The sequence below is a fragment of the Alteromonas sp. LOR genome (genome assembly GCF_000753865.1).
Classification (GTDB): domain Bacteria; phylum Pseudomonadota; class Gammaproteobacteria; order Enterobacterales; family Alteromonadaceae; genus Alteromonas.
The window spans coordinates 10,123-67,793 of record NZ_JQFW01000028.1; the positions used below are offsets into that span (position 1 = coordinate 10,123).

51 protein-coding genes and 1 tRNA gene (1 of these 52 running past the window's edge) are annotated in these 57,671 nt (G+C 44.8%); 37 read left to right on the forward strand and 15 right to left on the reverse strand.

The window, feature by feature from the left end:
* The first annotated feature begins 42 nt into the window (after positions 1–42).
* From JV36_RS0110470 to JV36_RS0110505, 7 genes are all read left to right on the forward strand, one after another.
* A tRNA-Pro gene (locus JV36_RS0110470) sits at positions 43–119 on the forward strand.
* 339 nt (positions 120–458) lie between these two features.
* A complete protein-coding gene (gene tig / locus JV36_RS0110480) occupies positions 459–1,763 on the forward strand; it encodes a trigger factor (protein WP_032096877.1) in 1,305 nt (434 codons plus the stop codon).
* A gap of 98 nt (positions 1,764–1,861) precedes the next feature.
* Positions 1,862–2,491, forward strand: coding sequence for an ATP-dependent Clp endopeptidase proteolytic subunit ClpP (gene clpP / locus JV36_RS0110485; protein WP_032096878.1), 630 nt, complete (start codon positions 1,862–1,864; stop codon positions 2,489–2,491).
* Between the two features lie 74 nt (positions 2,492–2,565).
* Positions 2,566–3,840 carry an ATP-dependent protease ATP-binding subunit ClpX gene (gene clpX / locus JV36_RS0110490; RefSeq protein ID WP_032096879.1) on the forward strand — a complete coding sequence of 425 codons (1,275 nt, stop codon included), beginning with the start codon at positions 2,566–2,568 and terminating at the stop codon, positions 3,838–3,840.
* Positions 3,841–4,239: 399 nt separating this feature from the next.
* Complete coding sequence (gene lon / locus JV36_RS0110495) at positions 4,240–6,594, forward strand: endopeptidase La (RefSeq protein ID WP_032096880.1); 2,355 nt, start codon at positions 4,240–4,242, stop codon at positions 6,592–6,594.
* Positions 6,595–6,898: 304 nt separating this feature from the next.
* Positions 6,899–7,171 carry a nucleoid-associated protein HU-beta gene (gene hupB, locus JV36_RS0110500; RefSeq protein ID WP_012518978.1) on the forward strand — a complete coding sequence of 91 codons (273 nt, stop codon included), beginning with the start codon at positions 6,899–6,901 and terminating at the stop codon, positions 7,169–7,171.
* A 271-nt stretch (positions 7,172–7,442) separates the two neighbouring features.
* Positions 7,443–9,335, forward strand: coding sequence for a SurA N-terminal domain-containing protein (locus JV36_RS0110505; protein ID WP_032096881.1), 1,893 nt, complete (start codon positions 7,443–7,445; stop codon positions 9,333–9,335).
* A gap of 190 nt (positions 9,336–9,525) precedes the next feature.
* On the opposite strand, the gene JV36_RS0110510 is transcribed toward JV36_RS0110505, so the two are convergent.
* The 4 genes from JV36_RS0110510 to JV36_RS0110525 all read right to left on the reverse strand — a co-directional run bounded on the left by JV36_RS0110510 (position 9,526) and on the right by JV36_RS0110525 (position 16,984).
* Entirely contained in the window at positions 9,526–12,024 is a 2,499-nt protein-coding gene (locus tag JV36_RS0110510; protein ID WP_032096882.1) for an excinuclease ABC subunit UvrA, read from the reverse strand.
* A gap of 119 nt (positions 12,025–12,143) precedes the next feature.
* Complete coding sequence (gene katG / locus JV36_RS0110515; protein ID WP_442853190.1) at positions 12,144–14,306, reverse strand: catalase/peroxidase HPI; 2,163 nt, start codon at positions 14,304–14,306, stop codon at positions 12,144–12,146.
* A 545-nt stretch (positions 14,307–14,851) separates the two neighbouring features.
* Positions 14,852–15,022 carry a hypothetical protein gene (locus JV36_RS19780; protein ID WP_032096947.1) on the reverse strand — a complete coding sequence of 57 codons (171 nt, stop codon included), beginning with the start codon at positions 15,020–15,022 and terminating at the stop codon, positions 14,852–14,854.
* 243 nt (positions 15,023–15,265) lie between these two features.
* Positions 15,266–16,984, reverse strand: coding sequence for a GNAT family N-acyltransferase (locus JV36_RS0110525; protein WP_032096884.1), 1,719 nt, complete (start codon positions 16,982–16,984; stop codon positions 15,266–15,268).
* A 420-nt stretch (positions 16,985–17,404) separates the two neighbouring features.
* Here JV36_RS0110525 and JV36_RS0110530 point away from each other — a divergent pair, with 420 nt between their 5' ends.
* From JV36_RS0110530 to JV36_RS0110540, 3 genes are read left to right on the forward strand one after another with little or no spacing between them, the layout of a single operon-like run.
* Entirely contained in the window at positions 17,405–18,226 is an 822-nt protein-coding gene (locus JV36_RS0110530) for an SDR family oxidoreductase (RefSeq protein ID WP_032096885.1), read from the forward strand.
* Between the two features lie 60 nt (positions 18,227–18,286).
* On the forward strand, positions 18,287–19,384 hold the full coding sequence (locus JV36_RS0110535) for a phosphotransferase family protein (RefSeq protein ID WP_032096886.1): 1,098 nt from the start codon (positions 18,287–18,289) through the stop codon (positions 19,382–19,384).
* Positions 19,384–20,136: an SDR family oxidoreductase gene (locus JV36_RS0110540; RefSeq protein ID WP_032096887.1), complete on the forward strand. Its 753-nt coding sequence runs from the start codon at positions 19,384–19,386 to the stop codon at positions 20,134–20,136. The genes JV36_RS0110535 and JV36_RS0110540 overlap by 1 nt, the downstream gene beginning before the upstream one ends.
* A 172-nt stretch (positions 20,137–20,308) precedes the next feature.
* Here JV36_RS0110540 and rpsT read toward each other — a convergent pair whose 3' ends face one another.
* Positions 20,309–20,572, reverse strand: coding sequence for a 30S ribosomal protein S20 (gene rpsT, locus JV36_RS0110545; RefSeq protein WP_032096948.1), 264 nt, complete (start codon positions 20,570–20,572; stop codon positions 20,309–20,311).
* A gap of 337 nt (positions 20,573–20,909) precedes the next feature.
* On the opposite strand from rpsT, the gene murJ reads away from it, so the two are divergent.
* From murJ to JV36_RS0110600, 11 genes are all read left to right on the forward strand, one after another.
* The gene (gene murJ / locus JV36_RS0110550) at positions 20,910–22,469 is read left to right on the forward strand and encodes a murein biosynthesis integral membrane protein MurJ (RefSeq protein ID WP_032096888.1); all 1,560 of its coding nucleotides are present in this window, start codon (positions 20,910–20,912) and stop codon (positions 22,467–22,469) included.
* A gap of 166 nt (positions 22,470–22,635) precedes the next feature.
* Positions 22,636–23,556 (forward strand): bifunctional riboflavin kinase/FAD synthetase, encoded by a 921-nt coding sequence (ribF, locus tag JV36_RS0110555; protein ID WP_032096889.1) that lies wholly within the window; start codon positions 22,636–22,638, stop codon positions 23,554–23,556.
* A gap of 128 nt (positions 23,557–23,684) precedes the next feature.
* A complete protein-coding gene (gene ileS, locus JV36_RS0110560) occupies positions 23,685–26,504 on the forward strand; it encodes an isoleucine--tRNA ligase (protein WP_032096890.1) in 2,820 nt (939 codons plus the stop codon).
* On the forward strand, positions 26,497–27,048 hold the full coding sequence (gene lspA / locus JV36_RS0110565; protein WP_032096891.1) for a signal peptidase II: 552 nt from the start codon (positions 26,497–26,499) through the stop codon (positions 27,046–27,048). The genes ileS and lspA overlap by 8 nt, the downstream gene beginning before the upstream one ends.
* A gap of 11 nt (positions 27,049–27,059) precedes the next feature.
* A complete protein-coding gene (gene fkpB / locus JV36_RS0110570) occupies positions 27,060–27,527 on the forward strand; it encodes an FKBP-type peptidyl-prolyl cis-trans isomerase (protein ID WP_032096892.1) in 468 nt (155 codons plus the stop codon).
* A 2-nt stretch (positions 27,528–27,529) separates the two neighbouring features.
* Positions 27,530–28,474, forward strand: a complete 945-nt coding sequence (gene ispH, locus JV36_RS0110575; RefSeq protein ID WP_032096893.1) for a 4-hydroxy-3-methylbut-2-enyl diphosphate reductase — start codon at positions 27,530–27,532, stop codon at positions 28,472–28,474.
* 472 nt (positions 28,475–28,946) lie between these two features.
* Positions 28,947–29,576 carry a type IV pilus modification protein PilV gene (pilV, locus tag JV36_RS0110580; protein ID WP_052010264.1) on the forward strand — a complete coding sequence of 210 codons (630 nt, stop codon included), beginning with the start codon at positions 28,947–28,949 and terminating at the stop codon, positions 29,574–29,576.
* Positions 29,577–29,668: 92 nt separating this feature from the next.
* Positions 29,669–30,541 (forward strand): PilW family protein, encoded by an 873-nt coding sequence (locus tag JV36_RS0110585; RefSeq protein ID WP_032096950.1) that lies wholly within the window; start codon positions 29,669–29,671, stop codon positions 30,539–30,541.
* Positions 30,538–31,101, forward strand: coding sequence for a pilus assembly PilX family protein (locus tag JV36_RS0110590; protein ID WP_032096894.1), 564 nt, complete (start codon positions 30,538–30,540; stop codon positions 31,099–31,101). Before JV36_RS0110585 ends, JV36_RS0110590 begins: the two co-directional genes overlap by 4 nt.
* A gap of 8 nt (positions 31,102–31,109) precedes the next feature.
* Positions 31,110–35,183, forward strand: a complete 4,074-nt coding sequence (locus JV36_RS0110595; RefSeq protein ID WP_032096895.1) for a PilC/PilY family type IV pilus protein — start codon at positions 31,110–31,112, stop codon at positions 35,181–35,183.
* Complete coding sequence (locus JV36_RS0110600; protein WP_032096951.1) at positions 35,183–35,647, forward strand: type IV pilin protein; 465 nt, start codon at positions 35,183–35,185, stop codon at positions 35,645–35,647. Before JV36_RS0110595 ends, JV36_RS0110600 begins: the two co-directional genes overlap by 1 nt.
* A gap of 58 nt (positions 35,648–35,705) precedes the next feature.
* Here JV36_RS0110600 and JV36_RS0110605 read toward each other — a convergent pair whose 3' ends face one another.
* Genes JV36_RS0110605 through JV36_RS0110620 form a run of 4 tightly spaced genes read right to left on the reverse strand, consistent with a single transcriptional unit; the run spans position 35,706 to position 38,093 of the window.
* Positions 35,706–36,002 carry a hypothetical protein gene (locus tag JV36_RS0110605; protein WP_152561584.1) on the reverse strand — a complete coding sequence of 99 codons (297 nt, stop codon included), beginning with the start codon at positions 36,000–36,002 and terminating at the stop codon, positions 35,706–35,708.
* Positions 36,003–36,038: 36 nt separating this feature from the next.
* Positions 36,039–36,908 carry a hypothetical protein gene (locus JV36_RS0110610; RefSeq protein WP_152561585.1) on the reverse strand — a complete coding sequence of 290 codons (870 nt, stop codon included), beginning with the start codon at positions 36,906–36,908 and terminating at the stop codon, positions 36,039–36,041.
* Between the two features lie 58 nt (positions 36,909–36,966).
* Positions 36,967–37,563, reverse strand: coding sequence for a prepilin-type N-terminal cleavage/methylation domain-containing protein (locus tag JV36_RS0110615; protein ID WP_032096898.1), 597 nt, complete (start codon positions 37,561–37,563; stop codon positions 36,967–36,969).
* The gene (locus JV36_RS0110620) at positions 37,557–38,093 is read right to left on the reverse strand and encodes a hypothetical protein (RefSeq protein WP_032096899.1); all 537 of its coding nucleotides are present in this window, start codon (positions 38,091–38,093) and stop codon (positions 37,557–37,559) included. The genes JV36_RS0110615 and JV36_RS0110620 overlap by 7 nt, the downstream gene beginning before the upstream one ends.
* A 79-nt stretch (positions 38,094–38,172) precedes the next feature.
* Between JV36_RS0110620 and JV36_RS0110625 the strand changes: the two genes are divergently transcribed.
* Entirely contained in the window at positions 38,173–38,556 is a 384-nt protein-coding gene (locus JV36_RS0110625; RefSeq protein ID WP_032096900.1) for a type IV pilin protein, read from the forward strand.
* Between the two features lie 25 nt (positions 38,557–38,581).
* Here JV36_RS0110625 and JV36_RS0110630 read toward each other — a convergent pair whose 3' ends face one another.
* Entirely contained in the window at positions 38,582–39,148 is a 567-nt protein-coding gene (locus JV36_RS0110630) for a GspH/FimT family pseudopilin (RefSeq protein ID WP_081926603.1), read from the reverse strand.
* A 286-nt stretch (positions 39,149–39,434) separates the two neighbouring features.
* On the opposite strand from JV36_RS0110630, the gene nadE reads away from it, so the two are divergent.
* Both nadE and JV36_RS0110640 read left to right on the forward strand, forming a co-directional pair.
* Complete coding sequence (nadE, locus tag JV36_RS0110635) at positions 39,435–40,271, forward strand: ammonia-dependent NAD(+) synthetase (RefSeq protein WP_032096953.1); 837 nt, start codon at positions 39,435–39,437, stop codon at positions 40,269–40,271.
* A gap of 2 nt (positions 40,272–40,273) precedes the next feature.
* Positions 40,274–40,612, forward strand: a complete 339-nt coding sequence (locus tag JV36_RS0110640) for a P-II family nitrogen regulator (protein ID WP_032096901.1) — start codon at positions 40,274–40,276, stop codon at positions 40,610–40,612.
* Between the two features lie 70 nt (positions 40,613–40,682).
* Here JV36_RS0110640 and JV36_RS0110645 read toward each other — a convergent pair whose 3' ends face one another.
* Positions 40,683–41,168 carry an FKBP-type peptidyl-prolyl cis-trans isomerase gene (locus JV36_RS0110645; RefSeq protein WP_032096902.1) on the reverse strand — a complete coding sequence of 162 codons (486 nt, stop codon included), beginning with the start codon at positions 41,166–41,168 and terminating at the stop codon, positions 40,683–40,685.
* 56 nt (positions 41,169–41,224) lie between these two features.
* On the reverse strand, positions 41,225–42,238 hold the full coding sequence (gene ygfZ / locus JV36_RS0110650) for a CAF17-like 4Fe-4S cluster assembly/insertion protein YgfZ (RefSeq protein WP_235207822.1): 1,014 nt from the start codon (positions 42,236–42,238) through the stop codon (positions 41,225–41,227).
* A 154-nt stretch (positions 42,239–42,392) separates the two neighbouring features.
* Here ygfZ and JV36_RS0110655 point away from each other — a divergent pair, with 154 nt between their 5' ends.
* Positions 42,393–42,671, forward strand: coding sequence for an FAD assembly factor SdhE (locus JV36_RS0110655; RefSeq protein ID WP_200883152.1), 279 nt, complete (start codon positions 42,393–42,395; stop codon positions 42,669–42,671).
* A gap of 581 nt (positions 42,672–43,252) precedes the next feature.
* A complete protein-coding gene (locus JV36_RS0110665) occupies positions 43,253–44,257 on the forward strand; it encodes a MaoC family dehydratase (protein ID WP_032096903.1) in 1,005 nt (334 codons plus the stop codon).
* Between the two features lie 124 nt (positions 44,258–44,381).
* Here the strand turns inward: JV36_RS0110665 and nadB are convergent, their stop codons facing one another.
* Positions 44,382–46,067: an L-aspartate oxidase gene (gene nadB, locus JV36_RS0110670; RefSeq protein ID WP_052010266.1), complete on the reverse strand. Its 1,686-nt coding sequence runs from the start codon at positions 46,065–46,067 to the stop codon at positions 44,382–44,384.
* A 197-nt stretch (positions 46,068–46,264) separates the two neighbouring features.
* Here nadB and rpoE point away from each other — a divergent pair, with 197 nt between their 5' ends.
* The 10 genes from rpoE to JV36_RS0110720 all read left to right on the forward strand — a co-directional run bounded on the left by rpoE (position 46,265) and on the right by JV36_RS0110720 (position 55,556).
* Positions 46,265–46,843 carry an RNA polymerase sigma factor RpoE gene (gene rpoE, locus JV36_RS0110675; protein WP_032096904.1) on the forward strand — a complete coding sequence of 193 codons (579 nt, stop codon included), beginning with the start codon at positions 46,265–46,267 and terminating at the stop codon, positions 46,841–46,843.
* Between the two features lie 98 nt (positions 46,844–46,941).
* Entirely contained in the window at positions 46,942–47,523 is a 582-nt protein-coding gene (locus tag JV36_RS0110680) for a sigma-E factor negative regulatory protein (protein WP_032096905.1), read from the forward strand.
* Positions 47,524–47,600: 77 nt separating this feature from the next.
* A complete protein-coding gene (locus JV36_RS0110685) occupies positions 47,601–48,752 on the forward strand; it encodes a MucB/RseB C-terminal domain-containing protein (protein WP_235207823.1) in 1,152 nt (383 codons plus the stop codon).
* Positions 48,745–49,200 carry a SoxR reducing system RseC family protein gene (locus JV36_RS0110690; RefSeq protein WP_032096907.1) on the forward strand — a complete coding sequence of 152 codons (456 nt, stop codon included), beginning with the start codon at positions 48,745–48,747 and terminating at the stop codon, positions 49,198–49,200. The genes JV36_RS0110685 and JV36_RS0110690 overlap by 8 nt, the downstream gene beginning before the upstream one ends.
* A 190-nt stretch (positions 49,201–49,390) precedes the next feature.
* The gene (lepA, locus tag JV36_RS0110695) at positions 49,391–51,187 is read left to right on the forward strand and encodes a translation elongation factor 4 (RefSeq protein ID WP_032096908.1); all 1,797 of its coding nucleotides are present in this window, start codon (positions 49,391–49,393) and stop codon (positions 51,185–51,187) included.
* Positions 51,187–52,089, forward strand: a complete 903-nt coding sequence (lepB, locus tag JV36_RS0110700; RefSeq protein WP_032096909.1) for a signal peptidase I — start codon at positions 51,187–51,189, stop codon at positions 52,087–52,089. Before lepA ends, lepB begins: the two co-directional genes overlap by 1 nt.
* Positions 52,089–52,769, forward strand: a complete 681-nt coding sequence (gene rnc / locus JV36_RS0110705; RefSeq protein ID WP_032096910.1) for a ribonuclease III — start codon at positions 52,089–52,091, stop codon at positions 52,767–52,769. The genes lepB and rnc overlap by 1 nt, the downstream gene beginning before the upstream one ends.
* Positions 52,762–53,700, forward strand: coding sequence for a GTPase Era (gene era / locus JV36_RS0110710; RefSeq protein ID WP_052010267.1), 939 nt, complete (start codon positions 52,762–52,764; stop codon positions 53,698–53,700). The genes rnc and era overlap by 8 nt, the downstream gene beginning before the upstream one ends.
* A gap of 180 nt (positions 53,701–53,880) precedes the next feature.
* Positions 53,881–54,519 carry a pyridoxamine 5'-phosphate oxidase gene (gene pdxH, locus JV36_RS0110715; protein ID WP_032096911.1) on the forward strand — a complete coding sequence of 213 codons (639 nt, stop codon included), beginning with the start codon at positions 53,881–53,883 and terminating at the stop codon, positions 54,517–54,519.
* Between the two features lie 77 nt (positions 54,520–54,596).
* A complete protein-coding gene (locus tag JV36_RS0110720) occupies positions 54,597–55,556 on the forward strand; it encodes a TatD family hydrolase (protein ID WP_032096912.1) in 960 nt (319 codons plus the stop codon).
* A gap of 27 nt (positions 55,557–55,583) precedes the next feature.
* Here JV36_RS0110720 and JV36_RS0110725 read toward each other — a convergent pair whose 3' ends face one another.
* Entirely contained in the window at positions 55,584–56,255 is a 672-nt protein-coding gene (locus JV36_RS0110725; protein WP_032096913.1) for a hypothetical protein, read from the reverse strand.
* 174 nt (positions 56,256–56,429) lie between these two features.
* Here JV36_RS0110725 and serB point away from each other — a divergent pair, with 174 nt between their 5' ends.
* A complete protein-coding gene (serB, locus tag JV36_RS0110730) occupies positions 56,430–57,374 on the forward strand; it encodes a phosphoserine phosphatase SerB (RefSeq protein WP_152561588.1) in 945 nt (314 codons plus the stop codon).
* 37 nt (positions 57,375–57,411) lie between these two features.
* Here the strand turns inward: serB and JV36_RS0110735 are convergent, their stop codons facing one another.
* Positions 57,412–57,671 carry the end of a PilZ domain-containing protein gene (locus tag JV36_RS0110735; RefSeq protein ID WP_152561586.1) on the reverse strand. It continues 2,353 nt past the right edge of the window, so the window shows 260 of its 2,613 coding nt (coding positions 2,354–2,613); the start codon falls outside the window, past its right edge — the gene reads right to left on this strand; its stop codon occupies positions 57,412–57,414.

Below are 57,671 nucleotides of genomic sequence, written 5' to 3' on the forward strand. Positions count from 1 at the left end.
AAGTTCAAGCTTCTTTCAAAAGCTTTTCAGCACTTCTATTGTCGGTGAGTGGCGCAGCTTGGTAGCGCACTTGTTTTGGGTACAAGGGGTCGCAGGTTCAAATCCTGTCTCACCGACCACTGCTTTATCTCCCTATTTTTATCATTTCTAATAGCTTTCTGCGCGAATTTTCAATAATTCTGCTTTTCTGCGCGTTTATTGCGCAAAACGATGTTAAAAGCGTGTTTTTGCCTCTCGACTCTCAAAGTGTGCGGCTGTATACTACCGCGTCTTTTTTTAACCAATACGTTTATTTCAAGTTGCGTGTTTACACACTTAAATTCTTATTTGAATTGTGCAATTTTGAACCCATAAACGATTTTTAACGACCTCTACCCCGAGTGATGTGCTTATTAAGCATGACGGGAGAGGGGATTGAAAACAAAACGCCTGAAAAGGCGTATAGTTGAGGTAATATAATGCAAGTTTCAGTCGAGACGACCCAGGGTTTAGAACGCCGTCTTACTATCACCGTTCCAGCTGACACGGTTGATTCAGCAGTTAAGTCACGTTTACAACAGTTGGCGAAAACACAGCGCATCAACGGTTTCCGTCCTGGCAAAGTTCCAGTAAGCGTAATCAAAAAACGTTTCGGCCAAGCAGTTCGCCAAGAAGTTTCTGGTGAAGTCATGCAGCAAAACTTCTACCAAGCAGTTATTCAAGAAAAAATTCAGCCTGCTGGTATGCCGAAGTTTGATTTAACGACAGACGAAGATGGTAAAGATTTAGAATTTACAGCGTCTTTTGAAGTTTACCCTGAAGTTGAAGTGAAGGGCGTAAGCGACATCGAGATTGAAAAGCCGGCGGTAGAGATTACTGACGAAGACTTAGACAACATGATGGAAACGCTTCAGAAGCAGCACGCGACTTGGAAAGAAGTTAAGCGTAAAGCGAAGAAAGATGACAAAGTAGTCATGGATTTCGTTGGCACTATCGACGGTGAAGAGTTTGAAGGCGGAAAAGCGGAAGACTTCTCATTAGAGCTTGGTCAAGGCCGTATGATCCCTGGTTTTGAAAAACCACTTGTTGGCGCGAAAGCGGGTGACGAAGTGACTATTGAAGTGACTTTCCCGGAAGACTACCACGCAGAAAACCTGAAAGGTAAAGATGCAGTATTCCAGGCGACAATTAAGAAAGTTGAAGGTCAGGCACTGCCTAAAGTAGACGAAGAATTCGCAACACTATTCGGTGTTGAAGAAGGCGGCGTTGACGCACTTAAAGCAGAAGTTCGTAAGAACATGCAGCGCGAGTTAGACCAAACGCTTAAAGCACAAGTAAAAGAAGATGTTATCTCTAAGCTAGTAGATGCAAACGAGATTGACATTCCACAGGCGCTTATCGATCAAGAAATCGATGCACTTCGCGAACAAGCGAAGCAGCGTTTCAGCCAACAGGGCGGTGGTCAAAATCTTCCAGACCTGCCTGCTGAATTGTTTACAGACAATGCGAAACGTCGTGTTTCAATTGGCCTACTTCTAGGTGAAGTGATTAAGCAAAACGAGCTTAAAGCTGACGAAGAACGCGTAAAAGAGATGATCGAAACAGCGGCATCAGCGTACGAAGATCCAAGTGAAGTTGTAGAGTACTACAACAACAACCAAGAGCTAATGCAGCAAATGCAGAACGTTGCGCTAGAAGAGCAAGCTATCGAGTGGGTTCTTGAGCAAGCGAAAGTTACTGAAGTAACCAAAGCTTTTGACGAGGTAATGAACAAACAGGCGTAATTTTTTACTGTCTGATTGACATTACTTGTCAGCAACTGCTTAAATGCTCGGAGCCTTCCGAGCATTTTTGTTTTTAACGCAAGATAATAAAGGTAGTTATGACTAACACTCCGTTTGACCCTATGAATGCACTTGTTCCAATGGTTGTAGAGCAAACCTCTAAAGGTGAACGCTCTTACGACATTTATTCTCGCCTATTAAAAGAAAATGTTATTTTCTTAGTGGGGCAAGTTGAAGATCACATGGCCAACCTTATTGTTGCGCAGATGTTGTTCTTAGAAGCGGAAAATCCAGAGAAAGACATTTTCCTTTATATCAATTCTCCTGGCGGTTCAGTTTCAGCAGGTATGGCAATTTACGATACCATGAAGTTTATCAAGCCTGATGTAAGCACAGTATGTATGGGCCAAGCGGCTAGCATGGGAGCGTTTCTGCTTTCAGCGGGTGCCAAAGGCAAGCGTTACTGTCTACCTAATTCTCGAGTGATGATTCATCAACCTCTCGGCGGATTCCAAGGACAAGCATCAGATTTTGAGATACACGCGAAAGAAATTCTTTATATCAAAGAAAAACTAAACCGCCTAATGGCCGAACATACCGGTCAAGACTACGAAAAAGTAGCAAAAGACACAGATCGTGATAACTTCTTAAATGCATCTGATGCAAAAGAATATGGATTAGTTGACCAAGTGTTGGCAAACCGTTCTGACGTTGCTGCAACGAAGTAGTATAGTTATAGTAAATCTGAGCCAGAATATCGTGTGATTTAGTGTGTGGCTCAGGCAAGGCAGAGGCAAAAGTAATGAGTGATAAGCAAAGCGGTGACGGTGATAACAAGCTACTGTACTGCTCGTTTTGTGGCAAAAGCCAGCACGAAGTGAGAAAGTTAATAGCAGGCCCGTCGGTATTCATTTGCGACGAGTGTGTTGAATTATGTAACGATATCATTCGCGAAGAAATCAAGGAAATTGCGCCTAAGCAAAAGCAGGATGCTTTACCTAAACCAGCCGAGATCCACGAGCATCTTAACGATTATGTGATAGGGCAGGACCACGCTAAAAAAGTACTTTCTGTAGCGGTTTATAACCATTACAAACGCTTGCGCAATGGTGATGTTCACGATGGCGTAGAGCTTGGTAAAAGTAATATTCTTCTTATCGGTCCAACGGGAAGCGGTAAAACACTTCTTGCTGAAACACTAGCTAGATTGTTAGACGTTCCATTTACCATGGCCGATGCTACTACGCTAACCGAAGCGGGTTACGTGGGTGAAGACGTTGAAAATATAATTCAGAAGCTTTTACAAAAATGCGACTACGATGTAGAAAAAGCCCAACGCGGTATTGTCTATATTGATGAAATCGACAAGATCTCTCGTAAGTCTGACAACCCGTCAATTACACGAGATGTTTCTGGTGAAGGTGTACAGCAAGCGCTGTTGAAGCTTATTGAGGGCACAGTAGCTTCTGTTCCCCCACAAGGCGGAAGAAAGCACCCTCAACAAGAGTTCTTGCAGGTAGATACGTCCAAAATCTTATTCATTTGTGGTGGTGCATTTGCAGGTCTCGATAAAGTGATTGAGCAACGCGCACAAAAAGACACAGGTATAGGTTTTGGTGCGACGGTTAAGTCGAAAGGAAACGGTCAGCAAATAAGTGAACTGTTTAAGCAAGTTGAGCCAGAAGACTTGGTGAAGTACGGATTAATTCCAGAATTTATCGGTCGTTTACCTGTAGTAACAAGCTTAGAAGAGCTAAACGAAGAAGCACTTATTCAAATTCTTCGCGAGCCGAAGAACGCGATAACCAAGCAATACGGTGCACTTTTCTCAATGGAAGACGTTGAGCTTGAGTTCCGTGAAGACGCGTTAAACGCTATTGCGAAGAAGGCAATGGAGCGTAAAACCGGTGCCCGTGGACTTCGTTCTATAGTTGAGGCTGTGTTGCTTGAGACAATGTACGATCTCCCGTCGACCGACGATGTGAGTAAAGTGGTGATAGATGAAACCGTTATACGCGGCGAGTCTAAACCTATTTTGATTTACGACAGTAATGAGAAAAAAGCTGCATCTGAATAGCGATTAATTTGCTGAAAAAAGGCCCGTCGGGGCCTTTTTTGTTTCTAGCACATTATTTTGCACTGATATTTGAGCCTTACCCACCGCGTCCAATTTTCGGCGCTATGCCCGCTAAGCTGTCTGTTATTTGAGCTAACAGCACGATAAAGTCCATCCTTCGATATAGATCTGCCCTCTGCCTATTGCCTTAAGCGCAAAAATCGATAATGGTATTTGTGTGAGCTAATGATAAACGCGACGCAATGTAATCGATAATATCTAATTCACGTATCTAATTTGCTTTGTGTAGAAGCAAAAGGTGAGGGACGGTAAGGAATTAACGCACTTTAATAAGTTTTGATTGAACTTTGCTCTTACATCCCCATATAAAACGACATCGGAAATAAATTGAGAACAAGTATGACAGTTGAGCGTGAAAATCGCATTGAAATTCCTGTGCTTGCCCTGCGGGACGTGGTCGTATACCCGCATATGGTCATACCCCTTTTTGTAGGGCGTGAAAAATCCATCCGCTGCCTAGAAGCGGCAATGGAAAACGACAAACAAATTTTCTTAGTAGCACAAAAAGATGCCGGCGTTGATGAACCGGAATCTGATGATATCTACACGGTAGGTACCATAGCGACTATTTTACAACTTTTGAAACTACCTGATGGAACCGTGAAAGTATTGGTTGAGGGTAGTGTACGTGGCCAAATCGAAAGCTATAAACAAGCCGATCCTTATTTTGTTGCGGCCGTTGACCAAATTGATGATGAAGGCATTGAAGAGAGTGAACAAGAAGTTCTCATCCGCTCTGCTGTCTCTCAGTTTGAAGGCTATGTAAAGCTGAATAAAAAGATACCGCCTGAAGTGCTTACTTCACTTAACGGTATCGAAGACGCTGCACGTTTAGCAGATACCATGGCAGCTCACATGCCGCTTAAGCTGACGGAAAAGCAAAAAGTATTAGAGATGCAAAGCGTTAACGAGCGTCTTGAATACTTAATGGCGCTTATGGAAGGCGAAATCGATCTGTTGCAGGTAGAAAAGAAAATTCGTACCCGCGTTAAGAAACAGATGGAGAAAAGCCAGCGCGAGTATTATTTGAATGAGCAAATGAAAGCCATTCAAAAAGAGCTTGGTGAGCTAGACGATGCACCTGACGAATTTGAAGCGCTAGCTAAAAAGATCGCTGACGCCAAAATGCCTAAAGAAGCAGAAGACAAAGCCAAATCAGAACTTCAAAAACTGAAAATGATGTCGCCAATGTCTGCAGAGGCTACAGTGCTTCGCAGCTACATTGAATGGTTAACGAACGTTCCATGGAACAAACGTTCTCCTGTGAAACGAGATTTGGCAAAAGCTGAAGAAGTGCTCAATGAAGATCATTACGGTCTTGAGAAGGTCAAAGAACGCATTCTTGAGTATCTAGCCGTTCAGCAACGAGTTAAAAAGCTGAAAGGTCCAATCCTGTGCTTGGTGGGTCCTCCTGGTGTAGGTAAAACATCACTGGGTCAGTCTGTAGCTAAAGCAACTGGCAGAAAGTATGTGCGTATGGCACTAGGCGGCGTGAGAGATGAGGCAGAAATTCGAGGCCATCGTCGAACTTACATCGGCTCACTGCCTGGTAAATTAGTTCAAAAAATGGCGAAAGTTGGGGTGAAGAACCCGCTATTTTTGCTTGATGAAATCGACAAAATTTCATCTGACATGCGCGGCGACCCGGCATCAGCCCTGCTAGAAGTGCTTGACCCAGAGCAGAACAACAGCTTCAGCGATCACTATTTAGAAGTGGATTACGATCTCTCTGATGTAATGTTTGTTGCTACATCAAATAGCATGAATATTCCGGGTCCGTTACTGGATCGCATGGAAGTTATACGTCTATCTGGTTACACCGAAGATGAAAAGCTGAACATTGCGAAAAACCATTTAATTGGTAAGCAGATGGAGCGCAATGGTCTTAAAGCCAAAGAGCTTGAAATTACTGATTCTGCGGTTATCGGCATGATTCGCTATTACACGCGAGAAGCGGGTGTACGTAGTTTAGAGCGTGAGATTTCCAAGGTGTGCCGCAAAGCGGTGAAAGACGTTCTTCTTAAAAAGAACAAAGACAAAGTGTCTGTCACTCAGGACAATCTAAAAGATTATCTTGGCGTTCAGCGCTTTGACTACGGTAAGGCCGACAAAGACAACCAGATTGGTCAAGTGACTGGTTTGGCGTGGACTCAAGTTGGCGGCGATTTACTTACCATTGAGACTACATCGGTGCCAGGTAAGGGTAAAATGACCTCTACAGGCTCTCTTGGCGACGTAATGCAAGAGTCAATCAAGGCCGCCATGACGGTGGTAAGAAGCCGTGCAGAAAAGCTTCGTATTAACGAAGACTTCTATGAAAAACGAGACATTCACGTGCACGTGCCAGAAGGTGCTACACCTAAAGATGGTCCAAGTGCCGGTATCGCCATGTGCACTGCGTTGGTGTCGTCACTCACTGGCAACCCAGTGAAGTGTGAAGTTGCCATGACGGGTGAAATAACGCTACGTGGTGAAGTACTTGCCATCGGTGGCCTAAAAGAAAAGCTGCTAGCAGCTCACCGAGGCGGTATTAAGACGGTCATTATTCCTAAAGACAATGAACGTGATTTGGAAGAAATTCCTGATAACGTGAAAAAAGATTTGGCGATTCACCCAGTGAAATGGATTGATGACGTCCTCGACATTGCACTTCAGGAGCCCGTGGAAAGTTTTAAGGTAGAAAAGAAATCGTAAATAGTAATGGCTACAATGCTTAATTTTAAAGGGTTGTAGCCATTTTCTTGTACTTTTTGATTAAAAAATGTACGTAAAATTAAAGAATTGCCGATTTTTTCAAAATTAGGGCTTTCAAGACCGAAAAGTTGTGTTACCTTAAAATGGTTATCGCTTAAAGCCTTGCCACAAAAGGGATTGCAGCGGTTAATTTAAAAGTTAATTAATTGTGACAGATGCTTGATGTTAACAATCAAGCTTGTTATAACGTCCAAACCAATTTTTTGGACAAACAGTATAATAACAATTGAAGGGGATCAAAATAGTGAACAAGTCTCAACTTATCGACCAAATTGCTGCTGGTGCAGATATTTCTAAAGCAGCTGCTGGGCGCGCACTTGACGCATTCACTGACTCAGTAACTGCGGCGCTTAAAGACGGCGACCAAGTAGCACTAGTGGGCTTTGGCACTTTCTCAGTTCGCGAACGTTCAGCTCGCAGTGGCCGTAATCCACAAACTGGTGAGACTATTCAGATTTCAGCTGCGAAAGTTCCATCTTTCAAAGCCGGTAAAGCTCTGAAAGACGCTTGTAACTAAGTCAAAAGATATAGAAAAAGGCGATGGCTAGTCCATCGCCTTTTTTATTTGTACACAACATAATTAATAACCCCGCCGCGAATAACGTTTACCTTGCACTAAGCCTAATAAGAAAGTCTTAGAAACACACAGATTAGTTTGTTTTAGGTCGTTTATCTTCATCGGCATTAGGTTATAATCATCGCTTATTTTACCAGTGACAGCTATTACATCGTTTTGCGAAAAAGTATTGTCAGGTATCAGTAGTAAGCAACGGAGTTGAAGAATAATCATGCTAGAAAGAATCAGAGAAGGTTCTCAAGGCCCATGGGCGATGGCAATCATTGCGCTAATCGTTTTGAGTTTCGTATTTGCTGGTGTAGGAAGTTACCTCACATCGCCAGGCACGTCTGCAGTAGCTACGGTAAATGGCGAAGAGATCTCGGCCCAAGAACTAGACCGTGCGTATCAAAATCAGCGCGCGCAAATGGAATCACAGTTTGGCGAGAGCGTAGCTCAACTATTTTCCAGTGAAGAGTACCTTGCAAACTTTAGACGCAGTGCGTTGGATCGCTTAATTTCAGAAAAGCTAATTCAGCAACAAGCATCAGAGATTGGTTTGCGTGTAAGTGATGAACAAATTCGCGAAACCATAGTGCAAATGCCAGAATTTCAATTTGGCGGTCAATTTGATAACGAACGTTTTCAAACTATCCTTCGTCAAAACGGTTTCTCACCTGCAGATTTTCGTAATTACCTTCGCATTCAAATGACACAAAATCAGTTGGCTGCTGCACTGACTACCTCAGCTTTTGCACTAGATAGTGAAGTGGAAGAGGCAAACATGCTTCAACGCCAAACTCGCGACGCAAAATACCTAATGGTAAGCGCTGCTAGCTTTGCCGATTCGGTAGAAGTGTCTGAAGCCGACATCGAAACGTTTTATAACAACAACATTGCATCGTTTGATACCGAAGAAAAAGTTAAGCTTGCTTATGTGAAGTTAAGTGTAGAAGACCTTAAAGGTAGAGTGTCTGTAGACGATGATGCAGTTCGTACTTATTACGAAGCGAATTTACCTAGCTACGGTAAAGAAGAAGAACGCCGCGTTTCTCATATCTTGATCGAATCAGGTGATGATGTTGATGCTGCAAGAGCGGAAGTAGAGGCACTAAAAGCCCAGCTTGATAACGGTGCTGACTTTGCCACACTGGCATCAGAAAATTCAGACGATACTTTTTCTGCTGAAAATGGTGGTGACTTAGACTTTATAACGCCAGAAATGATGGACGCTGAATTTGATGAAGCGGCATTTGCATTAGATAGTGTAGGCGACGTGTCTGATATTGTTGAAACGGATTTTGGTTTTCACATCATCAAATTGACTGATATCAATGAAGCGCAAACTAAATCATTTGAAGAAGTAGCCAGTGATATTCGCGAGTCGTTGCTTTACGACCAAGCAATGGAAAAGTATTTTGAGCTTCAAAATACTCTGGCCGAGATAGCGTTTGAAGTACCTGACACACTAGAAGATGCAGCAAACGCGGTTAATCTTCCAGTACAAGAAACAGCGTTGTTCAGTCGCAATACGGCACCAGAAGAATTGAACCTTCCGGCACTTTTAGACGACGCGTTTTCTCCAGAACTTATCGAAGAGCGTCTTAACAGCGACATTATCGAGTTAGATGATGAAAACATTGTTGCGATTCGTGTCATTGAGCATGAGCCACAGCGCACACAGTCACTGGATGAAGTACGCGACAGTATTACCGCTTCAGTAAAATCAACGAAGGCAAGAGAAGCTGCACAGGCTTGGGCTTCAGATGTTGCTGTGAAAGTAAGAGCCGGTGAAGATGTATCAGCGCTTTTATCTGAAAAGTCTGCTACGTGGGAAACGGCAAAGGCTGTTCCTAGAAACGGTGGCACACTAGCTGCTGCGGTTGTTGAGACCTTGTTTGCTCTTGCACCTGAAGGTGAGGGAAGTGTTGACGTGGCAACCACCATGAATGGTGACGTTGCGGTAGTTCAGCTAGAAGGGGTTAATGCAGCGCCGGTACTTGAAGCCGAGTTAGGCAATAGCCTTAAAGAACGTCTTGGTCAGATGAAGGGACAGCGTTTGTACGAACAGTACATTGAAGCGCTTCGTTCTCAAGCAGACGTTACTATTGCAGAAAGCGTTTAACGCGTATTAAAAAGTAAGTTTACTTTCAAAGGGGCACTAAACAGTGCCCCTTTTTTATGTTTGTGACCCGTCCTGAAATATGTTGACATAAAGAGGGCTTCTTTATGACGACATCAATCTCGTTTATGTCGAGTGTATTTAAATGCTGCTATGGCGTTTAAATAAAATGTGGTTATTATCCTGCAACCTTCTATTTCAAAAACGGTGAGGTTTTGCTCACCGCGCTTTTAGCCACTTCGCTAGGCGTTCCTTGCGCCACAACTGAACCGCCTTCATCGCCCGCTCCTGGGCCGATGTCAATTACGTAGTCACTTGCTGATGCCACCTGCATATTGTGTTCTACCATTATCACGCTACTGCCTTCATCGACTAATGCATTTAAGTGTTTCATCAATAAACTGATATCTGCAGGGTGAAGCCCCGTGGTAGGTTCATCAAGCACATAAAGCGTATTCTTTTTTTCAGCGCGCTTTAGTTCAGTTGCAAGTTTGATCCTTTGCGCTTCTCCGCCTGATAACTCTGTCGCAGGCTGACCAAGGCGCAAATAGCCAAGCCCCACTTTTTGAAGTGCATCAAGAGCGCGGTAAACTGGCGGCTCGTCAGCAAATATACAATGGGCTTCAGACACAGTAAGCGACAATACATCTGATATCGATAAATCATTCCACGTAACGGCAAGGGTGTCTTCATTGTACCGTTTGGTATCGCACACTGGGCAAGGCGAATAGACGCTGGGCATGAACAGTAGTTCTACCGATACAAAGCCTACGCCCTCACAATTTTCACAACGCCCCTTTGTGGTATTAAAGGAAAAGCGTCCCGCGTCATAGCGACGCTTTTTCGCCAGCTCAGTCGCTGCAAATAATTTTCTAACGTGGTCAAAAAAGCCAGTATAAGTTGCTAGGTTTGAACGCGGCGTTCTGCCTATTGGCGCCTGATTAACAACAACTAACCGTTTAATCTGCTCTATACCATTGGTTATCGTTCCTTCTACAGGCGTTTCCTCGTTACCTCTTAGCAGTGCAGATTCACTCAAGTCTTTACCTGCTGGCGTACTTTGCGATTTGTCAGAGCCAATAGCTTGCTTAACCAGCTCTACTAATGCATGGCTAACTAGGCTCGACTTTCCAGAGCCCGACACGCCAGTTACCGTGGTGATAGTGCCAAGAGGAAAATCACAGTGAAAGTCGTTCAGGTTGTTTTTATTAATATGTGCTAGCGAAAGCCATCCCGTGGGTTTTCTATTGAAGTGAGTCAGCGCGAGAGAATCGTCAAATAAAAAACGAGAGGTTATAGAGTCGGATGCGTCTTTGAGCTTGTCAGCTGGGCCGCTAAATATGAGCTCTCCGCCACTCACACCCGCATGTGGGCCAATATCCACGACCCAATCCGCATGCTGTATAACGCGCAAGTTATGTTCTACAACAAAAACCGTATTTCCAGCATCTACCAATTCACTAAAAGCACTGAGTAACGCATTGACATCATGTGGGTGCAATCCGGAAGAGGGCTCATCCATGATGTAAACCACACCAAATAATTTAGATTTAATTTGAGTCGCCAACCTCAAGCGCTGCAATTCACCACCAGAGACGGTGGTTGTGCTGCGTTCTAACGAGAGGTAGCCAAGGCCAAGAGATATTATAGGTGTGATACGGGCAATAATATCGCTGGCTAAATTACGGATCACCATGGCGCGTTCGTTACTTTGACTATCTATATTGTTCATTAAGGTGGTTAAATGAGTCACTACATCGCTAAGGGATAAACGAGAAAATTCGATGATATCCAAGTAGCAAATTGTTACGGAAAGGGACGAAGCTTTCAGTTTTTTGCCCTCGCAACTAGGGCAGATAGACACATCTAGATATTCTGCAATACGCTGTTTAATTTTTTCTTTCTGGGTCGATTTAAACGTATCAAGCACATAGCGTCTAGCACCAACAAATTTTCCTTTGTAGCTGGCAGGCTCACCCTCTGCGAATGCATTACGTGTCTGCGCTAAGTTGTAGTGCCGATATACTGGCACTTGAGGCGTTTCATCGGTGAATAAAATCCACTCTTGGGTTTTTACGGGCAAATCCATCCATGGAACGTCTACGTCAATATCAAGTGATAACAATACTCTGACTAAGTTTTTGCCCTGCCATGCCCCAGGCCACGCTGCAATAGCGCCTTCTCTAATTGTTAAACTAGGGTCGGGCACGAGCTTTTCTTGCGTAACATTAAATACGTTACCTATCCCGTGGCATGTTTCACAGGCACCTTCTACCGTGTTCGGTGAAAAGGCGTCAGCATAAATAATACTTTGCCCTTGCGGATAATCGCCTGCCCGTGAATACAGCATGCGTAGGGTATTAGAAATAGTAGTGATACTGCCTACCGATGAGCGTATTGAAGGAGCACCTCGCTGCTGATGCAGTCCCACTGCTGGGGGAAGACCTTCAATACTGTCTACGTCGGGAGTTTCAACTTGGTCTATCAACCGTCGTGCATAGGGTGATACCGAATCTAAGTAGCGGTGTTGAGCTTCGGCGAAAAGCGTGCCGAAGGCGAGAGAGGACTTGCCCGAGCCAGAAATTCCAGTAAATGCCACAATTTTGTTTCTTGGAATATCTACATTGAGGCTTTTTAAATTGTGAACGCGAGAGCCCCGTACCTGTACGTAGTTATTATCAAATGTTGTCATAACCTTGTGATATTTCATCCTTGTTTAGAAAAAGCGTGTTCGAGCGGGTAAAAGAAAAAGCCCAGCATAATGTGGCCAGGCTTTTTGTTAGCTTGATAGCGTTAGCGAACAAGCAGTGCTTATTTGCGATACCGTTCGTTTTGCAGTTCAAAACGGTCTAGCATCATGACTTTGTGCCACGCTTTAACGAAAGCATGAACAAATTTTTCATGGCCTGTTGAGGCACCGTATACATCGCATACTGCTCTTAGTTGTAAGTTCGACCCGAACACAAGATCGCACCGCGTGGCAGACCACTTTTTCTCACCCGTAGTCACATCGCTCCCTTCGAACAATTCATTGTCCTCGGTCACAGGCTTCCACTTAGTATTGATATCTAGCAAGTTGACAAAAAAGTCGTTGGTTAATACCCCCGGTGTTTGCGTAAACACACCGTGTTGAGAGCCGTCGTAATTGGTGTCTAGAACCCGAAGGCCGCCAACTAGTGCAGTGAGTTCAGGAGCCGATAAATCAAGCAGATGAGCTCTGTCGATTAACATGCGTTCAGTATCTGCACCATACTTACCTTTTACATAGTTTCTAAAGCCATCGGCATGAGGCTCAAGAACCGAGATATTGTGCTCGTCGGTTTGCTCTTGCGTAGCATCCATTCGCCCAGGTTCAAAAGGTACGGTAACGTCAACGCCTGCTTCTTGTGCTGCTTTTTCTATGGCCGCACTACCTGCTAATACTACAAGGTCGGCAATAGAAACGCGTTTGCTTGTTTGCGCATCGTTAAAGGTTTTTTGAATCTCTTTAAGTGACTCAAGTACGCTTTTAAGTTGGGTAGGGTGGTTCACTTCCCAGTTGATCATTGGCTCAAGCTGAATTCGTGCACCATTGGCGCCGCCGCGCAGATCCGTTTTTCTAAACGTTGAGGCAGAGGCCCATGCAGTACTTACCAACGCAGAGATACTGTGTTCAGTTGCAAGAATACTGGCTTTAAGCGCAATAATGTCCACTTCACCAATGAGTTCATGGTCGCACTTTGGAATAGGATCTTGCCAAATTAAGCTTTCGTCTGGCACATCTGGGCCGAGTAAACGGTTTTTAGGACCCATATCTCTATGGATTAATTTGTACCACGCCTTGGCAAATGCGTCGTCGAGGAGTTCTGGCTGCTCAACAAATTTTTCGCATATTTTCAAATAAGCAGGATCTTTGATAAGGGCAATGTCGGTGGTCATCATCATAGGAGGATGGCGAAGTCCTTCTACATGTGCGTCAGGTATAAGGTCAGCAGCTTCCCCGTTTTTAGGACGCCATGCTTTACCTCCAGCCGGACTCTCTGTTTGTTCCCACTCAAATTTAAATAGATTTTTTAGGTATTCGTGGTCCCAGCGGGTAGGGTTTGATGTCCATGCTCCCTCGATACCATTTGTGGTGGTGTACTGGGCATTGCCCGAGCCATTGCTGTTTAACCAGCCTAGGCCTTGGCTTTCAATAGGTGCTCCGCTTGGTTCTGGGCCTAGATGCGATTTATCCGAGCCGCCGTGACTTTTACCAAACGCGTGACCGCCTGCAATAAGCGCAACGGTCTCTTCGTCATTCATACCCATTCTTCCAAAGGTAATACGAATTTCTTGCGCTGACGAAATGGGATCCATATTGCCAAAGGGGCCTTCTGGATGAACATAAATAAGCGACTGACGAGACGCGGCAAGCGGATTCTCTAGATCATAGTCCTCTGTACCAGGCTCACCTGTCCAACGCTTGTCTTGAGTGGCCATTTCAGTTTCTGGGCCCCAATAGGTGGCGTCGTCAGCCTCCCAGCAGTCAATGCGTCCGCCACCAAAGCCAAAGGTTTTGAAACCCATCTGCTCTAGCGCAAGATTGCCCGTTAGCATAATTAAATCTGCCCACGAGATGTTGTCACCGTACTTCAGCTTAATAGGCTGTAATAGGCGTATTGACTTATCGATGTTGCCGTTGTCTTCCCAAGAGTAAAGAGGTGCAAAACGCTGTAGCCCCTGCGCCGAGCCTCCACGTCCATCGAATACGCGGTATGAACCAGCAGAGTGCCACGCCATTCTAATCATCTGAGGGCCATAGTTACCGTAATCTGCTGGCCAGAAATCTTGCGATGTGGTCAGCAGTTCCAAAATATCTTTTTTTACCGCGTCTAAATCAAGAGAAGCGAACGCAGCGGGATAATCAAAATCCTCACCTAGCGGGTTTGCTGATGGAGATTGGCTGTGCAGAAGTTCAATTGGCAGCTGACCGGGCCACCAATTCGCATTCATAGGAGGAGTGCCTATCGCACCGCCAATACGTTTACTTTCGATGGTCTCGTAACCACCGGCGATGGGGCATTTCATTTTATCAGACATTCAATAGTTCCTTTTATATTGCGCCCCATAGGAAAGCCTTAACAGGTGATTATGTTTCACAGTAATCACAGCAAGCTATAGATTCTTTATCAGCCGTTCTAAGCCCTGTTTCAGTGAACCGCTTCGCTGAACTGCTTGAATGACCCAGATGAAGAGCAATGTGTTGATTAAACATTTTTTATATAGATGACTACGCCATGCTGGTGGCAAAGTTCACAACAACGAAACTATCAGCGCTGAGGTGAAGTAAACCGCCACTATCGGCGGTGCGAAATAGATAAAAAATAAATAAAGCGAGGGGGAAACTTAGAAACTATAAGCCGAAAGCCAAAAGCTAAAAAATGTTGCGGCGCACTAGTTATTAGTTTGTAAGCAGCCAAAGAGCGCCGTTGGCCGACATGCAGTACTGAGCCCAATGAGATAAGGCTTAAATGGCGAAAATGTGTTTAAAAGGCGCGTTAATGGGTTAAAAATATCATCACGGTATAAAATAATGCGATAACGCCACTAAGCACAAGAATATAGAGAAAGCCTTGCTTACCTTGCTCTAAAGAATATTTGTTTGCCTGCAGGTAGCCGAACCACAGCAGAGAAAGAATAAGTGGAATAAGTACAATTATTTTTATCATATAAGGCCCTAAGCTACGCACTTCACAGTGACTAAACATTACTTCAGGCATTGTTATATCAATGTATGGTATTAAATGCCAACGACCTAACGGATATTTCATTGTCTACTTGGGCGGGTTAATCTTTGCTGTGAACATGTGTAGCAGAGATTGACTGTGAAAATTAACAGTAAAAATCAGCCGCTAATATCAACACGCCCTATTGCCGTATCTCAATGCTCAAGACGCATTATTAAACTGTCTTCAAGCCGTTGCCTTTAGCTCATCGTGGCATAGATATCGTTTGCGCTTTTTTTCAGTAATTGCCAATGCATCAACCACCACAAGACCATCAATACAGTCGTTAAAATCTGGATCAACGTTAAACCCTAAAAAGGCGACACCATCGGCTTTCGCTATTTCTGAATACTGCTTATACAGCGTGGGAACATTTACGCCCATATTAGCGAGTAGGTGCTTAAGGATAGTGAATTCGGCTTTGTAATCGTCACCTGTAAACACATGCAAAGGCTCTCTTGCGGGGCAAAAAGGTTGTTTACACGTAACACTGCCGAACTTAGCCGGAAAGTATGTTGAGTAGAACTGCACTAAAAGATCTTTAGCAGTATCAGGGTAGGCATTGCTTAATGACACTGCCCCGAACAAATAGCGGTACTTTGGATAGCGACTAAGAAAAACGCCAATGCCGAACCACAGATAGTCGAGGCTTCGCTTTCCCCAATATCGAGGTTGTATAAAACTTCGCCCTAACTCTAGGCCATGCTCAAATAGGGCTTCATTATTTTCGCCGTAATCAAACAGCGTAGCGGAGTACAATCCCGTTGGGTGGCCTTCTTCGCTAAGCGCTTGGGCGTCACCAAAACGATAGGCTCCCACAATCTCTAAGTCGCGCTCATCCCACAGCACTAGGTGGTAGTAGTGAGAGTCGTACTGGTCTATGTCTCGTCGCTTATTGGTGCCTTCTCCAACCGCTCTAAATGCTATTTCTCGAAGACGTCCTATCTCACGCATAATGGGAGAGCAATGAGTATGCTGATAAAGATAAATCGACTTTCCATCGGCGGTTTGCCCCAAATGTTCACAGGCACGAACAGCCCGTGAGAGCTCTTTTCTGTCCTCTGGCATTGCAATAGCAGCTTGGGTTTCGAATACGCCTTTTTTGTTATTGCCTATGCGATAAAGATGTCGTTTAAACAACTTCACTTTTTCTTTTAGTGCTAGGGTGGGCTGTTGATAAGACTCAAACGCAATGAGTTCCCCAACGCGGATGGGCAAATGTTTACGCCGCTGCTTAAACATTTCTTTCACGAGTAGCGCAGTCGCCAACGGCTTGTAAATCATAGACACGCCATAAAAAATAGGGCTGTTTTTAGCATCGATATACACGGGAAGAATAGGAGCTTTAGCGTGACGAGCAATGCGCAAAAAACCTGAATGCCAGCGCGTGTCGCGAACCCCTTGGGGTCTAAGTCTGGAGACCTCTCCAGCGGGAAAAATTAATACGGCCCCCTCCTGTGACAAATGATGGTGAATGGCTGACAAATGCTGCTTTGGGGTTCCGCCCTCCATATTATTCACAGGTAGCAACATGCTGTGCAGCGGCTCAATGGCCATAAGCATTTCATTGGCGACTACTTTTAAATCGTGTCGAACTTCACTCACGAGTTTGATTAACGCAAGTGCGTCAAGAGAGCCAATAGGGTGATTTGCAATTATCACTACACGACCTTCACTAGGAATTCGTTCTTTCTCGATGTCTCTTGCGGAATAGCTGACGTTAAAATACGCCAGTACTTGCTCAACAAAATCAATATCATTGTAGTGCGGGTACGTGTCGCCAAACGCCTGAATTTCTTTTTCGTGTAAAAGATGGCTTAGCGCGAAAGATAGCGATTTGAATAAAAGAGGATTGTTCGCGACCTGAGGATAATGTTTGTTTAAAACGTCGTTGACAGTAAACATAGCTTCTCTCGTTTTTTTGCAAACACTAGCAACCTAATGTGACGTTTTTGACATACTTTTTTGTCACTTATTTTACAGTGCGTATTTCTGAACTGGATACATAGGAAGATGTGCACCTAATATTAAAGAGCCGATAGACAATATGTGGCTGATTGCGCAGCATCTGTTGGTAATCACACTTTTGAATTCATCTGCAAAAAAGGTAAACTCCAAGATGTAAAAATTGTGTGTATCTTGTTACGCCCAGTGCTTCAGCACGAAGTTATAAATTAATGCGTCACCATGAAGTTACAAATCAATGCGTCAGCATGAAATTACAAACCAGTGCTTTTGTTCAACGCAAAGAAAGCAATACGAAAGCGTCGTGGTCAACGCCGTTTTCCATGTTCGATAACAATAACAACAAAGAGTAGAACTATTATGCGTATCGTCATCACCGGTGGAGCAACCGGGCTGGGCAAGGCACTTGCCATTAAGTGGGCTGAAAAGCATAAAGGGATAAAAATTTGTATTGCCGACATCAATCAGGCTCGCGGCAATGAGACCGTCGAGGCACTTACCTCAATAGGAGCCGACGCCTTCTACGTTACCTGCGATATCACATCGGAAACGAATGTGAATGAACTTGCCAGCACGATAAGCGCTAAATGGCAGGGTATCGACTATGTATTTAACAACGCAGGCGTTGCCACCGGCGGCAGCTTGCTTGATGAAACGCCAGAGCAGTGGCAATGGGTATTCGATATCAATATGTTAGGCATGGTGCGAGTGAGTAGGGCGCTGTTGCCACTGATGCAAACGCAGGGGCACGGTTACTTCGTTAATATTGCATCGCAGGCCGGAATAACGCCTATCCCTTATATGGGCAGTTATAACGCCATGAAAGCGGCGGTGGTGGCCTTCTCTGAAACAATGAAATTGGAACTTGCGCCAGATAACATTGGGGTGAGTGTGGTTTGCCCCAGTTTTTTCAAGACTAATCTTGATGAGTCGATGCGAAGTGCCAACCCTGCATCACATAAAATGCTGAATAAACTTTTCGCCAAAGCCGACATGAGCAAAGAGGATGTAGCACTAAGTATTTACCAGCAAGTAAACGCTAAGCAGTTTCTTATTTTGACGCACAAAGAAGGTAAGCGCGCCTTTTTGTTGAAAAAGCTGTTGTCATCGACGCGCTATTTGAAAATGATGCTGTCGCAGACCAAAACCATGAAGCAAGTAATGGATAAGCGAGACAGCTAACGTCCTTTATCCAAAAGCTCGAGAACGGCAAAGCATTAACCTGTGTAAAGCGGAGAAAGAATGAACCAAGGCGTTGTAGATAAAGCACAGCAAGTGCGAAGTGGTGAAGAGCTAAGCGCAGAAGCGGTAAATAATTGGCTTAAAGATAATCTCGATGACACCATGAAAGGCCGTTGTAATGGCTGTGAAACTATGCCTGCAGTAACTCAGTATGCAGGTGGAGCATCCAACTGGACTTACTGCTTAGATTACCCCGATACATCGATGATTTTGCGAAGAGGCCCGGCGGGCACAAAAGCAAAAGGTGCTCACGATATGGAGCGAGAGTATAAACTTCAGCGAGCACTAAAACCGGTTTATCGCTATGTGCCTACCATGTACGCCTATTGTGAAGATGAATCGATCATTGGTGCCGATTTTTACCTGATGGAAAAGTTCACTGGCATTATACCGCGCAAAAATCTACCTCGAGATTTGAACACAACAAAGGCACAAACGGCTCAGCTGTGCACCAATGTGCTCGATAGCTTAATTGAGCTGCATAAGGTAGATCATGAGAAAGCCGGTTTATCTCATATAGGCAAAGGGAAGGGCTATATTGAGCGGCAAATTAGCGGCTGGAGTGCGCGCTACAGCAAAGCGAAAACGTGGAATGTACCCTCAGGTAAAAAGGTAATGCATTGGCTTGAAAGACACATGCCCGACAATGAACGTATATGTATTACCCACAACGACTTTCGCTTCGACAATGTTGTACTTAACCCAAATAATTACACTGACATCATTGGGGTGCTTGATTGGGAACTAGCAACCCTTGGAGATCCGCTTATGGATTTGGGAAATTCACTAGCCTATTGGGTTGATGCCGATGATGACTTTTTAGCCCAATCTACTCGTCGTCAGCCCACACATTTAGAGGGTATGTTTACCCGCAAGCAAGTTGTCGCCTACTACTGCGAGAAGATGGATATTGACGTAGAAGACTTCACGTTTTACGAAGTGTATGGGCTTTTCCGTTTAGCGGGGATCGCTCAGCAAATTTATTATCGTTATCATCACGGACAAACTAATAACCCGGCGTTTAAGCGTTTTTGGGTATTTATTCATTACTTACTGTGGCGCTGTAATAAGGCCATAAAAGCATCAGGAAAAAATTAATGACTATAAGAGAAAATATTCTGATCACTGGGGCAAGCTCTGGGCTTGGAAAAGGGATGGCCATTGAGTTTGCTAAACAAGGTCGCAACTTAGCACTGTGTGCTAGGCGCTATGAAAACCTTGAAACGCTAAAAGCAGAGTTACTCGAACTTAACCCAGATATCAATGTGTTTATTCGGTCTTTAGACGTTAATGATCACGACGCTGTGTTTGAGGTTTTTGATGCATTTAAACAAGATTTAGGACGCCTTGACAGAGTTATTGTTAATGCCGGTATGGGGAAGGGAGCATCTGTAGGAACGGGCTATTTTCACGCGAATAAACAAACTGCTACCACCAATTTTGTGTCAGCGTTAGCACAATGCGAAGCGGCGATGACAATATTCAGAGCGCAGAACAGTGGCCACCTAGTGACGATATCTTCAATTAGCGCGGTGAGAGGCTTTAGGCGTGCCATGACCGTTTATGCGGCCACTAAAGCCGGCCTTACATCACTGTCTGAAGGAATACGCATGGATGTGATGAACACGCCGATTAAAGTCACCTGTATTCATCCAGGCTTTATTCGCAGTGAAATCAATGAAAAAGTAGAGAAAGTCCCTTTTATCGTTGATACCGATGTGGGTTGTCGGGCAATGGTCAAGGCAATAGAAAAAGAAAAGGCAAGTGCTTTCGTACCTAGCTGGCCTTGGGCACTATTGCACTGGATAATGCGCATTGCACCTGCAAGTACAATAAGAAAAATGAGTTAGTGGGATAGGGAGCGAGTGCATTCTTCATAAAGAGAATGCATTTGTTTATCAATGTACCTGATTTTACAAAGAATTTGGGTTTAAGAAGCATTTGGATATAAAAAGCATGTATACAGAAATGTAGACATAAAAAAAGCGCCCTAGGGCGCTTTTTAATTGCTAATCGTAAAGATTAACCTAGTGCTTTAATTTGCGCAGCTAGGCGACTCTTGTGACGAGCAGCTTTATTTTTGTGAATCAAGCCTTTAGTAGCCATTCTGTCAAGTACTGGAGTAGCAGCAGATAATGCAGCTTGTGCACCTTCTTTATCGCCATTAGCGATAGCAGCAACTACTTTTTTGATGCTTGTACGAGTCATTGAACGACGGCTAGCGTTGTGCTGACGACGCTTTTCGGCTTGGATTGCACGTTTCTTAGCAGACTTAATGTTAGCCAAGGTGTAACTCCCAAATAAATTCATGTCAAAAACGAGGGTGCGGATTGTGCCTACCAATCGCTAAATTGTCAAACGATTTAACGATGTAAATCGATGGCTATTTTGAAAGCACAATCTATTAAACACAGTCTCTGCAAAAAACAGTAAATGTGCTCAACACGTTGCGCATTCATCGCGAAAGCTATGCCTAAACATTGCATCCCATAACGGGCGCGGATTATAGCAATAAAATACGTAGAAATGCACAACTATTTTGAATAAATCATTTCACCTGCTAGCGCCTTTGGTTATCATGATCCGCTCACTCCCCCTTCGTTTACTCTATCGGAAAGCACACGTGTCACGGAAGTTAATCAAATCAGGCTTAATAGTCAGTGTAATGACCCTAGTTTCACGGGTTTTAGGTCTTGTACGAGACGTTGTCGTTGCTAAACTAATGGGTGATGGGGCTGCTGCCGATGTATTTTTCTTTGCCAATAAAATTCCTAATTTTCTACGTCGGCTTTTTGCTGAGGGTGCGTTTGCTCAAGCGTTCATCCCCGTGCTCACAGAAGTTCACAATAATGATGATAAGAAAGAACTGCGAGAATTTGTCGCTAAAGTAAGCGGCACCCTTGGTGGAATTGTTTTTATTGTCTCTATTGTGGGCATTATTGCATCGCCGGTACTTGCTGCATTATTTGGCACCGGCTGGTTTGTTGCCTGGCTACAAGGTGATGAAGCGGGGGATAAATTTGAACTTGCTTCAACCATGCTCAAAATTACTTTCCCATACCTCGCCTTCATTTCATTAACGGGGCTTTCTGGTGCCATTTTAAATACATTAAATAAATTTGCCGTTGCTGCGTTTACCCCCGTACTGCTCAATGTATGTATTATCGCCTGTGCTATATACCTATCGCCCAGTATGTCACAACCCGCGTTTGCTCTTGCGTGGGGAGTATTTATTGGTGGCATAGTACAATTTCTTTTTCAGCTGCCGTTTTTATTCAGAGCGGGCCTATTGGTAAAACCCAAATGGGGCTGGCACGATGAGAACGTGGTTAAAGTACGCACCCTGATGATCCCCGCATTATTCGGCGTCTCGGTTGGCCAAATTAATTTATTGTTCGATACATTTATCGCCAGCTTTTTAGTGACCGGTTCCATCAGCTGGTTATATTATTCCGACAGGTTACTCGAGTTCCCACTGGGCTTATTCGGCATTGCTATTGCCACTGTTATTCTGCCTACGCTATCTCGAAATCACGTCACCAATAACCCAAAAGCTTTCGCCGCGAATATTGATTGGGCGTTTCGAATGGTGTGTTTGTTAGGCATACCCGCGGCGGTAGGCCTAGGCACGATGGCACGTCCCATACTGACCGTCATTTTTCAGCGGGGCGCATTTACCGCAGAAACCGCTATTATGGCCTCTTATTCACTAACCGCTTACTCTTTTGGCTTAATAAGCTTTATGTTGGTGAAGGTACTGGCCCCGGGGTTTTATTCCCGCCAAGATACAAAAACGCCCGTTAGGTTTGGTATATGGTGCATGATTGCCAATATGGTGTTTAACCTCATTTTTGCCATTCCATTTGGGTATGTTGGATTAGCTATTGCAACAAGTATGTCAGCCACGCTAAATGCAGCGCTGCTTTACATTACATTGCGAAAGCAAGGTGTGTTCGAGTTAAGTAGAACTTCGCTACTGTTTATTGCCCGTGTCGTGATAGCAAGCACCGTTATGGGAGCGTTAATTTATTATCGCGACCGTGGACTCGCTTTCTTCGATCTAGCACTCTCTGAGCAAATGATAGACGTGGGGCTAACCATTTTGTTATCCGTTGGTGGCTTCCTTACTACCATGGTGCTTTTGGGAATGAGACCTCGGCACTTTCGAAGTGGTGGCGAATAAATAGCGAGTATAAGGGCAAGAATCGTGAAAATTGAGCCCGTCGGTATGGGAATTTGCCTGATTGCTGGAACGCTTGTCTCCTTGGCACGGCGCTTGGTAATTCGGGCGGGGTCAGCTATAATCGCGAGCTTTGAATTTCTAGCAGTTAAAAAGGTAGTGGTTAACAGTGGAATTTATCCGCGGGCTAAATAATGTAAAACCTCACCATAAGGGGTGTATTCTCACCATTGGCAAGTTTGATGGCGTACATAGAGGTCATCAGGCAGTACTCGCTAATGTGATGGAGAAAGCGAGCTCGCTGTCGTTGCCCGCCACTGTGATGGTTTTTGAACCGCAGCCAGAGGAAGTTTTCACGCCAGAAAAGGCACCCGCGCGTATCAGCCCACTTCGGGAAAAGTACGAATTGCTAAGCCAGCAGGGCGTAGACAGGCTGCTTGCCGTGCGCTTTAACGCTCAATTTGCAAAACAAAGCGCAGATACCTTTGTCCACGATTTGTTGGTTGATAAGCTGGGCGTTAAATTTCTTGTTGTAGGTGATGATTTTCGCTTCGGTTTTGGCCGCAAAGGCGACTTCACCATGCTAGAGGCTGCCGGGCGCCGTTACGGCTTTGATGTGGTTAGTACCCAAAGCTTCACTATGCATGCCCACCGCATAAGCTCTACTGCCGTGAGAGATGCACTGGCGCAAAGCGACTTTGGCCTAGCAACAGAAATGCTAGGTCGTCCGTTTGCTATTCACGGGCGAGTTGTTCACGGCGAAAAGAAAGGCCGGACCATAGGCTTTCCTACAGCTAATGTCATGCTTAAGCGTTTTAAAACACCTATTCACGGCGTGTTTGCGGTGAGGGTGGACATAGACGGTGAACATTATAATGGGGTTGCAAACGTTGGTACCAGACCCACATTGAATGGGGTTAGAAACCAGTTAGAAGTACATATTTTCGATTTGTCGGCAGACTTATACGGTAAGCCTATCACCGTGCTGCCTATGGCAAAAATACGAGATGAAATTAAGTTTGCTTCCTTTGAAGCATTAAAAGATCAAATACAGGCCGACGCCGCCAAGGCGCGCCTGTTGTTAGCATAGTTAATCGTGATAAAGTCGCAGCGCGCATTTAAATGCAACTAAATGCAAGTGCAGCGGCATCATATAACGCCTTCGCAGTGTCATAACGACATTGGATGAAACTTAAGGTAACCGGATAAAACAATTTTATGAGTGATTACAAAGCCACATTGAACCTTCCAGAAACTGCGTTTCCTATGCGTGGTAACCTTGCTCAGCGCGAGCCAAAGATGCTTAAAGACTGGCAGGAAAAAGGGGTATATACCAAGATCCGCGAAGCTAAAAAAGGTAAAAAGCCTTTTATTCTTCACGACGGCCCTCCTTATGCGAACGGCAACATTCATATTGGACACGCGGTTAACAAAATTCTCAAAGACATTATTGTTAAGTCAAAAAACCTGTCTGACTTTGACTCTCCTTACGTTCCGGGGTGGGATTGTCATGGTTTACCTATTGAGCTTATGGTTGAGAAAAAAGTAGGAAAGCCAGGTAAAAAGGTCACCGCTGCCGAGTTTCGTCAAAAGTGTCGCGACTATGCGCAAAAACAAATAGACGGTCAAATGGCTGATTTCAAGCGTTTGGGCGTATTCGGTGAATGGAATAATCCTTATAAAACAATGGATTTTTCTTCTGAAGCCGACATTATCCGAGCGTTAAGTAAAATTGTAGATTCAGGGCACCTTGAAAAAGGGTTTAAACCTGTTCACTGGTGTACAGACTGTGGTTCGGCCTTAGCTGAAGCAGAAGTTGAATACCAGGATAAAGTATCGCCAGCTATCGACGTGAAATTTCCGGTTGCAGATTCGGCAGCCATTGCGTCGGCATTTGGCGTAGAAGAGAGCGATCTGCTTGCTCACAATACTGGGGTCGTTATTTGGACCACCACACCGTGGACATTACCTGCAAACCGCGCGATAAGCTTACACCCAGAATTAACCTATACCATTGTTGAAGTTCAACCTTCAAACGATTGGTATGTGGTAGCTCAAGACTTGCTTGAAAGCTGCATGACTCGCTACGGTGTAGACGAATTCCGCGAAGTAGCAACATGTACCGGTGAAGCGCTAGATAAGCTTAAGGTTAATCATCCGTTTTTAGATATTAAAATACCACTTATTCTTGGCGACCACGTGACCACTGAGTCAGGTACGGGTTGTGTACATACTGCGCCTGCTCATGGTGTTGACGATTTCAATGTAGGCAAGCAATACGATATTGAGGTGTATAACCCAGTAGGTAATAACGGTGTTTATCTTGAAAATACGCCGTTATTTGCAGGTCAGTTCGTGTTTAAAGCGAACCAACCCATTATCGACACTGTTCAAGAAAAGGGAAACCTTGTTTTGAACGTGAAATACGAGCACAGCTATCCACATTGCTGGCGTCATAAAACGCCAATTATTTTCCGTGCAACGCCGCAGTGGTTTATCAGTATGGATAATAAAGGGTTGCGCGGGGAGTCGTTAGAGCAAATTAAGCAAACCAAATGGATCCCTGAGTGGGGCCAAAACCGCATTGAGAAAATGGTGGAAGGGCGTCCTGACTGGTGCATCTCTCGTCAGCGTACGTGGGGTGTTCCTATTCCACTTTACGTTCACAAACTCACTGGTGAAGTGCATCCTCAGTCTTCCTCTCTCATGGAAAAAGTCGCGTTAGAAGTAGAGAAGAAAGGTATTCAAGCCTGGTGGGACATCGACGATGCACAGCTTTTAGGCAGCGATGCGGATAGCTACGATAAAGTGACTGACACACTAGACGTATGGTTCGACTCTGGTGTCACCCATTACTTTGTGGTTGACCGTAGAGAAGACCTTCCTGCAAGTGCTGACCTTTATTTAGAAGGTTCAGATCAGCATCGCGGTTGGTTCATGTCGTCACTCATATCGTCAACTGCAATGCACGGTCATGCGCCGTACAAAGAAGTACTCACTCACGGATTTACCGTTGATGCCCACGGTAAGAAGATGTCTAAGTCTGTGGGTAATGTGGTTGCACCACAAGAAGTGACTAATAAGCTAGGCGCCGATATTCTGCGTTTGTGGGTTGCGTCGACAGACTATCGCGGTGAGATTGCGGTTTCTGATGAAATTTTAAAACGCGCAGCAGATTCTTATCGTCGAGTTAGAAACACGGCTCGTTTCCTACTAGCAAACCTCAACGGATTTAATGTGGAAGATGCGGTAGCCGAAGAGGAAATGGTTGCGTTAGATCGCTGGATTGTTGCACGAGCAAAAGCATTGCAAGACGAACTTTTTGAAGCGTATGAAAAGTATGATTTGCTTGTGGTAACGCAAAAAATCATCCACTTCTGCTCGATTGAGCTTGGCTCGTTCTACCTTGATGTTATTAAAGATCGTCAGTACACCGCTAAATCAGACGGTATAGCACGTCGCTCTTGCCAAACTGCCATGTACCATATCATTGAAGCGTTAGTTCGCTGGATTGGTCCCATCACCAGCTTTACAGCCCAAGAAATCTGGGAAGCACTGCCTGGCAAACGCAGTGAATTCGTATTTACTGAAACATGGTACGAAGGCTTTAACGGCTTCACACAAAGCGACACCTTTAATGATGACCTTTGGCATAGCGTTATCAGCGTGAAAGACGCCGCTAACCAAGCAATGGAAAAAGCCCGAAAAGAAGGTCAGCTAGGAGGCTCGTTAGAGGCAAGCATCAGTCTTTATGCCACAGAGTCTTTATACAATGCGCTTTCAAGCTTCGACAATGAGCTTCGTTTCGTTCTGATTACCTCAGGTGTGTCACTGACCCTTGTGGACAGTAAGCCAGCTGACGCGCAAGAAACCGATGTTGATGGTTTGTGGTTGAGCGTGAGTAAAGCGAAAGGCGAAAAATGCGTGCGCTGTTGGCATCACTTAGAAGATGTTGGTACTCATGCTGGCCACGAAGAGCTGTGTGGACGTTGTGTAACCAACATTGATGGCGAAGGGGAAGTTCGTCAATATGCCTAATTCCAACGTGTCAGGTAATAGGCTCTTTAGTCAAACTGGTCTGCGTTTTTTATGGATAAGCGTGGTGGCATTTGTTCTTGACCAATGGAGCAAGTATGCGGTGTTAGACTCGATGAACTTGTATCAATCGATAGAAGTTCTTCCGTTTTTTAACCTGACTTATGTACATAACTACGGCGCAGCATTTAGCTTTTTGAGCAATGCCGGTGGATGGCAGCGTTGGTTCTTTACCGCTATCGCCATCGGTATCAGTGCGGTAATCTTGTGGTGGCTTAAACAGTCGCCACGGTCACAAAAGCTTTTACCAGTGGCTTTTGCGTTTATTCTTGGTGGTGCACTTGGTAACGTCTACGACCGTTTAGTGCATGGTTATGTCATCGATTTTCTTGATTTCTACGTAAACAATTGGCACTGGCCTGCGTTCAATATTGCCGATAGTGCAATTTTTATTGGAGCAGGTTTATTGATTGTAGATATGTTTAAGAACGGTGATAAACATACAGACAAACCACAGGCTGATAGCAGCAAAACTTCACAGCAGTAATCGGAATAGATATGACAGACTCATTAGTAATAGGTAATGACAGCGAAGTTATCCTTCACTTCGACTTGAAGTTAGAAGATGGCTCTGCGGCGGACAGTACCCGGGTTAATAATAAGCCGGCGAAAATGGTAATGGGTGATGGAAGCCTTACTCCTAATTTTGAAGCCTGTCTTTTAGGTTTGAAAAAAGGCGATAAGAAAGCGTTCACGTTAGAAGCGAACGATGCATTTGGCGAGCCTAACCCAAACAATATGCACTACATGGACAGAAGCCGCTTCGGCTCAGATCTGAGCATCGAAGAAGGCATGATCTTGGCATTCGCTCAGCCAGATGGTTCGGAAATTCCAGGCATAATCCGAAGTGTCGCGGGAGATTCTGTAACGGTTGACTTTAATCATCCGCTTGCAGGACAAACCGTCGTCTTCGATGTCGAGATTGTTGATGTTAAATCTGGAGCTAGCGCTCAAGGCGAGAAATAACTATGCAAATTCATTTAGCTAATCCACGAGGCTTTTGTGCCGGCGTTGACCGCGCAATCACGATAGTAGAGCGCGCTTTAGAGATGTTTGAACCGCCTATCTATGTACGCCATGAAGTTGTGCACAACAAGTTTGTTGTTGATGGGCTTCGCGAGCGCGGCGCACTGTTTGTGGATGAGCTTCATGAAGTGCCAGACGACAGCATTGTTATCTTTTCGGCGCATGGCGTGTCACAGGCCGTGCGCAAAAATGCGACTTCGAGAGGCCTGAAAGTATTTGACGCTACCTGTCCATTAGTGACTAAGGTGCATATGGAAGTCACCCGTGCGAGTAAATCTGGAACTGAATGCATTTTAATTGGGCATGCAGGGCACCCGGAAGTTGAAGGCACTATGGGGCAATATAGCAATGAAGATGGCGGCATCTACCTTGTCGAGTCAGAAAGCGATGTTGAAAAACTGACGGTCAAAGACCCGTCAAGGCTCTATTACTGCAGTCAAACTACGCTGTCGGTAGATGATACCGCTGACGTTATCGACGCGCTACGCGCGAAGTTTCCCGCTATTAATGGTCCTCGTAAAGACGATATTTGCTACGCTACGCAAAATCGACAAGATGCGGTACGCGATTTGGCAACAGATTGTGATGTGTTGTTGGTAGTAGGGGCGCAGAATAGCTCTAACTCCAATCGTCTGCGTGAGCTTGCGGAGAAGATTGGCGCAAAAGCATATCTCATTGCCGATGCAAACTGCATTCAACAGTCTTGGCTAGAAAATGTTAACCATGTTGGCGTTACCGCTGGCGCTTCGGCTCCTGAAGTACTTGTGCAAGGGGTTGTGGATCGACTTAAAGCATGGGGAGCCGTTTCTGCTTCCGAACGTTCGGGTAGAGAAGAGAACGTTGAATTTGCGGTGCCTAAAGAGCTTCGAGTGAAGCAGGTAGTGTAAGTAGGTGGGCGTAAGCAAATGGGTGCAAGCAAGTAGGTGTAAGCGCAATAACGTTGCACTCGCTTAACAAAGGTAGCAAAGACTAAAGCTATCAAGGCGCTATCACAATACCTCAGTGAAGCTAAAAAAACCGCAGTTTTTACTGCGGTTTTTTTATGCTAAAGGCTACTGGCGCAAATCAGAAAAGAATGGATAATCATACCGATAGCATTATGTTTGCCAAATACGGTTGTCGATGAATATTCCGCTGATTACCTGTGTAGGCCAAGAGATTTCGAGAGAGATGGTAAATACATTTGGCTTAGCTTTGGTATTAAGAGTGAAAAAACTAAAAGGCATGATGTTATTAAATTATACGTTTTAATCATCAAAGATACTTTTTTTAGTACGCTTACCGTCTAAACTGCTGTACTGGCATTAATGTAAATGACTAATAGTTGGTTAGACAATTATGGCAACGCATAAGGAAACAATGAAGCACGTTAAGGATAACCCCATTATCTCGCAACGAGGCGTAGGATTAATTGAGATCCTTATTACCCTATTTATTCTTGCTGTAGGGTTGTTAGGTGTTGCTGCGCTTCAATTTACCGGGTCATTTGCCAATAAAGATGCAATTAGCAGAACACAAGCCGAATTAGTCGCCGCACAAGTGGCTGAGCGTTTGCGCGCAGCAGCACGGCCGGCGACTGTTGGTGATGGTATGGTAGTAAATAATGCCTATTTCTCCAGCAATTCATACAACTTCTCCACATTAAGCTGCACCGGCTCTAGCCAACCTTATCAGTGTTTTTGTCTAACTCGCCCAGCCGGTGTTCCCAACTGCGAAAGTAATAACTGCACAGAACTGCAGATGGCGGAGTACGATGGATGGGCGTTATCCTGCTCGGCGGTGCAAACTAACCCACAAACCGAGATTGCAGTGAGTTGCGATGACAATAATAGTGCAGATATTTATTCCTGCAGCACTGGGTCGCGCATTGAAGTGATGTTGACATGGCCTGTTGCGTCTTCGAGCACGCGACAATACACCAAGAATAGCCGATGTAATCCGGATACCGGCGATAGTAATGCCTGTGTTGTTAAGGATATTACGTTATGAGGCGCTCAAATGTGTGCTTAGCTATTTTGTTTAAGAGCCGCTCTTTTAAAAGGCGTGTTTCCAAAAGCAGTGTTTCTTTCAATACTGATCATATGAACAATAATTACATAGGCGCACCTAGAGCTAACCAAGGCGGTTTTTCATTGGTGGAGTTAATGATAACCCTCACCCTTGGACTTATTATCTCAGGTGCCATCATTCAGGTATTGGTAAGCAGCAGCGTAACAAATAAACTCAATCAGGCGGTGTCGCAGGTACAGGAATCGGGTCGTTTTATTATGAGTCGACTGTCGAGTGAGTTTTACGAAGTAGGTCGTTACGACCTTATCACTGCCAACGTGGATACGTCCGTGGATACTGTAGCCGAATCAGCCTACATTCAGAATAATCCTGTTGCCATCCCCGGAGATTTCATTAACAGCGCTACGCTAGGCAGTATTCAAACCACTAGCGGTGGAAATGACAAGCTAGTGGTGAATCTTTTGGCTGCTAATGATTGTACCGGTAGCAGACATGGCTACCCGGTGGACACCGAATTTCACGTGGTGAATCATTACTTTGTTGTTGGCAGTGAGCTTAAATGCACTGGCTTTGATGGAAGGGTACTTCGCGGCCTTAAATCTCAAACGGTGTCTCCAGTAACGGTTACCTTATTAGATAATATCGAAAGTTTTCAAATTCAATTTGGCGTGTCAGATACGGTAACGACATCACAGGGGCAGGCGGTTACTTACGTTACATCTGACCAGATTGGAAACTTACGTACATTGAATCAACAGGTTGTCTCACTTCGGTGGGCGCTCATGTTAAAGAGTTATCAAAATGAAGTGCGCCAAACGAACGCACAAAAATTTGCATTACTTAACGAAGCCGCAAAAACCATGGATACAGCACATTACTATCAGGTCTTTTCTAAGACACTTGCGCTTCGCAATATGAAAAATTTTGTTAGGAGTTCACGATGAAACAGCGTGGTTTAGTCATGGTGTTTGCACTACTTGTACTGCTTTCTATCACCGTATTAGGTGTGAGCGCAGTCACTAGCAGCTTATCGCAATCGAAAATGGCCATGTCGATGCAGCAAAGCGGTCTAGCATTTGATGCGGCCGAATCAGCAATAGCCGGAGTGTTCTTTGAGTCAGAGGATGAAGTGTTACTTGCTGACGATACGTTAACCGATCCGCTCTCAGAGGCAAGGCAGGGTACTATTTTCGACCCTAATGCAGATGAAATGAGCTGTTTTGATGAAGGAGACTGGACGGACAGGCATATGACTGCCGGTGGTTTAACTACGGGAAGTCGTCACGTTACTTCAGGAAATTATCAGTCGTCTATGTCGACTAAAAGTTGGTCTCGAACTGCTTTTATACGAGAACAGGCTTGTCGAGGCTCGAGCAACGTTATTGGTGGCAGCAATGTTAACTGTCATGTTTTTATTATTAGAGGATGTGGGAAGGTTTCTGGTAAGCCTTCAGTGGTAGCAAATTCACTAGCCGCGTCGGTCTTTGGCCCAGCATCTCAATAGGTAGTAATATGAAAAAGTTAATAAGCTCCTTCACATCAACGGTTTTATTTAGCTGCATTGCGTTCTCCGCCATTGGTGACGATTTAGATATCTACCTTGGAAATGCGGATAGCGCAGTAACCTACAACCCTAACGTTATTTTTATTATGGACTCATCAGGGAGTATGGGGGCTTATGATGGCACGAGTCAGTCTCGAATGCTGCGAGTACAAAACGCATTAAAAGAAGCCCTCGGTTCAGCGACGAATATCAATGCCGGCCTTATGCGCTTTTCTGATTACGGTGGTCCAATTCTTTACCCTGTGAGAGATATAGACGATGCGGTTCGCCCTGAAATTGTGGTATCTACCGGTTCGAGCAACAACGATGCCCACGAGATAGACGGCTCGGTAACCACATCTTCAAATGAAGTTATCCTAAGTAAAGGTACCGATATCGTTACCTCTGGGATGCGTTTCGAAACACTGCAAATTCCACAAGGCGCCACGATTGTGAGCGCAAATATTCGTTTTACGTCAGAAGGGTTTAATATTGCTGACACCTCATTAGTTATTTCTGCAGAGGCACAGGCCGACAGTACAGCGTTCAGCACATCTTCAAACAACCTCTCCTCAAGACCTAAAACGGCCACAAACGTAGAGTGGTTGGCAGGAAACAGCTTCCCCACAACAGGAGAGGTTATTACCACGCCAGATATCAGCGGTGTCATACAAGAAGTCGTCGACCTCAACGATTGGTGCGGTGGTAAAGATCTTAACGTACTCATTGAAGGCACTAGCATAACAGGGCTGAGCGATCGCCGAGTAAGAGCCATCGATGAGGGGCTGAGCGGTGCACCGCAGCTGGTCGTATCTTATGACGACACAACGGCAACGGGATGCACCCAAGGGGAAAGCGTTTATCAAGTTGCGAGTCAGCGTGATAATTCAGAAGAAGACACCAATGGCTATCCGAATACTGGCACAGAATTGACTTTTTACAGTGCTTATAACGATGATATCGCAGTTCGTTTTCGTAATTTAAACCTACCGCAAGGTGCAGAGATTACCGAAGCCTACTTAGAGTTTACCTCTAACGCCAACAGAACCTATTCTAATGCCAGTATGCGCATTAGGGGAGTGGCACAAAATGACGTTAATGATTTTCATCCAGAAAGGCGTTACCGGTTACGAGATTTACCGAAAACCTCTGGCATAGTCTGGTCTATGCCGAGTTTCTATTACCAAAACGTTTATCGTACGCCAGATATAAGCAGTGTTGTTAAAGAAATTGTGGACCGCTCAGGGTGGCAAGCCGGTAATGATATGGCGTTTGTGCTCGATAATTTTAACTCTTATCGAAGTGCATATACCTACAACGGTTCGGCTTCCCGTGCGCCAAAGTTAATTATTAAATTTAATGGGGCGGCTACACCGGGTGCATCGGCAACGGTACGTCAACACCTAATGAGTAAGGTAGACGAACTCAGCGCAAATGGGTTCACTCCGATTGTCGATACTCTTTATGAAGCCGCTAGTTATTATGGTGGTAATGCGGTGTATTACGGCCTTGAGCGGGGTAAAAATGACGTCAATAACTCAGTAAGACGCAGTACTCGAGTCAGTCATCGTTCTTCTTATATTGGCGGTGACCCCATTCGTCCATCCGGTTGCTCTGAAGGAAACCTTTCCGATAGCGACTGTATTAATGAGCGAATTCCGGTAGGCGCAAACTATATTTCGCCAGTCTCAGACCTTCAATGTCAAACCAATAATCATATTGTGTTGTTGTCAGACGGTGAGGCTAATAACAATCATAGCGTGGATGAAATTCAGGCGTTGCTAGGTGAAAACTGTACCGGTAACGGCGGTGAGAAATGTGGGCTTAATTTAGTCAAAAATATCAGTAAAGCGGAAACCTCAGCCATTGGACCTCGAGTAATAACCCACACCATAGGTTTTGCTGCTAACAGTACCGCCAATAACTTCTTAAACCAGCTTGCTCTTCAAAGCGGTGGGGGATTCTACCAAGCGGATAACAGCGAAGATTTGTTAGCCGCTTTTAATACCATATTGCGTTCTGTTAAAGACGTTAATGCCACCTTTGTATCGCCAGGTGTGGCGGTAAATCAGTTAAACCGTTTAACCCATCGAGATGAGCTTTATTTCGCTTTATTTAAGCCAAGCGAAGGCGCTATTTGGCCTGGGAACTTAAAGCGCTATCGTTTGAGTGGGGATGATGTTTTGGATAAAAACGATTCAAGTGCGGTAGACAGTGTTACCGGCTTCTTCTCTGAAAGTTCGCATAGCTATTGGTCTGTGTTTGCCGACGGTAATGATGTGAGAAATGGTGGCGCTGCGAGCAAACTCACTTCTGAACGCAATCTGTATGTGTTTGACGGGGTGGGTTCAATTGTTAGCAGCACTAACGAGCTGCACGAAGACAATGGTTCAATTACTGAGTCGGATTTGGCTATTGAGGATGAAACTGATGCCGAGGCGCTGCGGGACGTTTTATTGAAATGGGCGCGCGGTGTGGACGTTAAGGATGAAGACGGTGATGGCAGTACACGTGACTTTGTCTCTCGAATGGGCGATCCAATTCATTCACAACCCATCATAGTGAACTACGGCACCAATGATTCAGCCATATTTGTGGCAACCAATCACGGTATGCTGCACTCTATAGATACAGAAACCGGCGATGAAAACTTTGCCATTATGCCAAAAGAATTATTGCCTAACATTGAGCACTTTTATAAGGATGCGTCGTCATTTGATCATAAATATGGGCTAGATGGCGATATGGTGCTGCGAACTGTTGGTAACAAAATGTACCTTTACGTTGGCATGCGAAGAGGTGGTCGTAACTATTATGTTTTTGATGTCACGCAAAAGACATCACCAAAACTTGAATACAAACTTGAAGGTGGCACTGGAACCTTAAGCAAGCTCGGTGAAACCTGGTCTAGACCCACCATTACCAAAGTTAAGATAGGTGGCGTGGTAAAAGATGTCATGATTGTTGGCGGTGGCTATGACAATGCTCAAGACAATAGAATTGTAAGGTCGGGCGACGCTGTTGGTAATGCAGTCTTTATGTTTGATGCCAATACTGGCGCGCTGTTATGGCATGCCAGTAACGCTGATGCCAATTTAAACCTAACGAATATGCAATACAGTATTCCAGGTCGAGTTTCTGTGATAGACAGGGATAACGATGGTTTGGCCGACCATATGTACGTGGCCGATACGGGCGGGCAGCTATTTAGACTTGATATCTATAATGGTGAAACAGGGGCCGACTTTATCAAGGGCGCTCGATTAGCCGACTTTGGCGGTGATACGGCAGAGTCGAATCGCCGTTTCTATTACGGCCCTGATGTGTCCGAAGTCGCTTTAGGTGATGAGTTGTATTACGGCGTGGCACTAGGCAGCGGCTGGCGTGCATCACCGTTAGATACGGCGGTGGAAGATAACTTCTACATGCTTAAAGACGACGGCGTATTTAACCGCGATACAGACGGTGACTATAAGTTTATGTCAACGGTGTTTGAAAGCGATATGTATAACGCAACCAGCCATGCATTGACCAGCTCGGTTGAGTCTGAGCGAGAGATTGCAGCTCAGGACTTTGCCAATAAAGCTGGATGGTACCTCAACCTTTCCACTGGGGGGGAGAAGGTATTGTCATCACCGCTGATCATTGACTATAAAGTATTCTTTACTACGTATGTGCCATCTTCAAGTAGCACGAGTGCCTGTGCACCGCCTACTGGCAACAGTCGGGCTTACTTGGTTAATTTGTTTAACGGTAATGCCCTTACAGATCTAAATATCAACGGTATTCTTGATGACGGTGACCGTGCTGCGGATCTTAAACAGACGGGGATTGCGCCAGAAACCAAAATTCTGATTGAGAGCATTACCAGTCCGGTTGTGTGTTTAGGTACAGAGTGTGTTTCTGCTGTTATTGAAGTAGATGAGGACGGAAACGACGAAGCATGTACCTCTGCCTTTGAATGTTTGGGGCAGAATATTTACGGGCGATTCGAGCGTATTCAGCGCGGAAGTTGGCATTCAGAGACAGAGCGAGAGCAATAATTGTGAGTAAGGTAAAACAACAGGGCTTTTCACTGATTGAGCTAATGATTGTAGTGACTATTATTGGCATTATTGCAGGTATTGCATATCCCTCTTATCAGGGGGTTATAGCTGATGGCTACAGAGGAACAGGGCAAGCTGACTTACTCGCCTTCGCTGCTGCCATGGAGCGGCATCAAAGCGGTTCGTTCAGTTATGAAGGAGCTGGCAGTAGTGGAAGCAACACGGGGGCGCCTGCTGTATTTGCCACCTATTCACCATCTTCAGAAAATGCGGCAAGCAAGCGCTATAACTTAACGATTGTTGCCGCAAATGCCACTAGCTATGAGCTCAAGGCCACGCCTGTGAGCGGCTCTGGGCAAGCAGACGATGGCGCCTTATTTTACTTCAGCGATGGTCGAAAAGGCTGGGATAGAAACAACAATGGCTCACTAGACACTGGCGAGTACTGTTGGTCTTGCTAACTTATTATTGGGAGCGCTTAAGACTGAAACTACAAGAAGATAAGCTAAGGGATTATTGTTAATGTATACGTGTTAAATGGCCCAATTCTTGAACATCGGCCCAGGCTTGCTCATAGCTATCAATCATCATTTGCTTTCTCGCACTGTTTATATCGGTATTGCGAGAAAGCTTCTTGTCATAAATGGCAATCCATAGCGATTCAGTGTGAGTATACGCTCCAACCATACCCACTGTGACTGATAAAAATAGGGCAGTCGCTATAAGTACTTCAACCAATGCGCCTCCGTGTTGCGCGCGCTCTCTATTTAAATGATGTCGGTTTTCACAACACATTCTGCTCATGGTTTTCATCATATCTCTCTGTCTCTCAAAATAGTGTTTATGGCTGCATTAAAACTGTGCATGCCAGCTACCGGGAACAGCAATAATTTTAGCCAGCTTGGGTGCCCGTTGAAGAGTGCGCAAAAGATGTGGCGAGTATGTGACGGCACCATCATTTTGCAAAGTAATAGTATGTGAGGAGGTGAGAGCTCCATTTATGCTAGCACCGTGCTCCACTGTCGCAGAGTAAGCAATTCCATTGTCTGATAATAAAATGATCACGCCGTAAAAAGACGTTCCGCCTAGCACAGTTAAATGACCGTTTTTAATGATAAGCAGCATCGGATTTGTACTGCTGCTATGCTCTACGTCGTTGTTGTTAAGTTCACAATCTCCGTTAATCCAATGCATGGTTGCCTCATCTAAATCGGTACATGAACTTGCAACAACACTTAACGGAAAATAGGTTGGCACTAGGGCAGAAGCGCTTCTGTTAAAAAGCCACTGGGTGAGGTGTGTATCTGGTGTGGTGGCCTGTAGTTTTGTAGGTATTTTGATAAACGATGGGTATCGTAAAAAACGTTGTTTAACTTTGGTATCGGTTTTAGCGTGATGCAGCGCTATATCGAAGGCTTTCACCGTTTGAACGTTATCGCCAAGATAATTACTAGATACAATAGTGTGTGCTATTGATGTATTACCTAGTGCAACTGTGTTGGGAGGTTGAGTACGAAGCTGAGAGCTAATATTGCGCATTTCTTTTTTTGTGTCTAAGTAGCGTTCCTGGGTAACTCCTAAAGCTTCCTGAATTGCTTGAAAGTCACTAACTGCAACGGTTACGCTAGTTAAGGTGAATGCCGCAATGCTCAGAAGTACAAGCACAGACGAAATAATAAAAAGACCTTGCTGTTTTCGTCGGTAAGTGCACAGCGTCTTCATTGTAACTGAGATGCTCTTTAACAAAGAGCGAGTGAATAATAAGCTACTCAACAACGCGCTATTTAACATTGGCCACCTCCACAATAAATGTTGTTGAGGCTTCAACGCCAGAAAATACACTGCTAAAGGCTTTGATGTATATTTCATAGGCAACTCCCCATCCACTTACATGCAATCGGGTAATCGAAAATTCACTCACGCTAACATCTTTGGTGTCGGTTAAGTCTTGCCAGTGAGTTTGCGAACAGCTTCGTTTCCCAACGCGATATTCAATAGCCTTATTTCGTAATCTAAAACCAAAAAACTCATTTGGGGTAAGCGTAATAGTGCCGTCACTGTTTTTGTCATAAGAGAAGGTAAAACAGCTATTTGGCGCTTCGGAGCTAAAACGAGAAACATCGATAGACGGCAGGCTTGCATGAGAGACGGCAAGCTGTGTCGCTATTGGTTGCTCTATATAGCCTGCTTGTTCTAAGTGAGCAGTAATCACATGCTGCAGTGATTGAAATTCGGCTTCAATGGCAACGGTATGTTGAACTTTTAACAGCGCACTGTAAAAGAATGCAGTATGACGGGACGCCAAAACCAGTAAAGTGCTTGCTATACCAGTGGCCACAAGCAGCTCAACTAGGCTAAACCCTTTACTTTTCAACATGTGGCAACACCGCTTAGGCTGGATGTGGAGCAGTGTTTAATTCGTCCTAAGGCGCTTATCACCACCTTGCCAGAATGAGACGGGCTTTTTACCGTGATTGTCGTATTGTTTGAGAAGTTTACCGCGCCGAATTTGCTAAAGGTAACAATGCGATTCTTATTGTTCGCGGTTGTCAGAGTCATTCCTGATTGCGTTGCTAAGAATGCATACTCTTTTCCATCAATGCTACAGGCACTGGGGGCTGAGCAATCACAGGATACTAGTCGGCTACTTCCCGCACATTGTCCACCAGTAACGTCTACCACAAATGACACATTTGATTGTGAGGCTACGGCGACTACTTTTGCAGTCTCTGCAAGGCTACTGATATGACGAAGAGCCTGTTTAAACTTGTTCGCCTCGTGCCACTGTGCAAAGGAAGGCGCAGCTAAAAGCAGTGTAATAATGAAGATGGAGAGTGTGACCATTAGCTCTAGTAATGTTAAACCAGCTATGTGCTGTTTGTACTTAACGGCGTTGTTATAAACCATGCTTGGGGTCGGTTATGCCATATAGGGTGAATTGATATGGTTAATCTATAGGGAAATTGAGACGCAGGTAATCTGTACTATGGAAGGTAATTGTTTTAAAAAGAGAGGGCTTACCCTTGTTGAGCTGTTAATTGTATTGTGTATTGTGGGTATTTTAACCACATTAACAATGCAGTCTTATGAATCAGGGAAAAGGGTAACGTCTCGCTATTTGGCGAAAAGCCACATGATAAAACTTCAGGCCATTCAGTCGCGGTATTGGCTTAGTAGCGGAGCCTTTGTTCCGCTATCAAAGTTACCTAACATAGACACTGGCGGTGTAAAAATTAAGGAAGTAGCGAGCAGTAATAGCCATTACGAGTTTAAGGCAGTGCTCACGTATTTTGATAGCAAGGCCCCTTGCCGGACGCTTGTTGTCACCAACACGGCTTTATTGCCAAGGCAGTGTTGGTTAGCTCATTAAGCTCAATACTTATGAACAGCTTAACTTATGAACAGCTCAAATCTGCACCTGTTAAGTCTTCTTTCGTGCCATCTCCATCACTGTCTATGGCCACTGAAATTCGGCCGTACAGCGAGAGAAGCAGTGCTGACGCATATTCGCTGCTATTGTCTTTTGGGCAGAGCGTAATGGTGGCTGCTTGACTTATGCCGCCTTGCTCGTTGAAGGTGATAGTGCCCGATATGCCGTAAATTGTATTTGCGCTATTGAGTGGATCGCTGGTGGTGATAAGCGTTTCAGAAGTATCACGGGAGCCGTTACCATTGTCATCAACAAAAATCATGGTGGCGTTTTTCCAGCTGCTCACACAGCTTGTGTAATTTTTGGTTGGACACATAACTACGTTTGATTGCTCATCTACTGCTGTAAATCGAGCACGCTGGGCCACTGCACTTAAGCTGTTAAGGTCTGAAGTGATCCTGCTTTTTATCAGAATGCTTTGTATAGCAGGGGCAACCGTCGTTAGCATAATAGCAACAATCGCTATGGCAATGAGCAGCTCTAATAGGGTGAGCCCTGCTTGGTTTACTGTAACCTGTCTATTATTTTTCATTCGACTTTTTATCATAATTACTCAAAGTTCTTGGTCAAAATCTGACACTTTTTTAATCCCGTATGCAGAATTTGATAAACAAAAACGCCAACATTTAGCGTACACTAAAGTGGTTGGGCATAGCGTATGTTTTACTTCTATTGCGCATAGTTCGCTATACGTCTTTATGATAAGCCTACTACACGTACTACGATTAACGGTGGCATTTAATCTTGCCACTAACATCTATACGGATAATATCGTAAACTCACCGACTAAGACGCTTAAAAAACATGTGGATATTATGATGCAAAAACAAGCAGTTATTGAAGAGATGCAAGTGCTTCCTGAAATCGATGTTGAATTTGAGGTAGCGCGAAGAGTGTCATTTATTAAAAAACAGTTGCTCACCTCAGGGTTAAACTCTTTAGTGCTAGGTATTAGCGGCGGGATAGATTCATGTACTTTGGGCAAATTAGCACAGCTTGCCGTCAATGAATTGAACAAAGAAAATCATGAAAACTACCAGTTTATAGCGGTAAGACTTCCTTATGACACCCAAGCTGATGAAGATGATGCACAGCAATCTATCGATTTTATTCAACCCTCACATTCTGTGACCGTTAATGTTCAGCCAGGCGTTGATGCCATACATACTTCTACAACCAACGCTCTGAAAGAGACGGGGTTGCTTCCAAACAGTACTGCCAAACAAGACTTTGTGAAAGGCAACGTGAAGGCGAGAGCGCGTATGGTCACGCAATATGAGATTGCCGGCATGGTGGATGGGCTTGTGCTAGGTACCGATCACTCGGCTGAAAATATTACAGGGTTCTATACTAAATACGGCGACGGTGCTTGCGACCTAGCTCCGCTTTTTGGTTTAAGTAAACGCCAAGTTAGAGCATTGGCATCGCACTTAGGTGCGCCTCATAACGTGATTACTAAAGCCCCCACAGCTGACTTGGAAAGCCTGTCTCCACAGAAAGCAGATGAGCAAGCGCTGGGAATGACTTACGATCAAATCGATGATTTTCTTGAAGGTAAGCCAGTTTCCGCTGAAGTGGAAGAGAAATTGCTTTATATTTATGAACGTACACAGCATAAGCGTGTACCCATTCCAACAATCTATGATGAGTTGTAGTTATGAAAAAAATTGAAGCTATCATTAAGCCATTTAAAATGGACGATGTAAGGGAAGCATTAGCTGAGGTCGGTATTGCAGGGATGACCGTTACTGAGGTAAAAGGTTTCGGCAGGCAGAAAGGGCACACTGAACTTTACCGCGGCGCTGAATACCAAGTCGATTTTCTCCCTAAAATTAAGGTTGAGTTAGTGCTCGACGACGAGCGCGTGGAACAAGCATTAGATGCTATTCAGTCGGCTGCCAAAACAGGTAAAATTGGCGACGGCAAAATATTCGTTTATAACGTAGAAAGTGCGGTTCGAATCCGAACCGGTGAGCAGAACGAAGACGCTATCTAATTAATACGGTGCTGATAGAGCGCAAAAAAGGGAGCTTGTTGCTCCCTTTTTTTACACTATAGCGTGTGGCTTAGTGGTCGTGTCCGCAACCTTCAGGTCCGTGCACATGTCCATGCTCGCGCTCTTGCTCAGTCGCTTCACGAATATCTACTACATTAACGTCAAATGTTAATGGAATACCCGCCAAAGGATGGTTACCGTCAACAACCACTTCTTCATCATTCGTTTCTATAATAATGACAGACTGTTCGCCTTGCGGTGTAGTGGCACGAAAAGACATGCCTACTTCAACTTCTGTACCTTCAAACATTGAACGAGGAACGGTTTGAACTAACTCGTCTACACGCTCTCCGTATGCTTTTTCAGGCTCGATAGACACGTTGAAGCTATCGTCTTTGTCTTTTCCAATTAATGCGTCTTCTAGTCCCTCAATAAGGAAGCGTTGACCAAGCAACACGACTAGCGGTTCTTTTCCTTCAGAAGAATCCAATGTGGTTCCATCTTCGGTTGAAACAGTATAGTGAAGTGTTACAACGCTATCAGAGGTAATAGTCATATAAAATCCTAAGTTTTCCCATGTGGGTAATGAATGTAAATCGTTTGCCGTAAAAATCAGCGACGTTTCTTAATGATGTTGCTGGCTTGTTGCTCAATACTGTACGGCAGAGCATAAGGGTAACAGGTTACAGCCTCATTATCAGCCAACCTGTGTAAATCTTGTGGGGTGGTATCGTTTGAAAGTACCGCCATAAAGTGAGTTTCATTGTCTAAACGGGCAACGCTTGTTACCAAGCCTGCTCTTCGCCAATTATCGCCAAGCTGCTTTTCAATAGTGTCTCCGGCAGAAACCTCAACATTTCCATCAATACAAAAACTGAATGCAGCACGTTTGTTTTTCCCTAAAAAACGGGTTCTCGCCACCACTTCTTGGCCCATGTAACAGCCTTTATCAAAATCAATGGCATTAAGGGCGTGTACATTTAGCATTTGGGGTACATATTCACCCACTGTACTTCCGTTGACTGTCGCGTGGGCATTAACAATTTTAATGGCGTCAAACACCGATTGTGCATAACAGGGAAGTGCGTTCTTGGCTATGTTTGCTGTAACGTCGTCGCTAGCTTGTTGGTGCAGAACTACGAAGTAACCCTGTTGCGCGGTATCGGTTTTAAAGCAAAGCCCATACTCGTTTTGATAACTGATAAGAGAACCGTCACTATCGGTTTCGTCTAAAGACACGTCAGGGAAATATTTGCTTAAAAGGGCTACCGCTTCAGTGCCTGAAACAAAAAAAGCATTGAATTCGCTGCTGCTATCAACGATGTCTACTTTTGAAAATACGCCGTACTTATTAAGCTCAGCTAGGGTACGTGCACCAGCGTCTTCATTAGTCAGTAGCAGTATTTTTGAGCCAAATCGCGCCAGGTACCCCGTTGACCATGTTTTACCTTTGTTATCGCAATGGGCGTAGTGCCGTACCGTCTTGTCATCTAGCTTATTGATATTGACAGTTAGCTGGCCCTGCAGATAGCTATCCGCTTGCTCACCCTCGAGGGTTATAATCATGGTGTTGCCAAGTGTTACAGCATAATGTTGTGGTAATGCATCTAGCGTTTTTAATGACATGATGGCGCTCTTTTTAGAAACGTATGGTATCAAAGTATGGCAAAAAGCTGATTTATCAAGGGGGAGGTGGCAGGCAGTCGTAAATTCTTTACGTAAGTTTGCTTATCAGACCAAAAGAGCAGTGATCCTACAGTGGCACGCGTGGTATTATTTAATGATAACAATTGAGGTTAAAGAATATATGTTTGAACCCAAACGATTAGCGAGATTAAAGTGGGCATGCCGCCGCGGCATGCTTGAACTAGATGTATTATTACTGCCTTTTGTAGAGCAAGCGTTCGACGAATTAAGCTACGAAGAAAAAGTTACCTTCGAGCGTTTACTAACAAGCGACGATCCTGATTTATTCGCGTGGATAATGGGTCACCAAAAATGCGACGACCCTGAGTTAGCCGCGATGATTTCAACCGTCGTCAATCGTGTCAAAGTATAGAATACACATAACGTATTCACCTTACAGAGTGACGTTCAACCGCGTCACTCTATCCGCTCTACTGTTAGTTGTATTTCAATGTTTGCCATCAAGTCTTATGACGTGGATTGATAAGACAAACCTTACCGCTCTCACGCTCCCCCCACTTTTTATATGGATTTACTGTTCGCTTTTTTGTATACCAAAGCCCAGTCCATCAAAGCCAAGTCAATTGGCGCTTAGACAATCAACGCTTAGTCAATCAACACAGAGAAATTCTCTAAACCAACTGGATTTGATGTTGTCGGACGAGGGTGTCGTGCATATTGTAGACGGCGTCTCTTGTGACAAGTTTATGAATCTGATAAGAAAAAGACTTACCAGCTCTCAGACTAATGATATATTTCAGCTTCACGGTGCGTCTCAGCTTTTCCCTTGGGGGATTTGTCTGGAGATGACTCGAGTAAAACAAAAATGGTCCGATAAAGATCACGCTCACTTTTGCTGGGTACTGAAAAACGAATGTTCTGAACGTGATTATCGCAGATTATGTAGAGCGGTAATTTATGTCAGAAAAGGATATGGACTTAGGGACAAAATGAATGTTTCGTGAATATACAAAAGCGCTGTTTAAGCGCGTTGATAAGCGACAGTTAATGCAGTTCAAACCTCCACGGTTACCGCAACGCATTTACACCAAAACTCTCAATATAGACAACAAACACTACGGTAAATTTTGTCAGGAAGTGGCTTGGCCTGCGAGTGAACACGTTCATCCTTTATATCTGCAAATGCTTTCTCTTCCTTTGCAAATGCGCTGTTTATTAGACAAACAAAGCCCATTTCCTTTACTTGGATTAATTCACTGCGCCAACAAGGTTGAGGTTTTTGAGCATTGCGATCTCTCTGAGCCTGTTGAGTGTCGGGTTAGGTTTAGTGATGTTAGACCTCATGCAAGAGGGTGGGAAGTGGATGTTTTACTTGACGCATTGCAAAGCTCAAAGTGCGTTTATAAAGCTGTAAGTAGTTACCTAGTTAAGGTGAAAGCGGTGCATGTTGCTCCAAGAGCAGCGCAGACAGGACACGTTTCAACCGACGAGAGCGATGAGGCCATACAGCGAGAGTTAGTATCAACGCTCACTGCAAGTGCAGACACAGGAAGGCGCTACGCCGCTATTTCGGGAGACTATAACCCTATTCATCTATCGGCTGTTTCTGCGAAGGCATTTGGCTTTAAAACTGCCATTGCCCACGGAATGTGGACACTGGCCTGTGTAATCTCTCAATTTGTTGACAATACTGCCGACAAAACCACTGTTGATGACACTGTCGAAGCCAAGGCCGAAAGCACAGATAACGAAGAAAAAGAGCAGGGCTCAGGCGGTAATAAAGCGTTATGTAACGGCTATATCAAAGAAGTGTCGTGTAGGTTCAAACAGCCCGTTTATTTACCCAATGAATTGACCGTGTTCAGTAAAAGCCTAACTGGCTCTTCAAGCGCAACATCAAAATCGCATGCTAACCCGTTTGTTAAACATAGTGCCGAGCTAGAAGTGACCAGTGCGAAAGACTCAATTACGCACTTACACGCTTTTTTGCATTATTAAAAAAAGGTGGGCGTTTCCGTTTACTTTAACGCTCACCTTTAGTGTTTAACATTACCACTGCGTACCTTTTCTTGTGTACAGGGGCATGCCGGAGAGTTATTTGTTAGCGCTTAACGTCTAGAGCTTAACGCATATCGCTGAAGCTTCCTTCAGTGATGAGTGCCCCAACGCTTTCTCCGGACAGCTGGTTATTAGGTACCAACACGGTGGGCTTAGTGTCACTTAGCTGTTCTGGATGGTCCAGATTAAAATGAAGGCCTCTACTTTCTTTTCTTTCCATGGCGCATCGCACAATGAGCTCTGCCACTGTGACCAAGTTTCTCAACTCAAGCAAGTTGTTACTTACTCGAAAGTGGGAGTAATATTCGGTAATTTCCTGCTCTAACAACTTAATGCGTCGCATAGCACGTTCTAACCGTTTATCGGTTCGAACAATACCAACATAATCCCACATAAACAGTCTCAGCTCGTGCCAGTTGTGTTGAATAATAACTTCTTCGTCTGAGTTTGATACTTGGCTTTCATCCCAAGGGGCAATAGTTTCGTCACTATCTTTAGTAGGGAGACAGCTAATAATATGCTCTGCTGCTGAACTGGCAAACACCACACATTCCAGTAAGGAGTTTGACGCCATTCTATTTGCACCGTGCAAACCGGTATAAGCGACTTCGCCAATAGCGTAAACGTTGTTTAAATCGGTCTTTGCATTAAAGTCGGTGATCACACCACCACAGCTATAATGCGCTGCCGGTACCACCGGAATTGGCTCACGGGTGATATCGATACCCAAGGAGCGGCATTTGCGATAGATGTTAGGGAAGTGTTTAACAATAAAATCGGCAGGTTTATGACTGATGTCTAAGTACATGCAATCTGCGCCCAAGCGTTTCATTTCATAATCTATGGCTCTTGCAACCACATCACGGGGCGCAAGATCGCCACGCTCATCAAACTTCTGCATAAAGCGAGTGCCATCAGCGTGACAAAGATTAGCGCCTTCACCGCGCAATGCTTCTGTGATGAGAAAGTTTCGCGCCTGAGGATGAAATAGACAAGTAGGGTGGAACTGGTTAAATTCCATGTTTGCCACTCTACATCCGGCGCGCCAAGCCATTGCAATGCCGTCACCGCTCGATACATCCGGGTTTGATGTGTATTGATAAACTTTACTGCCGCCGCCGGTGGCTAAGGCAATAAACGGCGCGCGGATAACTTCAACGTGCTCTTGCTGACGGTTCCATACATACGCACCCACGCACTGATTCTTCTCGGTCTTCGATGGGATGAGGTCAATGGCATTATAGCGCTCGAAAAAATGGATGTTGGGGTGGGTAGATACCGCATCGTTAAGCGTAATTTGCAGCGCTTCGCCAGTGGCATCCGCGGCATGCAATATTCTGCGATGACTATGACCGCCCTCTCGGGTCAGGTGAAACTTCTCTTCGCCAGATTCGCTTTTTTCTCTGTCAAACGGCACTCCGTAACTAATTAGCCATTCCAAAGCCGCTTTTGCCCGTTCGGTGGTAAAGCGAACTGCTGGCTCCTCACAAAGGCCGCCACCGGCCATTAGCGTGTCGCTGACGTGTGCATCGATTGAATCTTGTTCATCGAATACTGCAGCAATACCACCTTGAGCGTAACGTGTTGAGCCTTCATTTCGATCGCTTTTACTCAAAACTATAACTTGGCAATGGTCAGCGAGCCTCAACGCTAGGCTTAGCCCAGCTGCGCCGCTTCCGATAATTAACACATCACATCGATGTTCTATGGCATTTGGTGTGGAAGTTAGTGAAGACGATCCAGATTTCATGTATTTTTACATCAATATATACGAGCAAAGGTTCAGCAAGTCTAAAGGATGAGTGACAAAACACAATAATTCTTAGGGCGTGAACATGGTATTATTTCAAATAATTAATGCTTTAACAGAACTTTTTTAAATAGAACACGTCTATAAGCAGGCTTAATAGAGCTATTGTGGATATGAAGTAGGGAGTAATGGCTCGAATGAGCGAGCAAGTAACCGACCAGCAACTGGTGGAAAGAGTACAACGTGGTGATAAAAACGCATTTAACTTGTTGGTAACCCGTTACCAACACAAAGTTATGCACCTAGTGTCTCGATACGTTAAAAATACAGGTGATGTTGCTGACGTAACACAAGAAGCCTTTATAAAAGCATATAGAGCGCTCCCCAATTTTCGCGGAGACAGTGCCTTTTACACCTGGCTTTATCGCATTGCGGTAAATAGCGCTAAAAACTATCTCGTTTCTCAAGGCCGAAAGCCCCCCGCAAGCGATGTGGATGCTGAAGAGGCCGACTACTATGAAGGTAGTGACGCGCTAAAAGAGCAATCGACTCCCGAACGGAGTTTGCTCTCGGATGAGCTAGAAGAGACGTTATTTAAAGTGGTGGAAAAACTGCCTGATGATCTCCGAATGGCGATAACGCTACGTGAAATTGAAGGGTTAAGCTACGAAGAAATTGCCAGTGTAATGTCTTGTCCTGTAGGTACCGTTCGTTCGCGTATATTCAGGGCGAGAGAAGCCATTGATAAGGTTATTCAGCCGCTGTTGGAAAATTAATTTAAATAAACTTCAAAAAAGATGAACTTTCTCTTTTTTGGGATGACTAACAGCTGTGTTAGGGTAGTTAACGATCAAAACGATCTGGATATGAATATATGACGCAACAGCAAGAAAAATTGTCCGCATTCATGGATGGTGAAGCAGAAGACGATAAAATCATCGACGCGATTAAGCATGATGCAGAGCTTCAAGCTAAATGGCAGCGATACCATGTCATCCGTGGTACCATGCGCAAAGAAGCAAGCGTAGCGCCAGAAATGGATATTACGGCTAGCATTGCTGCGGCCTTGGCAGATGAACCTGCGATTGTTGCACCAAAAGAGTCTCGCTGGCGCTCAATCCCAATCATTGGGAATGTGGTTCCATTTGCAACTCAATCTGGTCAGTTTGCCGTTGCAGCGTCGGTAGCTTTAGCTGTTATTTTAGGTGTTCAGCACCTGAACCAGCCAGCGCCTTCAGAGCCATTCATGACGGCACCCACTGCGGGTCCTCAAGGTGGTTTAGCGCCGGTAAGTCTTGAGCAAACTCGGACGTTGCCACGCAACGACATGAATGAAGTGCTTGAGAAGAAGCGTAAAATTAACGCGCTTATCGCCGACCATGAGCAACAAATAAAATTGAAACAGGTGCAGGCCGAAGAGGAAGAAAAAGCCTCTGACGATACTAATCGCCCATAGGCGATTGCGGCAACGCCACTATTTCAACTAGTATTTATTATTAGTAACTTCGCATACCAGCACTTGCACGTGCTGGTATGTCTGTTTTAAAGGCAAGGAAAATGCGCTGTAACCAATTTGTTCTCCTCATCACCGGGGCTTTATCAATTTTCACGCCTTTCTGTGTTCATGCGCAATCAAGGGATTCGTCTCTTCCAACTAGCCTTGAGTCAAATAGCCTTGAGTCAAATAACCAAGCAAAAAGCGCAACAGAAAGCGCAACAGAAAGAGAGACAAAAACAGATACAGTAAAACAAACAGAGCCGGCGTTAGAGAGAGAAACTAACGCACTGCAAACACCGGCACAGTGGTTACAGCGTCTTCAATCACTCATCTCTTCTGCCAATTACCAGGTATCGTTTGTTCAAACCACCGTTGGTAAGGAAACGGTGCCATATCTATGGCGTCACGGCGTACTTGATGATGGCACTGAAGTAGAGCAATTGAATTTACAAAATGGACCAGGCCGCGAGCTTATCCGCGTTGATGGTATCGTAAGTGTATTTGAGCCTGATACGCAGCCTTACAGCATTCGCTCTCGTTTTATCAATGGGCCCATTCCCAATATTCTTCTTCATAACCCACAGAAGCTCTTAGAAAGTTACGAATTTGTATTAGTTGGCCGAGCTAGAGTCGCTGGACGTTCTGCACAGCAAATTAGAATTGTGAGCAGGGACAACACCCGGTTTGGCTACCAGCTTTGGCTTGATGAAGAGTCGGGCATGCTATTAAAACTTAATATGCTGGATTTACAGGGCGCCTTACTGGAACAAATACAAATTAGCGCATTTTCTGTGATGGCATCGCCTTCTCCCTATTTTGCCAGAATTAATCCATCGTCTTTGCCGGAGCCAATTATGATGGCAAGCAGTCAATCTCGCGCTCATGGGTGGGAAGTTAACTACCTTCCTGTGGGTATGAAAGAGGTGAAACGAGATACACGACGACTAGCACTGACCGGTCAGGTGGTAGAGTATAAAATGTACAGTGATGGCTTGGTAGATGTGTCTGTGTATGTTCAACCTATTGAGGATGCACTGGGAGGCGATATCGCTTTGCGCAATGAGGTGAGTACGTTTCTTACGTTAAAAGCAGGTAAAGCACAGGTAACGGTGTTAGGCGAAATTCCACTTCAAACGGCAAAGGCGATTGCCACCTCAATTAGCGCGGTAAATAACAGCAATGATTGAAGAGTCCGCTAGGGTGGTGGCTATTGACGGTGATAGCGTTACTGTAGAGTCAGCAATAAAGTCGACGTGTAGCAGTTGTCAGGCACAAAGTGATTGCGGTACGGGCGCTATATCTCGCGCACTTGCCCCGAAAATGCAGCGCTTAACGGTCTCTACACCAATGACGGTTTCTGTTGGTCAGAGTGTCACTATTGGTGTGCCCGAGGCCGGCGTATTAAGTGCCTCAGCATGGCTTTATCTACTTCCTCTGTTTATGTTTATCGGCTGCTTCTCGCTAGCCTCCTACTTTCTGTCTATGATTGGTTTAACTCATGAATTATGGGGAGTACTCCCAAGTATTATTGCAACGGTGTTCGTGTATCGATACACGGCTAAGAAATTACAGCGGGTAGAGTCTGCAAAGTATCGACCTGTCCTGCTTAAAGCAGAACTTCTAGAACGTGAGTAAAAAGCCGTTTTAAAGCTGAATTTTACTGTCTCGTCTCATGGCTTGTGCTGTTTAGCAAAATATACTCGCTGCTAATTCGCTTTTCCGCCCATAAATGGGTAAAATCCGCACGCGCCGCGTTTACGTCTTAGCGTATAGCGCGCAGTATTTTTTCGTTTAATGAATTTTTCTGCAGGTAAATTCCAGCATTATGCAACAATCGCACATTCGTAACTTCAGTATTATCGCCCATATCGACCACGGTAAATCGACATTGTCGGACCGTCTCATTCAGCATTGTGGCGGGCTTTCAACTCGCGAAATGGCTGAGCAAGTTCTAGATTCCATGGATTTAGAAAAAGAGCGTGGAATTACAATAAAAGCGCAGAGCGTAACGCTAGAGTACAGCGCCCAAAACGGTGAAACGTATCAGCTTAATTTCATCGATACACCAGGGCACGTTGACTTTACCTATGAGGTATCTCGCTCACTAGCTGCCTGTGAGGGCGCGCTACTTGTAGTTGATGCGGGGCAGGGCGTGGAAGCACAGACCCTAGCAAACTGCTACACCGCCATTGAGATGGATATGGAAGTTGTGCCTATCCTAAACAAAATCGACTTACCTCAAGCGGATCCAGACCGTGTGGCAGAAGAGATAGAAGACATTGTCGGTATTGATGCACTAGAAGCAGTTCGCTGTTCAGCGAAAACCGGCATTGGTATTGAAGACGTACTCGAAGTTATCGTCAATAAAATCCCACCTCCTGGTGGAGACAGAGAAGCGCCGCTAAAGGCACTTATCATCGATTCATGGTTTGATAATTACCAAGGCGTTGTTTCATTGGTACGTATTGTTGAGGGGCAACTCAACAAAAAAGACAAAATTCAAATTATGTCTAACGGCCAAAGCCACCAAGTGGATAAAATTGGGGTGTTTACACCTAAAGCGCTAGATACCGGTATTCTTCGTGCTGGTGAAGTTGGTTTCATTATTGCCGGCATAAAAGACATTCAGGGCGCGCCAGTGGGCGATACTATTACGCTTGCAAAAGCACCTGCCACCGACATGCTGCCTGGATTTAAAAAGATTAAGCCGCAGGTTTACGCGGGTATCTTCCCCATTAGTTCAGACGATTATGAAGACTTCCGTGATGCGCTTGCAAAGTTGAGCCTAAACGACGCGTCTTTATTTTACGAACCAGAGAGCTCTGCAGCGCTAGGCTTTGGTTTCAGAATCGGCTTTCTCGGCATGCTTCACATGGAAATCATCCAAGAGCGTCTTGAGCGAGAGTATGACCTTGGCCTGATTACCACAGCGCCAACAGTAATTTACCAAGTTGAGACCACCAAAGGCGAAATACTCACCGTTGATAGTCCGGCGAAATTACCACCAGTTAATGACATTGCTGAAATTCGCGAACCTCTTGTTGAGGCCAATATTTTGGTGCCTCAAGAATACCTTGGTAACGTTATTACTTTGTGTGTTGAAAAGCGCGGTATGCAAACCAACATGACTTATCACGGTAAGCAGGTTGCTGTGACTTACGAACTGCCAATGGCAGAAGTAGTACTTGATTTCTTCGACCGCTTGAAGTCGACAAGTCGAGGTTTCGCGTCACTCGATTACAACTTTAAACGCTTCCAAACTTCAGACATGGTGAGAGTGGATATTCTGATTAACGCTGAACGCGTTGATGCGCTAGCGGTAATTACCCACAGAGATAACTCGCAAGGCCGCGGTAGAGAGCTCGTTGAGAAGTTGCGCGAGCTTATACCTCGTCAAATGTTTGATATTGCTATTCAAGCGGCTATTGGTAACCATATTGTCGCTCGTAGTACGGTTAAACAGCTGCGCAAAAACGTTATTGCAAAATGTTATGGCGGCGACGTTAGCCGTAAGAAAAAGCTACTTCAAAAGCAGAAAGAAGGTAAAAAGCGCATGAAGCAGATTGGTAACGTTGAACTGCCGCAAGATGCCTTCCTTGCCGTGTTGAAGGTAGGTAAATAATGGCAAATTACTTCTCCCTGATTTTGGTTGCATTGACGCTGATCACAGGGCTTATATGGTTAGTTGACAGTGTAGTGTTTGCACCAAAGCGCAAAGCGCGTTTGCAAGCATCAGCAGTTGCCGAAAATGCCAGCTACGGTGAAGATCCACAATTACCGTATCTTGTGGATACATCGCAGCAAATATTTCCGGTTATTGCCTTCGTATTAGTGTTGCGCTCATTTTTATATGAGCCATTTCAAATACCGTCTGGCTCAATGATGCCCACACTGCTCGTTGGCGACTTTATATTGGTTGAAAAGTTTGCGTATGGTGTAAAAGACCCTGTATTTCGCAGTAAGCTGATTGAGACCGGAGCACCAGAGCGAGGCGATGTGGTGGTGTTTAAGTATCCAGAGGATACCGGCATTGATTACATTAAGCGCGTTATAGGCATGCCAGGCGATACTGTGGTTTATCAAAATAAGCAGGTGTACATAAAGCCTAAATGTGTCGAGAGTGAAAACTGTCCAGCACTTGAGGCCGTCCCTTTGTCTTTCCAAGAGCGTGGTGAATTTGTTCAGGATATGGCGCAGCTAATGCGCTATACCGAGTCACTTGGCGATATAGAGCACGATATTTTGCGCCATCCGCTGCGCGATATTTCTCCAGTGAATTTTTATACGCAACCAGGAACGCGCCGCAATGAATGGATTGTGCCTGAGAACAATTATTTCGTTTTAGGTGATAACCGCGATAACAGTCGTGATAGCCGTTTTTGGGGGTTCGTACCCGATGAGAACTTAGTCGGCAAAGCGGTAGCAATTTGGATTTCGTTTGAATTTGAGCGCAAGCCACAAGATATGTTGCCAACATGGATCCCAACAGGCGTTCGATTCGAGCGTACAGGTGGCATTCGTTAATGCAGGGAATAGATAAATATCGTCGTCTTTATAAGGCGATAGACTATACATTCAATAATATCGCTTTACTCGATCAAGCTTTTACGCACAGAAGTGCGGCAAAACAGCACAACGAACGCCTAGAATTCTTAGGCGATGCCATACTGGGAATGATTATTGGCGAGACGCTATACAAGCGCTTTCCAGACGTGCCTGAAGGCAAGTTAACCCGTATGCGCTCAACGCTGGTGAAAGGCGATACGTTAGCCGAGCTAGCTCGTGAGGCCAGTATGGGTGAATTGCTTCACTTAGGTCCTGGCGAGCTCAAAAGTGGCGGGCATCGTCGCAGCTCTATTTTAGCCGATGCGGTAGAAGCGTTGCTTGGTGCAATTTATCTCGACTCGGGTATGGATGAGGTGCGCCACGTTATAGACAGACTGTGGGAAACGCGTATTAATAAGTTAGACCCCCACGCTCACCCTAAAGACAACAAAACACGTCTACAGGAGTTTTTGCAGGGACGAAAATTACCTCTGCCTACCTATGAGGTGCTGTCGATTTCTGGGAAAGATCACGCGCAGGTCTTTCAAGTTAGCTGCACGGTTGAAAATTTACCTGAGCCTGTTAAAGCATCAGGAAACAGCCGTCGCAAAGCTGAACAAGAAGCAGCTCGTCTAACGCTGGAGAAGCTCGATGACTAACAATGACAATGAAATACATTATTCGCAACCGCAGACACGCTGTGGTTTGGTGGCTATCGTTGGCCGCCCAAATGTGGGTAAATCTACTTTGCTCAACCGTTTGTTAGGGCAAAAAGTTAGCATTACCTCTAGAAAGCCGCAAACAACGCGACATCGCATACTAGGCATTGATACCGACGGTGAATATCAGGCTATATATGTTGATACGCCAGGGCTCCATCAAGATGAAAAGCGTGCCATTAACCGGTATATGAACCGGGCGGCCTCTAGCTCGCTAGCAGAAGTTGGCTTGATTCTTTTTGTGATTGAAGGCGATCGCTGGAACGCAGACGACGAAATGGTGCTGACAAAGGTAAAGCAATCAAAACTACCCTGTTACCTCATCGTCAATAAAATGGATAAAGTAGAGAACAAAGAAGGTTTTGTTACCCACCTTAGACAGCTTGGCGAGAAGCATACCTTCGAACATATCGTCCCAATTAGCGCTAAGCAGGGCAAAATGGTGGATGATATTCGCGAGTTAGTTGCTAAGTCTCTTCCGCCGAGTGAGTTCTTTTTCCCTGAAGATTACATAACCGATCGCTCCAGCCGTTTTATGGCCGCTGAAATCATTCGCGAAAAGCTGATGCGCTTTACCGGTGATGAGCTTCCCTACTCGACTACTGTTGAAATAGAGCAGTTTAAAATGGCCGAAAATGGCGTGTACCGAATAAGTGGGCTTATTTTGGTAGAACGCGAAACGCAAAAGCGCATGATCATCGGCAAAGGTGGTAAGCATCTTAAAACAATAGGCGAGCATGCCCGTAAAGACATGGAAAACCTGTTCGACAATAAAGTGTTCTTAGAGCTTTGGGTAAAGGTGAAACAGGGTTGGGCTGACGATGAGCGAGCGTTGCGCTCGCTTGGATACGGCGATGACAGCAACTTTTAATACTCATTTACATGTCGTTGCAACTGGTGTGATCCCTTCCTGAGCGTTATTCGTTTTTAACGTCTTATTAGTATTTGTTTATGCGCAATGGACTACCATCAAAGTATGGCTGTTTATCAAGGGCTACTCTTAATAAAGAGTCGCTTTTAATGATGTAGAAACATTGCGCAGGAGAAATTGATGGCTATTTCAGATATGCGCAGACAATACTCAAAGGGAACCTTGAGCGAGTCAGACGTTACCGACACACCTTTTCAACTATTCGATAAGTGGCTGCAAGATGCCATTGATGCGAATATTCCAGATCCTACCGCTATGACAGTGGCAACAGTGGATGAAAGCGGTCAGCCCTCGCAGCGTATAGTGCTCTTAAAAGATGTAAATAAAGACGGCTTTGTTTTCTTTACAAACTTAGGAAGTAGAAAAGCCAAAGAGCTTGCGTTAAACCCAAAAGTCTCTTGTCATTTTCCCTGGTTTTTTATGGAGCGGCAGGTGCGTGTCTGCGGCACGGTAGAAAAGCTATCCACCAGTGAAAATGCGTCTTATTTTTTCTCCCGTCCCAAAGACAGTCAGCTAGCGGCTTATGCGTCAAAGCAAAGTAAGCCAATTGGCAGTAAAGCACTCTTGCTTACGCAATTTAAGCAGTTAAAAGAAAAGTTTGCGAACAAAGAACTTCCTGTGCCTGATTTTTGGGGTGGCTTTAGAATTGTTCCTCATCAAATTGAGTTTTGGCAAGGTGGTGAAGATAGGCTTCACGATCGTATAGAATACAACATTGATAAAGCTGGTAGCTGGAGCACTCAGCGACTGATGCCTTAGCATTTGTCCACTTATCAACAGCGATTTAAAAGCATATTTGCTGTTATACGAAGAAGTGAGTACAGGGGAGGGGGTACATGATAGACAGTCACTGTCATCTTAACTTGGCCCCCTTGGGGAGTAACCTTACTGAAGTGCTGCGCAAGGCTAAGCAAAATGGCGTTAAGCGAATAATGGTGCCAGGCATCACGCCAGCGTCTTGGAATGTGCTTAGTAGTTATAACAGTCAGCCCTACTGCGATATTCTTCCCATTGATACCGCCATTGGTTTGCACCCTTACTTCCTGCCTAAAGAGCGCGATGAAATTCCTCCTTTACTCAAGCAGTTTGAAGACGCCGTTGCTGATGCGGTGGCAAACACTAAGGAAAGTCTGTCTTTGGTTAAGGGGGCTTTACCAAACGCTCAAGGTTTTCTTTCTGTAGCTCAAGGCTGTGCTCCTGAAGCTCAAGGCTGTTCATCCAACGCTCAGGGCTGTTTATCCTCAGCTCAAGGCTGTTTTTCCTCCGCTCAAGGCTGTTTCTCTGCCATTGGAGAAACCGGGTTAGACGGTCATATTCCAGTTGATATGAATGTTCAACAACAGGTGTTACATGCTCATTTAGATATAGCTGATTCTTTTGGGCTTCCCGTTATTTTACACCACCGAAAGTCTCATCATTTGCTGTTAGAAGCCTTGAAGGCATCTTCGTTTGAGGGACGGGGTGTTATCCACGCATTTTCAGGCAGTAAAGATGTTGCCAAGCGCTACATAGACAGAGGATTTTGTTTAGGCATTGGCGGGACAGTTACTTACGAAAGAGCAAAGAAAACGAGAGATACGGTGACTTATCTACTTTGGCATCATCCAGAGAGTATTTTACTTGAAACCGATGCGCCCGATATGCCAATGTCAGGTAGGCAAGGTCAGCCCAATATGCCTCATTACCTAACAGATGTGGTTGCAGCCCTCTCAGCCCTGTCTGATATTGAGCCAAATGAGATTAATGCGATAACATCTGCAAACTATGCACGCCTTTTTAAGCCATCTCTTTTTTAAACTATCTGATGCAAATAGTAATGAATATTAATCATTACCCAACTGGGCGAATTTGTTGATTACCCAAGGTCTAAACTTGTAGAAGCCTCGGGTTAAATAAATTCCTATCACCAATGCTAAAAATAAAACGATAATCCCAATGAGCAGCAGCTGTGCGCGCAGGGCCAGAGGATCCTCTAATATCACTTTTGTATTCATATGAATATGAACGTAACCAATTACGTTGTCGCTATTATTTACAATAGGCTCAACAAACGTAAGAGGCCGCACGTCCTGAGACTGGCTAAGAGCAACGACACTTTCGGTTTTTGGCAAAGGCGCAATGTACTGTCCTTTTTCATCAAATATAGCAATGCCAAGAATATGTGGCTCTTGGGTTAACACAGTGGCTGTACTTTTAAGTGCCACCGCTCTTGTAGCATCGTTCACAGAATTAGCGTCGGAATTCCCATTACCAGTAGTATCTATAATGGGGGAAACAAGCTTTGCATATTGGCGTGCAGCGCTACTGCCGGCATACTCGGTTTGGGCAAGTAGCCACTCTTCTTGATAACGTTGAAGCATAAGTAGCAGGGCAATAAGCAAGCCAACTACCAAGCTTGCCAGTACTGTATGCACCAGTCGTTTAACGACGGTATAAAGCGAGTGAGAATGACTTGCTGACGAGGTCAATAAGTTGGTTTCAGCCTTGGCCAACATGAAATTCCGTTAACGGGTAAATATGAGTGTAACAGTAGGATAAATCTTACTAATTTGAAAGCGGATATTTTATTACTCTGCTCAATTCGGTAGCATGTAGCCACCTCCACTTTTAAGGATTTACCAGTGCTCGACACGTTTAAACAGTTGTTAGGTGATAACGCAGCAGACGATATGCATTGCGCTTCAACGCTAGCGGGTGTCATTGCCATGCAGCAAAGTGATGCGTCTTTTCACGCCTCAATGACTATTATAGGACAGGCACTTACACCCTACATTGTCGGCAATATTTTAACTGACACCCAGTCGCACTTCGATACAGTAAGTCTAACTTTCCATCATTTACATCAACAATTTGGTGATGATGTGGTGGTAGTAAAAGGAAATGTGCTCGACGAAGACACGTCAATCTTAAAATCCCTACTTGGTGCCTTATCTGAAACGTTTAACGTTGATATCGGGGTACAGCAGTCTCAGCCTTCTCTCTCTGAAGGTGGCTTGTTAGTCATGGATATGGACAGCACCGTAATTGGTATTGAGTGTATTGATGAAATTGCCAAGCTGGCAGATGTTGGTCAGGAGGTTGCCGAAGTCACAGAAAAGGCGATGCGTGGAGAAATAGCATTTAACGAAAGTTTACATCATCGTGTTGCGTGTCTTAAGGGGGTGCCCGTTGAGCACCTGCGTCAGATTAGAGACAGCCTGCCTATTATGCCTGGTATTCAAGGGTTACTTAGTGAATTGAAAAAGCACAATTGGAAGCTAGCTATCGCATCGGGTGGTTTTACTTATTTTGCTGATCACCTAAAACGTAGGTTAGAGCTTGATTACGCCACGTCCAATACCTTAGTTATTGAAAATGGTCTATTGACTGGGAAAGTAGAAGGCGAAGTGGTTAACGCTGATGTAAAAGCCGAGACAGTGAAACAACTGGCGTTAAAATGGAATATTTCAGATGCTCAAACTGTAGCCATGGGCGATGGTGCTAACGACCTTGTCATGATGGCGACATCGGCGCTTGGCGTAGCGTGTCACGGTAAGCCTGTGGTGAACGAGAAGGCTGATGTTGCCATACGTGTAGGCGGCCTTCACAGCTTGCTTTACTTTTTAGATAAATAGCCAATAGCGAATGGTAAAGAGGGAGCGACTCCCTCTTTTAGGCGTTTTGTGGGTTTTGAGCTTCTGGTTTCTGGGGTGATGAGCTGTTTTCACTGCCAGCGCCTTCTAGGTTAACCCCGCTGCCAGCTGAAGTGCGTTTCGGATTGTGGATTTGAGTCGTCCCATCCAGCGTTCGGTTCTGCGCAATTTCAGCTGGAGTAAAACCATATCGTACTAACACTTCATCGGTTACGTCCACAAGGTGGGCACAAGCTGCGATACTCCACATCTTTTTCTCAAGCTCTCTTGCCCTGTGCA

Coding starts and splice junctions, on each gene's coding strand:
- lepA (WP_032096908.1), top strand. CDS start 49,391: ATGCAACAATCGCACATTCGTAACTTCAGTATTATCGCCCATATCGAC.
- JV36_RS0110530 (WP_032096885.1), top strand. CDS start 17,405: ATGCGTATCGTCATCACCGGTGGAGCAACCGGGCTGGGCAAGGCACTT.
- nadE (WP_032096953.1), top strand. CDS start 39,435: ATGCAAAAACAAGCAGTTATTGAAGAGATGCAAGTGCTTCCTGAAATC.
- JV36_RS0110725 (WP_032096913.1), bottom strand. CDS start 56,255: ATGTTGGCCAAGGCTGAAACCAACTTATTGACCTCGTCAGCAAGTCAT.
- JV36_RS0110655 (WP_200883152.1), top strand. CDS start 42,393: ATGATAACAATTGAGGTTAAAGAATATATGTTTGAACCCAAACGATTA.
- ispH (WP_032096893.1), top strand. CDS start 27,530: ATGCAAATTCATTTAGCTAATCCACGAGGCTTTTGTGCCGGCGTTGAC.
- ygfZ (WP_235207822.1), bottom strand. CDS start 42,238: ATGTCATTAAAAACGCTAGATGCATTACCACAACATTATGCTGTAACA.
- lepB (WP_032096909.1), top strand. CDS start 51,187: ATGGCAAATTACTTCTCCCTGATTTTGGTTGCATTGACGCTGATCACA.
- JV36_RS0110625 (WP_032096900.1), top strand. CDS start 38,173: ATGGAAGGTAATTGTTTTAAAAAGAGAGGGCTTACCCTTGTTGAGCTG.
- JV36_RS0110690 (WP_032096907.1), top strand. CDS start 48,745: ATGATTGAAGAGTCCGCTAGGGTGGTGGCTATTGACGGTGATAGCGTT.
- clpP (WP_032096878.1), top strand. CDS start 1,862: ATGACTAACACTCCGTTTGACCCTATGAATGCACTTGTTCCAATGGTT.
- JV36_RS0110620 (WP_032096899.1), bottom strand. CDS start 38,093: ATGGTTTATAACAACGCCGTTAAGTACAAACAGCACATAGCTGGTTTA.
- fkpB (WP_032096892.1), top strand. CDS start 27,060: ATGACAGACTCATTAGTAATAGGTAATGACAGCGAAGTTATCCTTCAC.
- JV36_RS0110665 (WP_032096903.1), top strand. CDS start 43,253: ATGTTTCGTGAATATACAAAAGCGCTGTTTAAGCGCGTTGATAAGCGA.
- rnc (WP_032096910.1), top strand. CDS start 52,089: ATGCAGGGAATAGATAAATATCGTCGTCTTTATAAGGCGATAGACTAT.
- JV36_RS0110615 (WP_032096898.1), bottom strand. CDS start 37,563: ATGTTGAAAAGTAAAGGGTTTAGCCTAGTTGAGCTGCTTGTGGCCACT.
- pilV (WP_052010264.1), top strand. CDS start 28,947: ATGAAGCACGTTAAGGATAACCCCATTATCTCGCAACGAGGCGTAGGA.
- clpX (WP_032096879.1), top strand. CDS start 2,566: ATGAGTGATAAGCAAAGCGGTGACGGTGATAACAAGCTACTGTACTGC.
- lon (WP_032096880.1), top strand. CDS start 4,240: ATGACAGTTGAGCGTGAAAATCGCATTGAAATTCCTGTGCTTGCCCTG.
- JV36_RS0110720 (WP_032096912.1), top strand. CDS start 54,597: ATGATAGACAGTCACTGTCATCTTAACTTGGCCCCCTTGGGGAGTAAC.
- tig (WP_032096877.1), top strand. CDS start 459: ATGCAAGTTTCAGTCGAGACGACCCAGGGTTTAGAACGCCGTCTTACT.
- JV36_RS0110640 (WP_032096901.1), top strand. CDS start 40,274: ATGAAAAAAATTGAAGCTATCATTAAGCCATTTAAAATGGACGATGTA.
- JV36_RS0110510 (WP_032096882.1), bottom strand. CDS start 12,024: ATGACAACATTTGATAATAACTACGTACAGGTACGGGGCTCTCGCGTT.
- ileS (WP_032096890.1), top strand. CDS start 23,685: ATGAGTGATTACAAAGCCACATTGAACCTTCCAGAAACTGCGTTTCCT.
- JV36_RS0110585 (WP_032096950.1), top strand. CDS start 29,669: ATGAACAATAATTACATAGGCGCACCTAGAGCTAACCAAGGCGGTTTT.
- JV36_RS0110685 (WP_235207823.1), top strand. CDS start 47,601: ATGTCTGTTTTAAAGGCAAGGAAAATGCGCTGTAACCAATTTGTTCTC.
- nadB (WP_052010266.1), bottom strand. CDS start 46,067: ATGAAATCTGGATCGTCTTCACTAACTTCCACACCAAATGCCATAGAA.
- JV36_RS0110645 (WP_032096902.1), bottom strand. CDS start 41,168: ATGACTATTACCTCTGATAGCGTTGTAACACTTCACTATACTGTTTCA.
- pdxH (WP_032096911.1), top strand. CDS start 53,881: ATGGCTATTTCAGATATGCGCAGACAATACTCAAAGGGAACCTTGAGC.
- serB (WP_152561588.1), top strand. CDS start 56,430: ATGCATTGCGCTTCAACGCTAGCGGGTGTCATTGCCATGCAGCAAAGT.
- JV36_RS0110680 (WP_032096905.1), top strand. CDS start 46,942: ATGACGCAACAGCAAGAAAAATTGTCCGCATTCATGGATGGTGAAGCA.
- JV36_RS0110610 (WP_152561585.1), bottom strand. CDS start 36,908: ATGAAGACGCTGTGCACTTACCGACGAAAACAGCAAGGTCTTTTTATT.
- JV36_RS0110525 (WP_032096884.1), bottom strand. CDS start 16,984: ATGTTTACTGTCAACGACGTTTTAAACAAACATTATCCTCAGGTCGCG.
- JV36_RS0110630 (WP_081926603.1), bottom strand. CDS start 39,148: ATGAAAAATAATAGACAGGTTACAGTAAACCAAGCAGGGCTCACCCTA.
- JV36_RS0110595 (WP_032096895.1), top strand. CDS start 31,110: ATGAAAAAGTTAATAAGCTCCTTCACATCAACGGTTTTATTTAGCTGC.
- JV36_RS0110590 (WP_032096894.1), top strand. CDS start 30,538: ATGAAACAGCGTGGTTTAGTCATGGTGTTTGCACTACTTGTACTGCTT.
- katG (WP_442853190.1), bottom strand. CDS start 14,306: ATGAATGCGAATTGGTGGCCCGGTCAGCTGCCAATTGAACTTCTGCAC.
- JV36_RS0110505 (WP_032096881.1), top strand. CDS start 7,443: ATGCTAGAAAGAATCAGAGAAGGTTCTCAAGGCCCATGGGCGATGGCA.
- rpoE (WP_032096904.1), top strand. CDS start 46,265: ATGAGCGAGCAAGTAACCGACCAGCAACTGGTGGAAAGAGTACAACGT.
- JV36_RS0110535 (WP_032096886.1), top strand. CDS start 18,287: ATGAACCAAGGCGTTGTAGATAAAGCACAGCAAGTGCGAAGTGGTGAA.
- era (WP_052010267.1), top strand. CDS start 52,762: ATGACTAACAATGACAATGAAATACATTATTCGCAACCGCAGACACGC.
- lspA (WP_032096891.1), top strand. CDS start 26,497: ATGCCTAATTCCAACGTGTCAGGTAATAGGCTCTTTAGTCAAACTGGT.
- JV36_RS0110540 (WP_032096887.1), top strand. CDS start 19,384: ATGACTATAAGAGAAAATATTCTGATCACTGGGGCAAGCTCTGGGCTT.
- JV36_RS19780 (WP_032096947.1), bottom strand. CDS start 15,022: ATGATAAAAATAATTGTACTTATTCCACTTATTCTTTCTCTGCTGTGG.
- JV36_RS0110605 (WP_152561584.1), bottom strand. CDS start 36,002: ATGATGAAAACCATGAGCAGAATGTGTTGTGAAAACCGACATCATTTA.